Origin of the sequence: Microvirga terrae, assembly GCF_013307435.2 — a bacterium.
Lineage (GTDB): Bacteria > Pseudomonadota > Alphaproteobacteria > Rhizobiales > Beijerinckiaceae > Microvirga > Microvirga terrae.
Genome location: NZ_CP102846.1, coordinates 282,701 through 340,371 on the forward strand (window position 1 = coordinate 282,701; position 57,671 = coordinate 340,371).

Consider the following 57,671-nt stretch of genomic DNA (forward strand, 5'->3'; position numbering starts at 1 on the left):
GAAACAAGCCCGCGGCAGCGCCAGAGGATCCGGTCAAAGGCTTCAAGCCGGATCATAGCGTCATCCCGCTCTTAGGACTGCAAATCTTCAACGCCTCAGGAAATCCTGCTGATCCGGCGCCAGTGCGAGTTCGATTAATGGAAGTGAGCCCCGAGCGCCGCGAGACCGCAGATTCAACTCGCGTCCACTCGGTACCACACCTCTGTATATGTCTGCCAAACTAAAAAGCCAGTAGTATGGACGTCTGTACAATCGATGCGGATACCGCGTGAGATGTAGCCTTGGGCCAGTCGCTGTGAGACTCGCTATGCGATTTGACGGAGTTGTCGCAGTCCCAACTATGTTGTGCACGTACGTTTCCGCCTGCGACGATTGTCAGCACAGCAGGAGGAAGGACGCAGGTGGAGATCGTAATGATGCTGGATCCGGTGCCTGAGATACCCCAACTACGGTTAGTTCTCTGTTTCGCGGATGACTTAGCGTCTCCTCGGTCGAGCATAGAGGCTTCGACAACGATCGATCGACCGGCTAATCCAACTCGAGATGATGGGATTGGCGAGGTAGCGACACCAACCCGTGAACGCAACCTCGTACCCTATGAGATGCGATTATCCGACCAACTTGGATCAAAGATTCTGCAACACCTAGCTAAGGCTCGCTCGCCTGATGCTACATTCTCTTTGACGGTCCGGGCCAGCCGCTGTGAACAGAGGGATGACTGTTCGGATTTTCAGTTCGGCTCTGGTGATCCTCAAGTGGGGTCAGCTGAATTCGAGGTTTTGAATGTAGACTTTGATGATTACGCCTCCTGTTCCAATCAAGCGAAGCAGTGTCAGCCGAAATTCCGTCTAACTCGCCGGGAGACAGAGGTTCTAACATGGGTTGGCCGAGGTAAAACTTCCTCAGAGATTGCAACGATCCTTGGAGTGAGCACACGCACCGTTGATTTTCACTGCGCTCAAGCTATGGGTCGCCTCGACGTGATGAATCGAACTCAAGCCGTAGCAAGGGCAGTGGCGGACGGGTTAATCACCACATAGTTTGCTGCTCGAGAAGCACCGTCGCTTCTCTCGAGCCGACAGGAACGTGCTTCCTACCTTCTCTCCAGCATGAGGGCGTGCATGACTTTCATGAGGTAGGGGCCCGCAGGAGGCGGATCACTGAACTTTAGTGCAGGGCCACGGCTCATACTACGTCTTGGTGAGCGCGTCTCGTCACAGCCTCAGAGCCTTCGAGATGTGATTTAGCACGGCAGACGAAGGTGTTGCCATGTTCATTCCGGTCGCCTTCCGGTTTGACGATGCCGGTCGCCTGCGCCAGCTGGCGCATCAGAGTATGGGTGCCCTGCAAACCCGCCGCTTGCTGGCCCTGGCGGTGATCTAGGAGGGTGGCTTGAGCACCCAAGCGGCCGCGATCAGAGGGGTTAGCCTGCAGAAGTGATGCCGTGTACAGATCACAACATATTCATCGGGTGTCGAGACTTTGGTGTCGGAGCATTAATTCTCGCAAGTCACTGGGAAGATGTGAGTTCTACGGCCTGTTATGACTTGAACCCTTTGCACCTGGAGGCGTTTTGCTCGTCCTGTTTAAGGAGGAGCCATGCTGACGGACACGCAATGGGCCATGCTGGAGCCTTTGGTGGAACAGTGCCGTCCTAAGGGCAAGACGCCGCCGCAAGATCTGCGTCGCACGATGGAGGCGATCCTCTGGCGGCATCAGAATGGCGCCAAGTGGCGCGCTGTGCCCTCGGAATTAGGGCCCTGGTGGCGCGCCGCTCAGACCTTCATCCGCTGGGCTCGTCTGGGTGTCTGGGAGCGCCTGCTCAACCTGGTGCAGGAGCGCGGCGTCCAGCTTGGAATGACGTTCCTGGACGGCACCAGCGTGCGCGCGCATCAGAAGGCGGCCGGGGCTCGTCGAAAAGGGGCTCTCAAGCTCAACGAGACGATCGTGAAGCACTTGGTCGCTCTCGTGGCGGCTATGGCACCAAGGCTTGCGTGATCGCCGACGGTCTCGGACGCGCTATCGCGTTTCGCCGTGCACCGGGTCAGGCGCACGAGCTGCCTGACGCCATTCCGCTGCCCGACACTCTGCCGGGTGTGCCCAGCTGGGTCGTAGCGGATCGCGGCTACTCCAGTCACAGCTTCCGCGAGCACATCTGGAGCCTCGATGCGAGGCCGGCGATCCCGGCCAAGTCCAATGAGGCGCCGGTGGCCTGTCCGGCCTGGATCTATACCAACCGCAATGTCGTCGAGCGGCTCTGGGCCAGGCTCAAAGAGTGGCGGGCTGTTGCAACGCGCTACGAGAAGACGGCCTCATCCTTCATGGGCGTGCTCTGCCTCGCCGCAGCAATCGACTGGCTCAAGAACTAACAGGCCGTAGTGGAAGTTCGATTTGAACGGTCAGTTTGGTTCATCAATCTAAGGTTCTTGCTGGGCTTCGGTAACGCGGGTAACGAGGCACGTCTGTCGGCCCTTCTATATTGACGGTAACGGGTTCGTCCGATGTTACGTAAGACATGGTTGTAATGGGAATGTCTCACGCTTTAGACGAAACCTCGGAAGTAAGTGACAGGATGGCCTAAGTTCGTTGTCATTACAACGATCCGGGTGATCATGTTTGATCGCCACCAACGGAAGCATAGCTTGCGCGAACATTCTCGCTGAGCAGTAGGATAAGACAACCCGCACGGATCGACACTCCAATTCGAGAAACGGCTCGGCTCTATCGGCTGCGATCACTTGCTAGCCAATGGCTAGGGAGCAGCTTCTATTGGGAGGGCTGCTCACAAATACAGCCGCCTCGCGACCACGACTATCCTTAAACCGGCAAATCTGGGTTGATTTCGGCAGTCGTGGCGGAGTTATTAGTGTTTGGCCAGCAGGTCTTACGGTTATTGAACCATCGGTTCATGCGATACACTAGTGCTATCTGAAATTTGTTTTCGTTTGCTTAGAGGCCGATGACATCCGCGTTGGGGAAACTCTGCAGAGCACACCGGCTGCGCTCTGGTAGAGGAACTGCGCGAGCTGCGAGGTGTCTTACCTCCGACAGTTCGGGGCGACAGCGGCTTCGGTAGTTGCTAGGTCCAACGCTGAAGCTTCGCAGAAAGGCGCGACGCATATTGCTGACAGTCTTAAAGCCGCATAGGTAAGCAACGGTCTTTAGAGCGAGGGGCTTCTTGCTCTCGAGCATCGAACATGCATTCTTGAGTCGGACCATCTCGACGAAACTGCGGGGAGTCATGTTGAAGTCTCGTTGAAATACCCTCGACAAATTTCTGGGACTCATGTGAGCGCGACTAGCAAGTGCTCTAATCGAAAGGTCGGCCGTGAGATTCCCGTAAATGTACTCTAGTGCCGACCAAGCCACGCTTCCTGCTGGTGCGGATCTCGTAGGTTGTGGGTCGATTGGGATCGAGCTGGGAGGTTGGTATGAGCTTGTCACCAACGTTTGTGCGACTGCAACTGCGAGGTCTCGTCCAAAGTCATCCTCGACAAGCGTGAGTGCGAGCTGGACGCCCGCAGTTCGTCCTGCAGACGTGAAGATAGATCCGTTGTGTACCGTGATAGTGGCAGAGTTCTGGTGGATGCTCGGATCGGCTCCGATGAACTGCTTCAACAAGGGCTGATGCGTCGTCACTTTCGTCCCATCAAGAAGGCCAGCAGCCGCAAGTGTAGAAAGGCCCGAACCCGTTGAAGCGATTCGACGAACGGCCTGGGCATTTCGGGCGAGCCAAGCGCTCAACGTCGGATTAACATCTATTCTAGGACTGCCAATAATACACAACGTGTCGAAGGGATCACGAACATCTTCAAGCAAATGATCGACCACCAGCCGAATGCCCCCGAACCCCTCCACGATGCCGCGTTGCAGGCCTACGGACTGGACATTGTATAGTTCCTGTCGCCCTACAAGATTTGACGCCTCTGCGAAGACTTCGATCATTCCAGCAACGTCTAGAGCAAATGTGCCCGGCGGCAAAACAACAACAACGTTTCTGGGCGCGCCGATGCCCGAGCACGGCCAAGGCGAGGAAGTTTGGGCAAGGCCCGCATGATTGTTACTGGCTGTATGGCTTGAAGATGCATGGATCATCACAGTCTCCGGTGGAAGGCCGGTGGCATACTTTCAAGCTGCAATTCGCTGCTCAGCCCATTGAGTTATAGTCGGTGTATGTGCGGGCTGTTCCTGAGTCATCGAGTACCACATTGCGTCGATCACGCCGGCGGGTGAAGGATCATTCAGAACGATATGACCTTGGGAAGAGCTTCGTGTACACGACGCCGCAATTACTGCTGACCGATCGGGATGGCTGTCATGATATTCGTCGGCAAGTATCCAGCCATCAATCAGGCCAGGAAGACTTGCGCGGCTATAAAGCCAATCGATACCACGGTTGTGAGCTCGCAAGAGCAAAAGTGCTTGGATACCAGATTCTGCAGTTACAGTGTCGTAGTTCCTCCCTTGAAGCTCCCTTGCGAGGCTCTCGCGGAACACTGCATTGGTATCAACAATCAAAATGCGTTCCTCCCTGGCCGATGTCATAGCTGCCTCCTAGCACCAAGTTGGAAAGCTAGCACCCTCTCATAGAAACCCGGAAGAAGATGTCTGGAGTTGAAAATTAGCATGGCCTAGCAAGGGAGCGCCATCGTCCATGTGGAAGGCTCGATCACCAGGAGGTCTCGGGAGGGACACACCTTCGTATGCAGGAGTTCGCATGTCGGGTCGAGACAGTTACTCGCAGATCAGAAACGCAGCAGCCGCATCAGCCCTTCGTTGTACACGAAAGAGCAAAGCCATCAACAGCCGACAGCGTACAAACGACATGACCGGAGGCGTCGCAATGTCGAGCGGCCAGGCCTTGGTGTTGCAAGAACATGTCGCAGGCATAACATCCTATCCCGATCGGCGATACCCTTACGAGGTGTGACTAGGCTGTCGGCCCTTGAGCCTGTCGCGCGAAACAGGGAGGAATGTATTGGTAGCTGAGTATGCGGCCTGAGCGGCACGCGGAAACGAGGCCTTCACAAACAAGTTAAAGTCCCTCAGATACACTCAGCGGTTGGACGCAAACGTTGATCCACCTAGAGCCTTTTCCGACTATTCCGAGTCGGAGGGATTCCGCTTTGAGATCTGATGTGGCCTGCTGGCGTCCAGACATGGAGGCACGGCATGGCACGCGCTTACAGTCAGGATCTGCGGGACCGGGTGATCAAGACAGCCCTGGGTGGCGCCTCAGTGCGGCAGGCCGCCGCCCGCTATGGGGTCGGCATCTCAACCGCCGTTCTGTGGGTGCGCCGCGCTCGATCCGGCGAGGTGGCTGCCCGCCGGCAGGGTCAACCCAGGCACTCCAAGCTCGACGCGCATGCGGCTTTTCTGCTGGAGCTGATTGAAGCCTCCTCGCATATCATTCTTCACGAGATGCAGGCGAGGCTGAAGCAGGAGCGCGGCGTCTCGGCTGGCATCGGCACGCTCTGGCGCTTCTTCCACGCGCGGGCGATCACCGTCAAAAAAAACCGCCCACGCCTGCGAGCGCGACCGGCCCGATGTCAGAGCCGCGCGCGAGGCTTGGTTTGACGGGCAGTTGGATCTCGACCCGGAACGATTGGTGTTCATCGACGAGACCAGCGCCTCGACCAAGATGGCACGCCTGTATGGACGCTGCGCGCGAGGCCAACGCTTGCGGGTCGGACTGCCGCACGGACATTGGAAGACCACCACCTTTGTGGCCGGTCTACGCTTGAGCGGGTTTACCGCGCCGATGGTGCTGGATGGGCCGATGACCGGCCCGTGGTTTGCGGCTTATGTCGAGCAGATCCTGGTGCCGACCCTCCGGCCGGGCGACGTGGTGATCCTGGACAACCTGCCGCCGCACAAGAGCGCGACGGTGCGGGAGCTTGTCGCGGCAACAGGGGCGACGTTGAGGCGCCTGCCGCCGTATTCCCCTGACTTCAACCCAATTGAAAATGCCTTCGCCAAGCTTAAGGCACTGCTGCGCAAGGCGGCTGCCCGCACCAAGGACGCGCTCTGGCAGACCATCGGTGAACTGTTAGACGAGTTCTCGCCCGAGGAATGCGCTAACTACTTCAGGGCCGCTGGATATGAACCGGAGTAAGCGGAAATGGCTCTAGACGCTGGCCGCAGACTAGAATCGGATTGGCTGGGTTTCGCGTCAGTAGGGCTGTCCAGATGCTCGCTCGAGGTTTGGATTTACTGTCCGCCAGAAGGGATCCTTATCGTGTGGCGTCCAAGAGCCAACGCAACCGATCTTCGCGCATCCACCTGTAACGAAGCAGTCCACAAGTGACACGGTCGCGAGCCAGTATAGCGCTCATATGGTAGGCGTGATGCTCCTGATCTGCGGGTGCTTATCAGTTAAACATCTGCTGCACTTCGAACTCACGGGGAGGCCGCGCGAACACCCAGGATCTCTGCCATTCGCACAAGATCGGCAAGCGAGTGCGCACCCATTTTCCGCATGACGTTGCCCCGATGGACTTTGACCGTGATTTCGCTGAGTCTAAGTTCTCCTGCAACCTGCTTGTTCAGCAAACCATCAACGACAAGTCTCATTACCTCGCGTTCCCGCTGTGTCAGTGTGCCAAAGCAGGCCCGCAGATTCATTAATTGCTTCTCGGCTTGTCGCCGCTCGCGATCACGGTCGAGCGCAATAGCAACCGCATCAAGCATGTCTTGATCCCGAAATGGTTTAGCTAAAAAGTCGATGGCTCCTGCCTTCATGGCCTTTACAGACATTGGGATGTCGCCATGGCCAGTTATGAAGATGATAGGAATGTTGATCTGTACTCTGGCGAGTTCTTTTTGAAGATCAAGACCGCTTATGCCTGGGAGTCTAACGTCAAGTACGAGACAGCTTGGTGCATCGGGGAAATGGCTCTCGAGCAATTCAGCGGACGAGCCGAATATCTTGACCTGGTACCCAACTGAGCGAAAGAGGCTTCTGAGCGCCTCGCGCAAGGACTGATCGTCGTCGACGAGAAAGACGACTGGCTCTTCGGCTGCTTCCGGAGAGGTGCTACGTGATATCATGTATATCACCCCCTAATGCGTAGTGAAACTAGCTGAAGATAGCATTGAGTTCACGAAATCATAAACGAGATCCAAGTGCCATGATAACGATAGGAGCGAGCACATAAGACAATTGCGGATTTGCCGATCACAGTACGTTACCTCCGCTATTCGGTCTTCATACTACAGTGAGAGCGCTAAACTCCAAGTGAGGTGCTGACGTCTTGGTCAGTGAGCAAACCCGAAACTCCATTGAGACCTGCAGCCGGGATCGGCTGTGGCTATCCCCGTGCTGCCGATCTCGTTCACGACAGGTCGTCAGCAAGTCCTGCCTATACTTTCTATTGCACGGTTTAACTGCGCCGCGCCCTACAATCGTTTATTGAGCCACTCGCCGCCGCATTATGAAAATTAGGTCACAAGAAAGCGGCTAGCATATGCTGTAACTCCGCAGTCAGCTGATAGCAACAACCCGAGCCGCACCTTTAAGTTTTGGGTCTGATCCTTTCGTGTGGACGTGCCAAACGAAAGTATAACCGTACTAAACTAATCGGTGCTCTCGGAACTGCACGATATAATCGAATATTTGCAGTATGTGCCTACACTGGTTCGAACGTTTCACTGACTTCTGTGCAGCTCACGAATTAGGCCACGGTCGTCTGCTGTTACCTTCAACAAAGCTGACTGCTGCCATTTCTTATCTAACGCTCCTGTTGAGAGGCTAGAGGTTGGGTACGTAACGGACCACCAGTTGGTGGGAAAAGGTTAATCCACAACCGCCAGTTCCTGCGAGACCAGCAAGATCTCGGGTGATGTGGATCGTAGGAGGTACGATGAACCCGTATCGGTCGAAGAAGTTCTACTGGAGGGTGACCGTTCTCATTGGTCTTCTAATCCAAGCGGCGTGTAATGCTCCACAGCAATCAGCGCCTCCGGCGCCGCCGCCAGCAGTCAGCGTACAGCCCGTACAGACGCGTGGGGTAAGCCAGTCTTTTCAATTTGTCGGACACGTCAAGGCAGTGAGCAAAGTCGATCTGCGAGCCCGCATCGAAGGCTTTCTCGAGCAAGTTGCGTTCCGAGAGGGTCAGGCAGTCAGGACTGGTGACCTATTGTACCAGATCGAGAAAATTCAGTTTCAAGCGCAATTAGACCAAGCAAAAGCGAACTTGGCATCGGCTGAGGCTGTGGCAACCAACGCACAGCTCCAGTATGAGCGGCAGCTATCTCTCTCGCAGCGCCAATTTAGCCCTCAGTCTACTGTTGATCAAGACAAGGCGAACCTCGATAGCGCCAAGGCCAATGTCTTACAGGTGAAGGCTGCACTCACCCAGGCAGAGGTGAACCTCGGCTACACCGTGATTAGATCTCCAATCAACGGCCTGATCGGCCGAACCGCATTCACCGTCGGGAATCTAGTCAATCCTGCGAGCGGTGTACTTGCAACAATCGTGAGTCAAAATCCGACCTATGTGCTCTTCCCAGTAAGCGTGCGAGATCTGGAGCTCATTCGTGAAGCCCGCCACGAGGAAGGAGGCGGGCTCGCCAAGATCGAGATCCGCCTCCGCCTGTCAAGCGGCACCGAGTACGCGCACCGCGGTGTGTGGGATCTGACCGATCCACAGGTTGATCAACAGACTGATACGCTCATCATGCGTGCGACGATTCCAAACCCCGACGGGCAGTTGATCGACGGCCAATTCGTGACGGTGGAGATCCGTCGCCGCATGGAGGAGCCGCGCGTGGTCATCTCGCAAGCAGCTTTGCAATTCGACCAGAGCGGCTACTACGTGCTTGTGGTGGATGATCAGCACAAGGTGCAGCAGCGCCGGATTGAAACCGGCCCAAGCCGCGACACCAATGTTGTAGTAACTGCGGGTCTTCACGAGGGAGAGTATGTGATTGTTGATGGAATCCAGAAGGTCCAACCCGGACAAGTCGTGCAGGCCAAGGCAATAGCGCCGGAGGCCCAGGGCAAATGATCTCGAATGTATTCATTGATCGGCCACGCCTCGCTTTTGTCGTTTCCATCATCATCACCTTGGCGGGATTAATCGCCCTGCGTGCGATCCCAGTCGCTCAGTTCCCTGAAATTGTGCCACCTCAGGTCTCGCTCACGACCCTCTATCCTGGAGCCGATGCCGAGGTTGTCGAGACCACAGTCGCTCAGCCGATCGAGCAGCAGGTTAATGGTGTTGATAACGCGCTCTATTATCAATCAACGAGCGGCGCCGACGGTAGTTACACACTGACCGTCACCTTCGCCCTCGGAACTGACCCTGACATCAATACGGTTAACGTCCAGAATCGCGCTCAGCTTGCAACACCACTCCTTCCTCAGGAAGTTCAACGTCAGGGCCTTGTCATCCGCAAGAAATCAGCTGCACTATTACAAGTCATCACGTTGTCAGCCCCACGTGGCACGCACGACCCGCTGTTTCTGAACAACTATGCCACGATCAACATTATCGACCCACTTGCACGCATTCCCGGCGTCGGTCAGGCAAGCCTCTTCGGCCCTCTCGACTATTCGCTGCGTCTGTGGCTCGACCCCGCTCGTCTCACAGCCTTCAACTTAACGCCAGCCGACGTGATCGCGGCGATCCAAACCCAAAACCTGCAAGCGGCGGTCGGCCGCATCGGTGCGGAACCCGCATCAAGCAGCCAGCAGCTACAGCTAACCATCAAGACAAAGGGACGGCTGACCAAGACCGAGGAGTTTGGAAACATTGTACTTCGTGCAAACCCCGATGGCTCCTTCGTCCGCATCAAGGATGTAGCCCGCACTGATCTGGGCGCCAAGACGCAAGACCGGCAAACCCGCCTCAATGGAGTGCCATCAGCAACAATTGGCATCTACCAAGCGCCAGGCGCAAATGCGGTTGAAGTGGCGCGTCGCGTGCGAGAGGTGATTGACGAACTAACCAGCCGTTTTCCAGATGATGTCCGCAGCGACGTATTCTACGACGCGACTGTCTTCGTTACAGCAACTGTCGGCGAGGTTATCCGTACTCTTATCATCGCCTTCGTTTTGGTCGCACTTGTCGTGTTCCTGTTCTTGGGCAAGGTGCGCACCATGGTAATCCCCCTCGTAGCGGTACCAGTCTCGATCATTGGCACCTTCGCTGTTATGTTGATTGTTGGCTATTCGGCCAATACGGTATCGCTCCTTGCACTGGTCCTCGCCATCGGGATTGTCGTCGATGATGCCATTGTAGTTACCGAGAACGTGGAGCGGGTGATTGAGGAAGAGCCGAACCTCTCAATTCCTGATGCCACGAAGAAGGCCATGGCAGAAATCACTGGTCCTATTATTGCAATCACATTGGTTCTGCTGTCGGTATTTATTCCAGTAGCCTTCATTCCCGGAGTCAGTGGCGAGCTTTTTCGCCAGTTCGCGGTCGCAGTTTCAATCGCAATGGTCATCTCGGCGGTAAACGCTTTAACATTGAGCCCCGCGTTATGTTCGATTCTGTTGAAACGTGTAGGCCAGCGGCGCGGTCCCATGCGGTATGTTCTCAGTGGAATTGACCGAATTCGCGATGGGTATGCCGCACTGGTCCACCGTCTCGTGCGCGTAGCAGTCATCGGTCCAATCATCGTGCTTGGAGTCGCTGTGGCTTCATTCGTCCTCTTCAGGAGCACCCCACAGGGCTTCCTGCCATCGGAGGATCAGGGGGTTATCTTCGCCGCCATGCGGTTGCCCGAGGGCGCATCCAGCGAGCGGACTGAGAAGCTGGTTGCTCAGGTGGAGGATATCATTCGGCCGACTCCAGGAGTGGCGGGCGTCCTATCCGTGGTTGGTCTTAACTTTATCGACTATGTGGCCTCGTCGAACAATGCCTTTTTCGTAATCCGAATGAAACCGTACGAGCAGCGCACGGATCCATCTCAAAGCGTCGATGCGGTCATTGGACGCCTTCGTCCGCAACTCGCCGCCGTTCAGGGCGCCGTAGTCTTTCCGTTTAACCTGCCGCCTGTTCTTGGCCTGGGCAACACCGGCGGTTTCCAGTACGGCCTTGAAGCGCTGCAGGGCCAAAGTCCCAATGATCTTGCGGCAGTTATGCGCGGAGTTCTTGTCGCCGCCAACCAGCAACCGGAGCTCGCTGGTGTCTTCAGTACCTTTGCAGCAGATACACCGCAGGTTTATCTCGATATCGATCGCGACAAGGCTCAGGTGCTAGGCATCTCTACTAGTAGCATTTTCAGCGCGCTACAGGCATCACTTGGCGGATTTTATGTCGATGACTTCAATCTCTTCGGTCGAACTTGGCAGGTCAATGTTGAGGCGGAGGCTGCGTTCCGCGACGAAATCGAAGACATTTACCGGGTCTATGTCCGCAATGCTGCCGGGATGATGGTGCCAGTCCGCGCCCTTGCTCAAGCTCGTCTCGTGCAGGGACCGCAAGCGGTTATACGCTATAACGGATTTCGGGCCACAATCATCAACGGCACGCCTATGTCTGGATACAGCTCAGGCCAAGCACTTTCGGCGATGGAGCGGATCTCAGCCACGACACTGCCGTCTGGCTATGGTTTTGAATGGACTGGAACTGCACTGCAGGAGAGGACGGCAAGCGGCCAGACCGGAACCGTTCTTGCGCTCGCAGTACTCTTCGCCTACCTTTTTTTGGTGGCTCTTTACGAGAGCTGGAACATCCCCATCCCCGTCCTACTATCCGTCAGTGTCGCTATGTTTGGCGCAATCGCGGCCGTAAAGATGTCCGGCCTCGCCTTTGATGTCTATGCTCAGATCGGGCTTGTGGTGTTAGTAGCGCTTGCAGCCAAGAACGGAATCCTTATCGTCGAGTTCGCACTCCAGCAGAGGCGCCAGGGCGCGAGCGTCCGCGATGCAGCGATTGAGGGCGCGCGCTTGCGCTTCCGACCAGTGATGATGACTAGCCTCGCGTTCATTTTTGGTCTGCTGCCTCTGGTGATTGCTGAAGGCGCCGGAGCAATTAGCCGACGTGCGGTCGGAACTCCCGTCTTCGGAGGAATGATTGCTGCGTCGCTGATTGGTATCTTCATCATCCCAATGCTCTATGTGGTCTTCCAGAAGTTGCGCGAGTTCGGCTCCGGCCGCACTCCCCGCGGCGAGAGCTCGCCAAGTGGCGAAGTGTGAGACCGGATCGCAGAGGAATGAGGAGCCCCCAACCTTGACTCTCATTCTTTCACGATGGGTTCTCAAGCTTAGGAGCATACCTGCGATAGCCGAGGACAAAACATGCATTGTGCTTCGTTCGGTGGTCTAGAGAATTCAAATCAGCGTAGTCTGGAGTACCGCTCACTGCGCCCAGGTTGTAGTACGACAAATGGCAATCTGTTGTGATCCATTCATGACTTAAGACCGTAGGAATCCGCCGAAGGCCGCGGAATTTCTGCTCGTGGCGTGGTAGAATGGCCGCATGAAGATCGACCACATCAAGATCGACGAGTCTGTCGTCGCTCTGCTGGGGATGACGCTACCCGATGATCAGGAACCCGGGCTCGTTCATCAGCGCTCCACCCTTCGCAACTGGCCTTGCGCTAGGCGAAGAGCAACTTGTTCGAGGTCCGGTGCCAGCGCGGTGACCGAGATTGATCGACGAGCCGATATGCTCTCCTCCGCGGTTCGCTGCTTCTCACCTTACGACCACCGCAGCCGGCGGTCTGTGTTCACGATCTGGAGCCGGATGGCCTGATACTTGGCAGTAAGGATATCGCTGCCGGCGGTCAGCGTGTAATCGATCATTCTTGCAAGGCTGCCTTCAGCGTAGGGTTACGCTGTTCGAGAACGGTTGTCGGGGATGCCGCCCAAGACAGTGCAATCCACTCAGCCGGGCGCTTGCTTGCGGCACGGTTCGGCAAAAGCGTTATCCAGGCTGGCTGGCAAGCCCTGAGCTGAGCAAATGTGGTAGCCCCGGATAGACTGGACACGACGAGACATGGCCCGAGGCTTCGGCTTCGGCATCGGCGAGCGTGCCGCGCGCAAGTGGCCGGCCCGCTTCAAGGCTGAAGGTCCAAGCGGACTGGAGAAGCGCTCCTCCCGTCCCGCGACGGTGGCCAATCGCACGGCCGCGTACTGGACTGGCATGGTTGAGATGCTCCGGCGGGAGTACCGGCTCACCGCTGAGGAGAGTGCCGGCAAGCTCAACCTTTCCCGCTCCACTTCGCAGCCTGGCTCACCCGACGGGCTTAGGTCGCCTGACAGCCCTGGAGCCAAAGGAGCCGCCGCGGCACTACCAGCGCCAGCACCCCGGCGAGTTGATCCACCTGGACATCAAGAAGCTGGCCCGCTTCGAGCGGGTGGGTCATCGCATCACGGGTGATCGGCGCAACCCCAGTGCTCGGGCTGGGTACGACTGCTTTCATGTGGCCATCGATGACGCCACCCGGCTCGCCTGCGGCGAGGTGCTGCCGGATGAGACCCGCCGCTCCACCACGGCCTTCCTGGTGCGGGCGCTACGCTGGTTCAGAGCGCGTGGCATCCGGGCCGAGCGGGTGATGACAGACAACGGATCCGGTTATGTCGCACGGCTGTTCCGCAAGGCGCTGCGGCTGCTCGGGATCCGGCACGTCCGCACGAGACCATACACGTCCAAGACCAACGGCACGGCCGAGCGCTTCATCCAGACGCTGCTGCGGGAATGGGCCTATGCGATCCCGTTCAGCTCATCCCATGCGAGAGCCGCCGACCTGCCGCGGTGGCTGACCTAGTACAATCAGTAGCACCCGCATGGTAGCCTCGGTCGACGAACACCGGCTCACGCCCTCGCCGGAACAACCTGATCAGAACCCACAACTAGCCTGTATCCCGCTTCAGTGCCTTATCAAGGCATTGAAGTAAAGCCTGTTCGTCGAAGGGCTTGCTCAAGAAGCAAACCGCTCCGGATTTTAGAACCTTCGTTCGGGTACTTTCTTCCGGAAAAGCAGTGATGAAAATAATCGGTGTACTCAACCCTTGCGAAATCATGAAATTCTGCAACTCAACGCCGCTCATACGGGGCATCTGGACATCAAGTATTAGACATGACGTATCGCTCACACTGGCAGACTGCAAAAAATCTTCCGCAGATGAAAACAGTTGAGTAGTTAATCCGATTGAATTGAGGAGACTCTTAATCGCGAGGCGAACGGATTCGTCATCGTCAACAATCGAGATGATCGGAACATCTGGCAAGTGGCCCGCGCTCCCGTGGTGACGAAACAAACATCTGCCGGTCGAACTATCATCAGCAAAATAACACTTGAACAGTATTCGGTGGTATCATACTTAGGTTTATTAGGTATACCGATTGGTATAAAGCAGTGCTCTCCAAGGCGGGCACGTCTGAAGCATACAGCCAATTAACCCAGATCCTGCCGTTGAGCTCATAAGGTAGTTTAAGGGTCCCCAAGCAGCTGGTCACACAGAAGGATAAAATGTTAGCCTTGAGGTGGTGCTGTACCCGAATGGAGTGATCGTGAGCACATAGGCCCGCCGCTTCTTCGAAGGCTGGCTATTTGCTTCGGCGGATCCAGTACCCGCCGAGTTCCCTTTCGCAATACACGAAACGGAGCGGCGACTGGATCAGGTGTAAATGGTAGAACTCCACACAAGAGGGCATGAGATGCAGCAGGGCATTTGAGGCGGAGGATACTCATGACCGTACGCTCCGGGCTGACAGCATCCTAGCCATCTAGTCTTTGCGACAGCAACCAAACCAAGTACGCCATAGTTCGCACCAGTTTTGGTTCCAGCTGCATCAAGATGTTAGCGACGAGCGTTCCGCGTCGCCAAGCGTTACAGACAAAGGTGGACGAGCTTACAGGTGTAAGAGCCGGCTGTTCCGATTGTAAGGGCTCAAAATCGTAACTGCGAACAGATGAGCGCCGATAGGTAGCACCAAGATCACACCTGCTCATAGTAATCCTCTCAACGCGTCAAGGTGGCTCATACCCGTCTGGTCGTTGTCGCGTTCCAGGGTGATAACCGCCTGATGCCTGATGTTTTATACCCGGTCAGAGAAATTCTGACGCGCAGGGTTGGTGGCGAAGGGAGCCGCGGACCCGTCCCTGAAGTCAGAACTTTTGTGGGTGGGTATTACTGCCAGATATCAGGCCTCTTCCGTGCTTTTGATCTGTTCGAGAGCGACTCCGGTGGGCGTGACGCCACAACGCCGGACTGGTACCGGAGAACCGCTTGAATACTGTTGAGAAGTGAGCTTGACTCTGGAACCCTACACTAAGGGCAATCTCTAGAAGTGAGAAGTTCGTCGAAGACATTAGGGTTATTGCATAATCAATTCGGCGCTTGAGGAGATATTCATGAGGCCGGTATCCCGTTGCCGCGCGAAACTGCGCCGCAAAATGCATCTGCGAAAGACCTGACGCTGCTGCTAAGTCGGCGAGGCGTACAGATCGATCAATATGTGAATCAATGTAGTCTTCAACCCGCCTCAATCTCCACTTTGGCAAGGGGCACACTCTCCTTTGTGGTGTCCTCAGGCTCATAACCCGCATCAGGATAGCCTGACCGACACGTACCAGACAGAGAGGGTCATCTGATCTCGCAGAATCTATCAGTTTCCGGCAAATCTGATCGATCGATCTGTCGCGCTCAACAACCTGCGAGAGCCGCACGCGTTTTCGGGCGGAACTGCGCAAAGCAGCACTATTTCGATTGTAGTACTCCTCAGACACGAAAATATGTAGAAAGTCGCAGGCGCTCTTGAACTCTGCCGTCAGGCGTTCGCACGGCCCGCTGATGAGGACCATGCCGAGAGGCATAGTTCCCTCAAACAAGATACCGTCGCTACTACTAAGCTGAATTGAGACCGGCTTCAATGAGACGCTAATGATGTGCATACCAGAGGGTGTGTCTGACATCTCGCGGCGCTGAAACGAGCGCAAATCAGTTAATCTCGATACAACAACCCTCGAGTTTCCGCCCAGATCGGGGGGGTGCCGCCAGGAACTGTTCTGCACCAAGCGGTTCCTGATCACTCTCTGCTCCACTCCCGGAGTGATGGGTCGCGGGCAGCACTGAACCTGATGTGACGGAATATCCACGACTTTCCCGTGCGTTGAGATCGACGTGTTGCTCTCAGACCTAGGCACACCATTCTCCCTTGCTTCACTGACACGTCGGTCGATTAACGACCTGGTCTCCGGGACAGGACGCCCGTGAACTCTAGAGACGCCTAGGAAGGGCCAGCGGAACAAAGGCACGCGCCGGCGACTCCTGGTCTGCCACCATCTGAGCGAAGCCCGAACCTTTCCGCACTATAATTATCGGATCAACTTCGGTTACTCAGGCTCCAGACGCTACTGCCGACGTGCAAGATCAGTTACATGGAAAGGTCTGGGTAACTAGCCGGCCGGCCGCAAATGCTGAAGACCATCGCCCCATCTCAAATATGGGGTAATCACCTCAAGGCTCCGCCGCAGTCCCTTGGACGGTCTCACGGACGGTACGAGTGCATATCTTCGAGATCCATCGAACACATTTCCCTTTGTCACCCTCTCTTAGAAGGCTCACGTGAAATCACTTATGGTCCAACGTTTAAGTCATATGGGCATGACTGACAGGAGCATACATCGTCTCTTTCAATGCCCATGCGACAAGTAGCTACCCGGGGAGCGGAGCGAAGTTGATTCGGCCCATGTTAAGTGTGAAAATTCCAGATTAACGACAGTATAGGGCATCCGCGACCCAGTTCGTGAATGGTTCATTGGAGTACATGAAGCAAAACGATCGGTCACCCTGAGTGATCTGACAGGCGACTGACGTGCGAGATTGCCATAGCTTGTCAAACGATCATGCAGTCATTCCGTGTTTGTCGGTTTCCCGGAAGGCTCCTGCGCACGTCATTGTTCGAAACTCGAAGCGTTCATTATCGAGGGGTCGAACGACGCCTGCCGTCGGTCTCACTCAAATGGACAATGGCAGCGGTGCGCCAGTTGGCAAATGCGCCGGTGTTGTGGCCGGTCGTTCCATATGGCGACTGAGGACCGAGGCCGGTCTTTAAGGCAACCGAGCGGCCGTCTGTTGATCTCAGTGCCGGTTGTACACACTGACGCTCAATCCAGCAGGGAAGGCAAGCGACTAGTCGATACTGCGACGAGGTCCATGATCATCATGCGATGACCTAATCATCAAGATTAGGATCCGACGCGTGCACTAGAGCTGATGACACAATGCTGGCTGCAACGAACAAGAGTGCTCGCGGACAGGAGGTATAAATGAAACGACCCGAGCATCGGACGCATTTGGAAAGAGTTCTGTTTGCCCTTCTGGTGATCGGAACCGCCACGACCCTCTGCTTCAGGCGTGCTCTTGCTGATGAGGAGCACTCTTATGACCATAATCTGTCCCACGGTTCATACCATCACCTTTATAACGGGATCATGCGTCCGGATACTAAGAACTCAAGCTGCTGCAGCAATCGGGACTGTGCTCCGACTGAAGCGAAGTGGGACAACCTCAAGCAACGGTGGACTGCTCTCAAATACGGTAAGTGGGTGGACATCCCTCCAAGTAAGATTGTTCCGCGTGACCAAGTACCTGACGGATTAGGCGCAGAGCCTCACCTTTGTGCTCCGCCTCCATCCTCATCTGTGTTTGGAGGCGATGAAGTTTTTTGTTTTATTGAGCCGGGTGGCGGGACATGAGGAACCGATGACGCTGCAGCAAACCGCCCATACGGGAAAGACTCTGACGGTCGCTCGGGACGCGATACGTCCCAAACAGGGCCGAGCACCCGACGTGCTAAGAGCGTCGCGCTGACAGCGGACAACCGACTCGTCCATGAATGCGATACCTGATGCCACTGCAACTGAATGATCTTGCTTGAGCCCAGGTTGACAGGGGATCTGTCGAAGATAGTCTTTCGGTCAGCGACCAGACCTCACTCGTGCTCGAGGATCACCAGGCGATAGTTCGGGATTGTGGAGTCCCTGCCAGTACGCCAGCGTACGATCCGCGGTCGCGCCTTCGTATAGAGGTGAAACCCATCAGATTAACGACGTGCTGTGACACTTCGCCTACATGCGGCTCATTGTGTGGCTGCCTCGCGCTTGCATGGACTCGATTTGTCTCATGAGACGGAGCCGGGGGACCCCCGTCACGTGTAGATGAGCTCAACTCCTCACCCTAATCACCTGATCCGATCCGGTGCGGCTCCCCATGGAAATGTCGATGCTGATCCGGACTCGGGCTATGCCTGACGGCCGATACCGGATCCCGTCACTGCTGCTTCCCCTACACGCACGCTGTGAACAACAATTCCGGCATGTTGGAGCATCGCGGTCGCCCAATTACCAGAGAGCAGTTGCTGTCCTTAACGCGCGTTGGGACTTACAAATCACGTAGCGAATACTCTGGGAGAGTGACCAGATGTCAAGACTGGATTGTGCTCGTTCGGCGATATCGCAAAGCCTTCGTGGCTTACGTTTTGCTTATCCGAGTAGGCCAAATGCCTTGAGAGACCCGATCAGCGATCAACGTTGTCAGAGTTTCACCTGCGAACTGTGCCGCTCTTGAGATGTCACGGTACGACGGGTACGAGAGAGCCAAGCGGCAGCTTGGAACTGGATCGGTGATGGGCGCTGCCGTGAGCTGGCCAGCGCTCAGTTCGTCACAGACCGGGGCTAGAGGCAGAATGGTGTACCCATAACCATGCCGCACTAAGTCTCGCAGCGCTGTGTAACTATCCACTTCTATGACGACGTTGAGCTGAACATTTGCCTTACGAGAGTTCGTCTCCACTACATCCCGCAAGCCATTCCGCCTGGTTGGGAGGAGAAGGTCTTTCTGAGCAATCTCGCAAAAGGGCAATGGGTACTCCCGTGATAGTGCCGCCCCTGGTGGACCAATGAGGAAGAGGTCCTCGTGTAATAAGGTCTTTGTACGTAAAGAATGGGATATGCGAGGATTGTACAGAACAGCGAGGTCAATCTCGCCCTGATGCAACAGCTCCAAAAGGTAGCCGGAGTAAGCACTCGTCAGCTGCACCAAAACTTCCGGGTGCTGAGCTTGGAACGCCGAAACTATCGGAATGGATAGAACGCTTTCAAGCGCTGAAGGCAGACCAATCGCAACTTGACCATTCAGGAGCATGCTGGAGCTACGGGTGCTAGTGCTGAGTTCGTCCCACTCCGTCACAAGAGCTCTGGCTCGTTCCAGAATGTTACGTCCCTGCGCCGTAATCACCATTCCTCGTCGATGTCGCATAAACAACGACACGCCGAGCACATCCTCAAGCGCTCCGATTTGACGGCTGAGAGCCGACTGGCTCATCTTGAGATGATCGGCGGCGCTGCTGAGGCTGCCGAGCTCAGCTACCTGAATGAAATTTCGAAGCTGCTCCACCGTCGGGATCACGCGAGTCGCAACTTGACCATTCAGGAGCATGCTGGAGCTACGGGTGCTAGTGCTGAGTTCGTCCCACTCCGTCACAAGAGCTCTGGCTCGTTCCAGAATGTTACGTCCCTGCGCCGTAATCACCATTCCTCGTCGATGTCGCATAAACAACGACACGCCGAGCACATCCTCAAGCGCTCCGATTTGACGGCTGAGAGCCGACTGGCTCATCTTGAGATGATCGGCGGCGCTGCTGAGGCTGCCGAGCTCAGCTACTTGAATGAAATTTTGAAGCTGTGCGACGTCCATTCTTGCCTTCGAACCGCTGCTTGCCAGCTTTAACCGATTTCAGTTATTCCGATGCTCCAGCATACTTCTTCGCTAAAGGAAACCGGAACGAGGAACCCTTGAACGCGGAGATTGTGTCACGATCGGGAGATGAGCGCGCGCAGCGAACGGGACCAAGCTACCAATAGCAGAGCCTTCTCCAGCTAGGAGCAATACTGCTAACAGAGCGCTATCATCTTCAACGGCCGAACCAATGTATGGTAAAAACGTACTCCGGGTTGTACAACTGTGCGCTGGATTCCTGGCGCACTAATACAGAACAAACTACCAAATATGGACCCTAGCACTTGGATTGTTGACTTCCAGTCAGGAGAAGGCGTCTTGATTTCAGCTAAATCAAACGGGCGAGGGAGAAGTGCAATCACACTTCACCGAGTCCGCTGGGTAAGTTGCGCAAAGCGCCGCCTGACAACCCCTGCTAACACAACTTCTGGGCCTCTGTCGTAGTCATTGTGAAGAACCTACTGCCGCAGGAACCGTGTCCGAAGTCCCACTGAGCGTCGGATCCGGTCGAATGTGCGCTGGATCGGGTCAAGGTCTTCGTCGGGTCGTCACGGTTGGGCTGCCCTGGAGCGGGTCGCTGTGCCGGATGCTGCGGTGCCGCTCGAGGCCGAGTTGCGAAAGCTGGCGCGGTACTGGGCCGGCGACACGCCCAGCCGCTGCTGGAAGACGAGCCGCATCCGGTCGGCCGTGCCGAAGCCGCAGTCACGCGCCACTGCCTCGAGCAGGTGGTCACTGCCTCGAGCAGCATCCGGGCGGCATCGATCCTGGCGCGCTCGACGAATTCGTGCGGTGTAACCCCGGTTTCCTGCACAAAGTGACGGGTCAAGTTGCGGTTGCTCATCCCGACAACAGCCGCCAAGGTCGCAAGCGAGTGACGGCTGCCGATGTGCGTCATCACCTAATCTTGGATCCGGGCAATCGGCGAGGCTGGGTCGACCGGCGCCGTTAAATAGGAGCCGACCTCGCATTCTGGGAGACAGCCAAGTCGAGATCCTCCGATCCGTTAGGGAAACGCCGCAACATCCGATTATGGTTTCATCAAGAGATGACGGAGCCGCCAACCAGTCAAGCAGATGATCAGGCCCGTGGACGGAGCTGCTACAGCATCCTCAAAGGAATTGAAGTCAACGCGGCCCAACTGTCAAACTACAGCTTCCCCGACGCGCCAAAACCGATTCACTCGTCGCTGTGACTTCCCTTGTTGAGCCCTGACCAATCGGCTCCGACCAGATTTTCACCTGGATCAGACAGCCTTGCAGCCGAAGCGGTGAAGGCTTGGTAAGTAAATGCTTGCATTTCGGTAAGGCAACCCGCCGCAGCAATTCCCAAAGTAAGTGCTGCGGCGACACTGACGAGGAAGGCTCTCATTCTATCAACCTGAAAAAGACTCGATACCGATGATTGCACACGTCCGACTGAGTCACAGCTTCGGCACGCAGGAGAATTGTACTTACTGTCTCGCTCTCACGCTGAAAAATCTAATGTCCAGAGCTGCAAGGGCAAGTAGAGCATCCGGCATTCTAACTCCAGCTCTGCGCATCTCCTGGGTCGCACCCCGGCACCCCGCCAGATCACGACTGCCAGCCGCAGCTTCAGCTCTACGAATTTGCTCGATGCTAGGCCTCAAAGGGCTCGGGATTGCAGAGGTTGCAGGCTCGCCGAGCGCTTTGAGTGCAGGGCCTTCGCCCTGCGACGTCGCCTTCGGGATTGAGACTGGGCCAGACGGAGTTGATGTGGCGTTTGGCGCCACATTATGTCCATCCGCAGTAGAGCCTGAACTTCCAAGAGTTTTCCCTCGCGGGCTAATAGCATCGGGTCCAATGGGCTGAACTGGACCGCTTAAACCAGAAGCCTGTTGAGTCGGCCCGCCCGCGGGATGCGGCGTGGGCGCCACTTGGGCCGGGGCCTGCACAGCGGTGGCCGTCTGAGGTGCCGGCTCGCCAGGTGAACCAGTTCCTGGTGTCTGTAGACGCAGAAAGGCAATGAGTTCATCGCAGAGATCCGCAGGCATGTGCTCTCCTACCTTGGTAGATGATTGCACAGTGGCAGGATCAGGGACATTTCCCGGGATGGTTCCAGAGTTCGCCGACAACGTCGGTTCTACTCGCTTATGAAGGGATTGCGCAGCAATCGCTCCCGCGTGGAGCGTTGAAAGAGCAGCGATGACGAAAGTGACTCGCGCTTTCATTGGTTGAGTCTCTCTGATGAAGGCTTCAGCGCTGCTGAGCACTGACTGCTAAGCTACTCGTCTCAAGCAGTTAACGCTGTGAAAAGGCGTTACTAATTTTTGCCCGGATATCAGAACTCAACCTAGAATCCCGCCGGTACAAACTCGACTTCGCGAATGCCTTTATAATCTGACTCGACGAGACACAAGAAGGTTCTACATCCTTATCTGCAGGAGCATCCTAGCAGGATCTCCAACCTTCGCCAACAGAACGTCGAGGAGTGTTGCCAATCCGGTCGTGCGTTTCGAAAAAGAGGTGAACGGACCCGGTGGCCAGGCTGCTCCTATGAAAGCAGCAAAAGGTGGATCGCCGACCCGGGAGCGCCAGCAACAGAGACACCCTCTATCGGTATCGGAGTCGCGCCAGGGCAAACCCAATCCGGCATACCTCCAGTTGGCATCGTCTTCATTCGAACATCAGCGACTAAGCACGGTGGTAAGTTGTCTCCAGCAGACAACGGACCCTCTATACTGCAGATGCTAAGTTGAGGGAGTGACGCAGCTACTCTGCAGGTTCGGACTTGAGTGTTCTTGAAACTGTGCCCTCCTTTCCCTGCTGCTCGCGCAGCCAGAGGTTATGGTTGGCCTCTGCCCACGCAAGATCGACCTCTCCACTGGCCATGCCTTCAAATGCACCCTCCTCCCCGACTGTTCCGATATATATGTGGGCGAGCATCACCGTGATGAATAGAACCCCCACAATCGCGTGGAGCGCCTGTGTAATCTGCATTCCGTTGACGCCGGTGACAGTGAACGGAAACAGCAATGTCATGCCGGAAGCTGCCATAACGAGGCCGCCAATGATAGCAAACCAGAACACGAGCTTTTGGCCCGCGTTGAAGCGCCCGGCGTTTGGATGTGAGTTGGTAAAAAGCCCTCCTCCGGCCTTCAGCCACGCCCAATCAACCCGATTAGGGACATTATCGCCGATCCACACCGCCCCCATTAGGAGAACACCGACGATGAATGGCCAAGCGAGAAAGTTGTGAGCATATTTGGACCACTGAGATAGAGCGGAAAATGCCTCTGGCCCAATGATCGGCATGAGCAGACGTTTGCCGAATATGTAGTTTAGGCCGCTGAGCGCAAGTATAACAAAGCATGTCGCAGTCATCCAATGTGTGAACCGCTCAAATGCGTTGTACCGAGCAATTTTTCGGCCCGATAATTCGTTTGGCTGAGTTCGGATTCGGCCTTTGATCAAGAAAAACACCGCAAGCAGCAAAATCATGGCTCCTGGAACGGCAGCGCCGATCCATGGCATCCAACCCTCATGGAAGCGGCGCCACTCACGGCCCTGCGGTTGCTCTACAAGAGCAGCCTTGCTGTCTAGAATAGTAATGCGGCCCTTGATCGATGGCGAATGCTCAAGCAACGCTGGCTCATTGACTGACTCTCTCGTAGGATTGATTGGATCGGGTTGCCGTTGCGCAAATGCGGGATCTAACAGCGTCATGACGGCAAAGACGATCATGATCATCATGGTACGAATAGGCTTGTGCCAAGGTATCACGGGAATAATCCTCAATTCGCGGCAACTATGTTTTAGTTCACACATCGACGGACTCGCCATACGCCGTTTTCCAGCCCCATGCCCCTGATCCGTACCCACGTTTAACCACGCGCTCTTTATAAATCTGGGCGATAATTTCGCCATCGCCTGCTAGGAGCGCCTTGGTGGAGCACATCTCCGCGCACAATGGCAGTTTTCCCTCAGCAAGGCGGTTAGAGCCATATTTCTCGTACTCTGCAATCGACAGATCGGCTTCAGGTCCTCCAGAGCAGTACGTGCATTTGTCCATCTTACCGCGCGATCCGAAGTTCCCAACGCGCGGATACTGCGGGGCTCCGAATGGGCATGCGTAAAAGCAGTACCCACAACCAATACAAAGATCCTTTGAATGGAGCACCACGGCATCGGCTGTGGTGTAGAAGCAGTTTGTCGGACACACTGCAGCGCACGGTGCGTCGGTACAGTGCATGCAGGCCATCGAAATGGAGCGTTCGCTCGGCGTGCCATCATTGATGGTCACAACGCGCCGCCGATTGATGCCCCACGGTACATCGTGCTCGTTCTTGCAAGCAGTAACACACGCATTACACTCAATGCAGCGATCCCCATCGCAGAGAAACTTCATCCGTGCCATTGTTCCCGTCCTTGCGCTTATGCTGCCCGAATCTGACAGAGAGTCGCTTTCCCTTCATGCATGTTCGTGACGGGATCGTATCCGTATGTGGTCAGCGTATTCAGGCTCTCTCCCAAGACAATTGGGTCTGCGCCTGGCGGATAGCGATGCCTTAAATCGTCTCCTTCATACCACCCGGCGAAGTGGTAGGGCATGAATGCGACACCGCGTCCTACGCGATCCGTCACAAGGGCCTTAACTTTGGTTTTGGCACCATTCTCTACCCCCAGAACCCACACCCAGGCGCCGTCCGTGATGCCTCGCTCGCTCGCGTCTGCCGAGTTGATCTCCACAAACATTTCCTGCTGCAGTTCTGCCAACCATCGGTTTGAACGAGTTTCCTCTCCCCCACCCTCGTACTCGACGATACGTCCTGAGGTAAGGATAATTGGGAAGTCTTTAGCGATGCTGGCCTCGACCGCCGCTCGTTGCACAGAGAAACCAAGATTTGGAAGGCGGAATTGGCGCTCATCGGGCCGAGTCGGGTAGTCTCCGACAAGATCAGGACGTGGCGTGTAGATGGGCTCGCGATGCACGGGTACTGGATCCGGTAGATTCCAAGCGTTCGCTCGGGCTTTGCCGTTCCCATAGGGCATGACCCCGTGATCTAAGCAGACCCGTTGAATACCACCTGAGAGATCCGTGGCCCAACTCACTGTATCGACTTCACTGCCACCGATGCTCGTAATGATTTCCCATTCCTCTGGGGTCAAATCCCCGTCCCAACCGAGCTTCTTCAGGACGCTCATTGTGATCTCGGGGTATCCATCAGTGAGATCAGACCCGGCAGAGAAGGAATCCTCGGCAAGAAGCGTTTCACCGTTGCGCTCGACCCCAAAACGAGCCCTAAATGTGCTTCCGCCCTCCTTAACATGTAAATTGGTGTTGTAGAGAATGTGTGTTCCTGGATGTCGAATCTCTGGTTTGCCCCAGCATGGCCACGGCAGGCCATAGTAGTCTCCCCCAACGTCGGGATCATCCTTAGGAGCTCGCAATGTCAGAAGGTCGAATTTCCCCTGATTTTTCATGTGCGCCTTTAAGCGCTCTGGTGACTGACCGCAATATCCAGTTGACCAGCCGCCTCGGTTAATCTCTCTCAGAAGGTCCTCTGCACTTGGCACCGTGCCCTCAACGTGGATATTCTTGAATAATTGCTCTGCGAACCCCAGCTTTTGAGCAAGTAAGTAGAGGATCTCGTAGTCTGTTTTCGACTCAAAGATCGGTTTTACGATCTGTTCGCCCCATTGAAGCGAGCGGTTGGAAGCCGTGCGTGATCCGTCCATTTCAAGCGAAGTACAGGCTGGCAGGAGGTAAGTGTTATCTGCACGGTCTGACATCGATGCGAACGATGTTGGATGCGGGTCGACCACCACAAGTAAATCAAGGCTCTCCACCCCTTTAACTGCTTCCGGCATACGTGTAACTGTGTTGCCACCATGTCCCATCGCCACCAATGCTTTTAGAGGACTGCGCTGATCAATCTGATCTTCGGGTAAAAGCACCGCGTCAAACCACCTGGTCGAGGTAAGGCCGGGGGTCTCCATGCTGCCCTTACGATCACGCCCCTTTCGCCCAGCTTTTGGCGGCACCTCGTCAAATCGAGACTGCAGCCAGTCGTAATCTACCTCCCAGACCCGCGCCCAGTGCCTCCATGCGCCTTCTACTAGGCCGTAGTAGAGCGGCAAGGTCGTACAATCGAGTCCAACGTCGGTTGCGCCTTGTACATTCGTATGGCCACGAAATATGTTCGCGCCGGTGCCAGGCGAACCAACATTCCCGGTGGCCAGCAGTGCGATGCAAGAGGCTCGGACATTGGCCGTTCCGACTGTGTGTTGGGTCTGGCCCATGGCCCAAATCAACGTCGAGGGCCTTTGCTTCGCAAACATCTCCGCAATCCGACGCATCTTCTCGCGCGGAATACCACAGACGCGCTCAACCTCCTCCGGCGTCCACCTTGCTACTTCCTTACGAACCTCATCCATTCCGTAGACCCGCTTTTGGATGAATTCTTTGTCTTCCCAACCATTCTCAAAAATGTGCCAGAGAAGACCCCATATGATCGGTATATCTGTCCCTGGCCTCATCGCTACATACTCGGTCGCATGTGCTGCCGTGCGGGTGAATCGTGGATCGATGACGATGAGATTTGCTCGGTTGAGCTCCTTTCCAGCCAGGATGTGTTGCATGGAAATTGGGTGCGCCTCAGCCGGATTTCCGCCCATAATGATCATCGTTTTGGCGTTGCGGATATCATTATAGGAGTTCGTCTGCGCACCATACCCCCAGGTATTTGCAACACCGGCAACTGTAGTGGAATGGCAAATACGGGCCTGCATATCGACCGAATTTGTTCCCCAGAACGCGGCAAACTTTCGTAGCAAATAGGCCGCCTCGTTGGTGAACTTTGCCGATCCCAACCAGAAGACCGAGTCCGCTCCGTACTGTTCTCGAAATTCGAGCAGCTTATCGCCAATTTCACCAATAGCTTGCTCCCACGTCAGCCTCTGCCATTGGCCGCCGACCAGCTTCATTGGATACTTCAGCCGCCGCTCACCTTGAACTATCTCGCGAATAGCAGCACCTTTGGCGCAATGAGTCCCGCGATTGATTGGACTGTCCCACGATGGCTCTTGCCCGATCCAGACTCCGTTCACAACTTCGGCGGTCACGGTGCAGCCGACCGAGCAATGCGTGCAAATGTTCTTCTTGATCTGCACTTTGGAATCGATTGCGGAGCCTGCCGCAGCACTTACTTGTCTTATAGCTGCAGGGTATGCCGACCCAAGCGCCGCCAGCCCTCCTACCGCAATACCGGACTTGTGCAAAAAGGCACGCCGATCGATCGCACTTGTTGTTAGCTCTGCTGTGAAGGCGGAAACTCCCGGGCGGCTCGCTGCGCCGCCCCTGCGCTTGATCAACATGATCCTACTTCCTCAATGTCTCGTAGCCGTTGGTGCGGTAGAATGCCTTCACATCGTTGCTCTCACGATAGCGCGCTTTGGTTTCCTCCGACCCAGCGTCGAAAGCTTGAGCACTTGTGACAGCCAGTTGCGGGGCCGTGGCGATGGCCGCAGAGCCCCCACCTAGGGCAAGTATGAAGTTGCGGCGGTTAAGTGTCTCACGTGATTTGCTTCGACTCATCTATCCCTCCACGGCTCTGAGATCTCGAACATCACGACCCGGCGCAGATCTCGTTACATATCAAGGGTGGCCAATGGTCTCTGCCGAGGTGCGGGACTCCATCGCGAACGCCTGGGCTTCAATCTCAACAAAGAGCGAGCCAACCTTGGCAACGGCTCGGTAAAAGCGTGCAGATTTCGCGCTTTCCAGATCCGAGAAGAACTGCGGTGCCCAAGAAAACAAATGGCGTTCGAAGAAAGACCTTTGAGTGAGGAGCATCGAGGAAAATTGGCGCGAAGCGAGACCTGCCATTATCTCACAAAGAACCGCAATATGATCCTCAGGCTCGCGTAGCCATTCAGCTGAAGTCAGCCCAAGAATTGCCAAGTCGCCGCGCAGTTTTACTAGCGGGCGCTCGAGCAGAAAACCCGTCATGTAGTAAGATGCATATGGGACGATTTCACCACGGCCTACGCCCACAAACAGTTCGGTGAACTCACGATTCAGCGAGTTAGGATTTGTTCTTCGGGCCGCGGACGCAAGGTCCGCATAGGCTCGACCCAACGGACTCTCATCTCCTGCCAGGCGGCCGATCCTCGAAACGAGATCACGACTTGGAGTTCGCCTCAGAAGGCCCGCGAGAAAACTGTACTGGTGCGCGCGGGCAAGGTCCACATCGTCGGGGGTCGAGGCGATCGCTCTATCACCACGCATCGCCGGTACTCCGGCTCCCGAGCCAGGCAAACGCCTTAGAAGCTCTCGGGGCTAAACCTCGTATGCACGAGGATCGGTCGATCCAAAAGTCGAGCGATTCAAAACCTAGCGCAAGAACGGCTTCCATAGCAGTCTCATCCGTGCGAGCAATGTAAGATCGTTAGAATAGGTGTTTGGGGAGCAAGACGAGCTAACCCAGACGCAATCATTGGCGGATAACCTTAAGTCGCGGCTACAACTGGTGAATAGGTAAGGCCCTCACATCGGGGTTGCGCCGCCGTGTCGTCGCTGAGCTCGCACGGATCCATCATGCCAACCACAGGCGAAGGGAGACAGATGGCTGACGTGGGAGACCGATCTGGCGTCCGGCCCGGGCATAGCCGTCTTATCATGCGGGTGCGAGGAACCATACGGAAGGTGCATAGGCTCCGCCCCTTCCCTAGGGTCTCCTTCCTCGTTGTGCGCAGCAGCGTCAATTTGTGGGCCTGCAGCTGGGTCGCTGAAAATAGTCCTCGCCGTTCCTTCGTGGAACCGAGCTGGCCGGGGCGGTGGAGCGGTAACGCGCTGCACCAAAGTAACGGCATCAGGGCCGTGCATCGGGCCACTTCCGGGTACGTCCCCGCCGGAGTTCCAATCATAGGCATACTCCCGCGCTTCACTCACGTAGTCTCGGATGCTTGGGTCAAGGGTCCACATGCGCCTCAGGGCAGCGTTCCGCAGTGCCGTCGGAACACCAGGCTGCATGAACAGAGACAGATCCGTATCTGCCCGCAGTTCGTCAATATCGGGTAGATAGGCAGACTCTCCTGCGGAGTGCGCGGCAGCGGCCTGGTCAACTGTGTTTGCTTGAGATACAAGATGAGGCGTTCGAGATGAGATACAGTCGCTCTCAGAAATGGGGAGTGATGCAGGAGTCGCCGTCTCCGGCCGGGATGTTTCTCGCTTACGCCGTGACCACCGCAGAAAAAAACTCTCATTATGATCCATGTTTTGCGTCCCGTTTCGGGTTGCCAGCTTCGACCTTCAGCGATGGGGGCAGGCCAGAGTTATCCCGCCTACGCTTTATGAAGGATCGTTCCTGGTGAAAGCGACCAACAAAACGTGCAACTCTACGCCGAATCTCTGGATGCATCGGCACGGCCTCGACGATGATGCTCGTCCAATCCGTCAGTGCCTCTCCCTCGTAGGGGTCGACCGTTACAGCCAAGATCCGGCAGTCATCGTACTTCGTGCACTGCATCCCAATCCAGAGCGAAGGCCTTCCTGATGTAAGGTTGTCGCGGTAGTATGCAGTGGCACCTGAATGCAGAGAGACTTCGAAGCTACCCGCGTAGATCAACTCTTTGCGTTGATTGCAAACGAGCCTAGTCCACGGTGGAGTGGACGGGACAGCCGGAAGTGCCGTCTCAGGACGCCACGCATTCTCAACCCAACGAGCATCCAAGTGGTACTTTGCGACAATCACTCCGACCTGAAAATGCTCATCAGCCATGCTCAAACTCCTGCTCGATGCTGTTCAAGCGGGATATTGCGGAAAGCTCGAGGATCAGGTTATGGGGGCTCACATGCACTATGTCATCTGGAGTTGCGGCAAGCAGAACGTAAATTGGATGAGGGACGCCCTTCCATACCCTCTCATGGCCATCGACAAACGTGAGGCGAAAGAGCGCTAAGATCCGAGTGATCTCTCCGCTTGTAAGCGTCTCTCCATTCCAGAGAGCGTGTCCAATTCGCGTCGCCTCCGCGTCGAGACCCAGGACGTTTCGACATGCCCCATCCTCAATCGCGTCAATGGGGAGCACGTCTAAATCGACGTGAAGAAGGTGCTCGATCCAGGTTGATACTACCTGGGCAAGACCTTGCCTCGCCCTTGGGTCAGACCCGATATTAAGCACCATCGTGAAGGCATCAGAGCGGCTCCAATAGCTCCATGCATTTGTGTCGCTAAGAATGTCAAGATTAACGATTGCGTCACGGCCCAAGATCGCGTCGAGCGGAGAGCAAATCGCAGCTTCTTTGAGGACATCGATGGTCTCAGCATCCGCGAGGAGTGGTGTGCCGGTACCATAGGACACACACTGTTTCCTAAACAGTAGTTCGCCGGCGCGAAGCACGTGTGGATCATCGCAGCCATCGAGCGCGTTGCGCAGAATGAGATGCACGAGGTGATTGATGAGAAGGGGCGGCGTGCCTGCAGGCCCGCAGCGTATTAGATTGAGATAAGCACCCTCAATAGTCTTCGCTTCGAGAAGCCGGTCGCGGAAAGCCACCATAATCGCCCAATTGACTCGAGCGTCGGAGTCTTCAAGTTTCGCAATCTCATCGTTTGACACCGGCCGACGTGGAGAGTTGAGTAATGCAGCGCGAAGTTCACTTTCCGCGCTACACGCGTCAGCCGGTGCATTAAGCTCCGGGCGAGCAAGAAATGCTAGGAGCAACTCATCCGTTACTTCAAGCTCGCCGTTTCCTGCGCGGCGGGTGAGATGATGGCCGCTAGACACCCAAAACTCCCTCACAGCCGCCTCCCCACTGGCGACCCGCCGAGATCGACGAAATCGGGGGATTCGTCGATCTCGACCGCCTCAAACGCGCGGGTCATCGCGTGCATACGATCGGCCCCAGGCACGCCGCATGTTGTCTTGCGTGGAGCGCGGAACTCTTCTTTGAGTTGATCGTTCGTCAGGCTTCGATGCATGGTTATGATCGTGCCTGTCTCGAAGCGGCAAAGAGAAGAGGCGTAGGAGGTCTCTGCCGTCGCTACGGCGAATGCCACATGCAAGTCAGGAGCGTTGAGCGTTTCGTGAAGGTATCTTGCTAAAGCCTCGATGGTTCCGTTGTACTCCTCTTGGGTCGCATCTGCGATCGCGACGAGGGTCGAGAATCCGAAGGAAGGCACGCCCAGAAAGCCATTTCGAAATGCCGCCCGTTGTTTTGCTGCGAGGTTCGCGATATCGACGTCCCAGAACATAAAGGATCCTGTCACAGCCCATTCGCCGGGCTCCGACGCGCGCTCAAAGAGCTTTGTGTCGGACGCGTCGAGCCGGATCGTGCGTGGAAGCTTCAGAGTCACGGTCTTTCCGCTCTCGATATCGGCCGAAGCCATTTGAGGCTGTGAAGGGCGGGCGCGATGTCGCACCGCTCGATGATACCGCTCGCGGCGTATTCGACCACCAGGTCGCCGCTCTCCGTGAGCGTGAGGCCAGTGCTTGACTTGAAGGGCCTGAGCCGGGCGGTGTAACATTCTGCAATAGATTTGGAGCCCTGATCCTCCCAAAGGTTGAGCCCGCGGAGAAAGTTCCGCGCGAAGGTCTCCACGAGCCTTGCATGGTGGTCCACCCGATCAGTATCCTCTTCACCCAATTGTGGGTCCTCCGCACGATCAGGATCGATCGCCCAGCGCCTCGGTTCCTCTAGCCGCGCTGAGAAGACCAACCATGGCGGCACGTCTTCGTCGCAGCAGTCCGCGGGGCGACCCAGACGTCCACTCCCAATTCGGCTGTGGTCAAGCCAAAGGGTATCGGGCCAGCCGAAATAGATCTCCATCCCAGGGGAGCAATTCGATGCGACCGTACCGGCCAGTGCAGTCATTCCAACAAAGAACGTCCATCGTGACGACATCAAGGGCATATTGGGCTCGAGCACGACAGACAACTCAATACGGTCCGGTCGATTTACCCATACTAACGTACCCGCCCCTAGTTCCGACGCTCGCTCGCAGATTTCGTCGAATCCATCGTCCGGCCTGTTCAGCACCATCAATTCGTAAACCGGCGGAAGATTGATCTCTATCATCGGGCGACAGCTCGACAGAGTATTCGTTGCGTTCACTCCCGTCCTATCCGGGATGTCTCAGCAGTACTACGTTGGGTGAGGTCCTGCCATTATATTCATGTATAGTGTTGAGTGGGGCGAAGTCTGATAGATTGCCAGTCATTTCCAGCAACTTCAGCGCAGGATGTTTGGCATGGGGTCCGCTGATAAAAGTGTGATTGCTTGCTCCTGTGAAGGAACGATGCCCCTTGACAAGGCCGCGCTGGAGCGTGGATGTGGCGGCAAGCTTGAGTTCGCCAATCAGCTCTGTCGGAAGGAGCTCGATCGCTTCAGAGCGGTTGTGTCATCCAGTGAACAAACGGTCGTGGGTTGCGCGCAGGAAGCTCCCTTGTTTGCGCAAACGGCGGCGGTGAGTGGCTCGCAGAGCAAGGTGGTCTGTGCTAACGTCCGTGAGACGGCCGGTTGGTCGGAGGATGCCGCTTCGGCTGGGCCAAAAATGGCGGCAATTCTTGCGTCCGCTGCCGAGGAACTGCCTCCGATTCCGCTCGTGACGCTGACCAGCAGCGGTGTTGCGCTTGTCTATGGGAATGGCGAGCTGGCGATTTCGATCGCAACCAGGATTTCGGAGCAGCTCGATGTAACGGTCCTGCTATCTGATGGTAGTGATACTGTTCCTGCGCGCGTCAACGAGTTTCCAATACTGAGCGGTACTATCACGTCGGCGAAAGGACATCTCGGAGCATTCCATCTTTGTGTTGACGACTGTGCAGTTGCACTGCCGTCGTCGCGTAGTAAGCTTATGTTTGGTCCAGCGCGATCAGGGGTCATCTCGAAATGTGACATCATCATTGATGTGTCGGGTGGTCCCCCGCTCTTCTCGGCACATGAGCTAAGACTCGGTTATTTGCGTGCCGAGCCGCTCGATCAAGTGGCGGTTGAACGTGCGCTTTTCGAGGCTGTCCAGCTCGTGGGCGACTTTGATAAACCCCAGTTCGTAGATTTTCGTGCTGAGCTATGTGCTCACTCACGTTCTCACATTACCGGATGTACTCGCTGTCTCGATATATGCCCAACGGGCGCGATTTCTCCTGCCGGGGATCATATCGAGATAAATCACAATATTTGCGCTGGTTGCGGCAACTGCGCGTCGGTTTGCCCGACCGGTGCTGCTGCTTACACACTTCCGCCATCTGATGCATTGATTCAGAAGCTTCGCAGGCTTGTGCTCGCCTTCCACGCAGCAGGCGGACGCGACGCAGTGATTCTTTTCCATGACAGCGGTCACGGCGAGCCTCTGATTGATGCACTCGCTCGATTTAGAGAAGGACTTCCGGCAAACGTGCTTCCCGTAAAAGTGCATGAAGTGGGCCAGGTCGGGCTCGAAGTAATTGCTGCCCTTTTTGCATACGGCGTATGTGCAGTGCGATTCTTAGTTCATGCAAGACCGAGGTACGGCATTGAGGCGCTCCGGCAGACAATCTCCACCGCCGATGCCCTGCTCCGGTCGCTTGGTTACGGAGCGAGGGACGGTTCTCCGGTAGTAGGCGTCGTTGAGACCGATGACCCGGACGAATTGTCGTCTCAGCTTGTCAATGGTCCACTTGGTACACCTCCGCCAGTACCTGCCACCTTCCTTCCAAGCGGGCGCAAGCGTCATGTCCTGGAGTTCAGTCTACAGGAGTTGCGCCGGTTCGCGCCACGTCCCATTGAACAGGTTCCGCTCGAGCCCGGCGCGTCGTTCGGTGGCATAGACGTCGACGGTGGCCGATGTACGCTATGTCTATCGTGTGTCACAGCTTGTCCCACGCATGCGCTCTCCGACAATTCTGAGCGGCCAATGCTGCGCTTCACGGAAGCACTGTGTGTGCAATGCGGCTTGTGCGCCGCGACTTGTCCTGAGGATGCGATTGAGCTAGTGCCGCGGATCGACTTTGCCGCATGGGGCGCCCCAGCGCGTATCATGAAGCAGGAGGAGCCATTTTGCTGTGTGAAATGCGGCAATGCATTCGGAACGCGGTCATCGATTGAGAGGGTCATCACCAGGCTACAGGCGGGTCATTGGATGTTCTCTGGCATCGAAGGTGAGGGCCGGCTTAACATGCTCAGGATGTGTGATCACTGCCGAGCCGAGGATATAGCCAACTCCGGCTTCGATGCGCATAAGGTGGAGAGTGATATGCACAGGCCCAACGGAGACAAGATCGGTAACTGATCAGGCTCTGGTGAGTTGCCCGAATCCTCTCGGTGAGGGTCAATCCGGGTAGGGGTTCTCAGATGCCATTGAAGTGGTGCTTCAGAGTGATTGAGGACCTCGGGTTGACGTATACCGCGGGCGCAATTCCGTTCGTCTCGCAGTTGTTGGGGCCGGTGGATGTCACAGCATCGAGACAGTTTCTCACGACTTCGTGGGCGGCTGTTCTCGACCGTGAAAGGGGAAATAGATTTGCGGTTTGATGTAGGTGAACCGGGCCGCTCTGCGTTACCCAGCGGAACTCTAGTCACAGAGCGGCGTGAGGCTCAGAAGTTGCTTTCACTCGCGGGTGCAGTTGACGCTTTGATGAGAGTCATCAGGCCGGTTCCCAGCTGTGAGGTGAATCTTCGTGACGCGGAAGGGTTTGTTCTTGCAGAGCCCGTCATCGCAGCGACAGATGTTCCACGGGCCCGGACGGCGCTCCGCGACGGCTACGCCGTTCGCGCTTGCGATACTGTTGGAGCCTCGTCATTCAATCCTGTCTATCTAAACAAACCGCCGGTCATGGTTGCCGCGGGAGACACATTGCCTGTGGGGTGTAATGCTGTTCTGCCTGTCGATGCGCTTTCGCTTGAGAACGGCGTCGTAGAAATTTGCCAATGCATTGCTCCGAGCGAGAGTACCCGTTTGCCAGGAGGAGACGCGGCACAGGCGGCAGTTCTACGTAATGGAGGTGAACGGGTTCGGTCAATCGACATCGCCTGCGGGTTAGCTGCTGGAGTAGAGACCTGCGCGGTTCGCCAGCTTAGGACTCGCCTTCTGGTTGCGCCGGAATCGAACGAAACCCTATGTACGTTGGTGGCAACGCTCCTGAGGCGAGCCGGATCTCTCGTGTCAGCGCCCTCCGGCTTTGGCGGTCGAGCGGATCTTGCGGCTGCACTCGGAGAGCCAGGGGCCGATTTGATTGTCGTTATTGGCGGATCCGGCTTCTGGCGATCTGATGTCAGGTCCAGTTCGGTGGCTGGAGTGGGGGCTCTTATTGCGTACGGACTGGCTGTGCGACCAGGCGAGGCTGGCGGCTGCGGCATTGTCAACGAGATCCCCGTACTGTTGATTCCGTCTCAAATGGAGGCTGCCCTCGCGCTGATGCTCACAGTTGCCCAGCCTTGCCTCAGCATGTATCTCGCGGCAGCGGCGGAGCGCCCATTACATCGCGGCAGAGTAACCCGCAAGATTGTATCAGCCGTCGGGATGAGCGATGTTGCATTGTTGCGCAACGTGAATGGTGAGCTTGAACCTCTCGCGGTTGCAGATCTTAGTCTGTCCGCAATAGCGGCGGCCGATGCTTGGATTATGATTCCGCCTAGCAGCGAGGGTATCGCTGTTGGCACAGTCGTTGAAGCACAAGCGCTCTGGTGATCTGTCATGATTGAACAGCGGGATGATGTCGTCACCAGTACGGCTCTACAGCAGCAACAATTCTTAACCGTCTTGTCGCGTGACGAAGCAGTGATGAGGTTTGAGGCTGCACTAGCCCCTACGCCTCTTGGTCGGGAAGAGGTCAATCTTTCGGATGCACTTGGGCGAGTGCTAGATGATGAGATTATAGCATCGATGGATGTGCCGCCATTCGATCGTTCTCTCGTCGACGGATTTGCAGTTCAAGCTGCAGATCTCGTGGAGGCTTCTATTAGCTCGCCTGCAAACTTGCAGCTGAACCAAGAGATCATCTCCGCTGGGACGACTCCGACAATTGCTGTCTCTCTTGGTACTGCGACTGCAATAGCAACGGGAGGACCTATTCCGAGAGGTGCGGACGCCGTGGTGATGATAGAGCACACGGAAGCATCGACGCTGACGCCCAACGCGGAAATTGTGGTGCAGCGTCCAGTCAGCCCAGGCCAAAATATCGGGTTTGCCGGTTCTGACATTGTTCGTGGCGAGACAGTGCTAAGACGGGGCGCAGTCATTGGATCGCGTGAGATCTCCATGTTAGCGGCGTGTGGAGTCGATAAAGTTCCTGTAATCCGACGACCGCGCGTTGGTGTGATCGCGACGGGCAATGAACTTGTGGCCCAAGGCATGCCGCTCAGGACGGGTACGATTTACGACTCCAATAATCCCATGATCTGTGCGGCGGTGTCCGAGAGTGGCGGAATACCGGCCAATTATGGCATAGTATGCGATGACGAAGCGGCTTTACGTGGAACAATCATGCACTCATTGGCTGAGTGTGATATGGTCATCCTTTCTGGAGGGACGTCGAAAGGGGCTGGCGATTTAACCTATAAACTCCTTGCCGATCTCGGTCCTCCAGGAATTATCGTGCATGGTGTGGCTGTGAAGCCAGGCAAGCCGCTATGCCTCGCGGTCTGCGACCGCAAGCCGGTCATTGTTTTGCCAGGCTTTCCGACCTCGGCGATGTTCACCTTCTTTGATGTTGTAGCGCCATTAATCAGCCGCCTGGCGGGTTTGCCAGAGCGTCGTCGTGCACACATCTCTGCAAACGTGCCGGTTCATGTGCCATCGGAGCTCGGGCGGACAGAGTACGTTATGGTGTCTCTTGTTGAGCGTGAGAACGGCGTTGTTGCCTACCCGCTGGATAAGGGATCCGGTTCAGTTTCCACATTTGCCCAATCCGACGGGTTTCTCTGTGTCGACGCCCTTGCGGATGCAGTGCCTGCCGGTACAAGCGCCGACGTGGTTCTTCTTTCCAGCCGCTCGCGCATTCCAGACCTCGTAATCACTGGGAGTCACTGCTTAGGGCTTGATATGGTTGTCAACCATCTTACTTCTTCAGGGCACATCGTCCGCCTCATAGCTGTCGGAAGCCTTGGCGGGCTCGCGGCTGCACGACGAGGCGAATGCGATGTGGCTCCGATCCATCTGATGGACCCGACCACCGGCCTCTACAATTGCAGCTATGTTTCCCCTGGTCTTGAGCTGATTAAGGGATGGACGCGCATGCAAGGCCTAATATTCCGGAAAGGAGATGTCCGCTTTGATGGAGCAGGTCCGGAGATGGCGTTGGCGACAGCGCTCTCGGACCCAGACTGCCACATGGTCAACCGAAATCAGGGCTCAGGGACTCGCATATTGGTCGACAAGATGCTGAAGGGCGCGACGCCGACTGGATACTGGAAGCAGCCGCGTTCACATAATTCGGTCGCTGCAACAATTGCACATCGAAACGCGGACTGGGGTATCGCAATAGTGCCCGTGGCTGAAGCATACGGCCTGGAGTTCATCCCAATTGCGGAAGAGCATTACGATTTCGTGTTGGTATCCGAGCGGCGCTACCACCCGGCTGTAGGGGCTTTCATTGAAGCTCTTGATAGTTCTGTAGTTCATGCTGAACTCCGCCGACTCGGCTTTCGGCGGTCTAGTGAGGTGTAGGGGGATGCGCATTATCGGACTTGCGGGGTGGAGTGGCGCAGGGAAGACAACTCTTGCCCTCAAGCTAATTCCTGAGCTCAACCGACGCGGCTTCACTGTTTCGACTGTTAAACACGCTGACGACGCGTTTGAGGTCGACAAACCAGGTAAAGACTCTTTTGAACATCGCGCTGCTGGCGCTACTGAGGTTTTAGTATCGTCGAGCCGACGATGGGCGTTGATGCACGAGCTCCGGGACGAAACTGAGCCTGAGTTACGAGATGTGCTGGCGCGGCTTTCGCCGGTTGATATTGTTATTGTTGAAGGCTTCAAGCGCGATAACCATCCAAAGATCGAGGTCTATCGAGCGGGGAACCGAAAGCCATTATTGTTTACCAAACTTTCCAATGTACGTGCTGTCGCCTCAGACGTCGAGATTCCGGGAGCTGAGGTCCCAGTCCTCGCGTTAAACGATGTCACCTCGATCGCCGAACGCGTACTAGCGCTGGCTATGACGATCTAAGAGGCGATTGCGAGTCCAAATGACTCTGTCAAGATCGCCACGCTCTTGCTGACGGAGCAACCGATGAGAGAGAATGTGCAATAGTGAGATTCAACCATGGCTCAGCTTTCGAATGACTGCTTCGTCTGCCAACAGGAGGTGATTCGACTTGTTGATGCCCTCGGTCTCATCACCGAGCGCATCAGCTCTGTCACTGATAGTGTCATCATCCCAATTGAAGCATCTGATGGTCGGATCCTCGCTGTGGACGTCCTCGCGCCGGTTGACCTACCCCCTTTCGATAATTCGGCAGTGGATGGATATGCGGTTAGGTATGCTGACCTAAACGCCTCGGGCGAAAGCTATATGCGTATCGCTGCGCGAGTGACAGCCGGCGCTCAGCTCAATGTTGATCTGCCGCCGGGGAGCGCCGTAAGAATTTTTACTGGCGCCCCAACTCCGGCACAGTTTGATACGGTGTTTATGCAAGAAGATGCTACGGAAGACGGAGAGAACGTTAGATTGCCTAAAGGGCTCAGATGTGGTGCCAACCGCCGTCTGGCCGGTGAAGATCTAAAGCGGGGCTCTATCGCGTTGAGAGCTGGGCGGCGATTATCACCCTCGGACATTGCGCTGCTGGCGGCCCTCGGACGTACGACGGTAGTGGTACGACATCAGCTAAGGGTCGCGCTATTCTCGACCGGTAACGAAGTCATTCCGCCTGGTCGGCCGCTGGAGGTGTCTAAGATCTACGACGCCAACCGGTTCATGTTGCGTGCCCTCTTAGAACGCGCCAACTGTATGGTAACAGATCTTGGGATACTTCCAGACTCAGAGGCCGCCGTTAGGAGGGCTATTGTCGCAGCAGCGGACACGCACGACCTCCTAGTCAGTTCGGGAGGCGTATCGGCAGGGGACGAGGATCATGTCAGAGCAGCGGTTGCGAGTGTAGGATCGCTCGTGTTCTGGCGAGTCAGCATTAAGCCGGGGCGTCCGGTTGCGATGGGAGTTGCAGGTGGAACGCCCTTCATCGGATTGCCCGGTAATCCGGTCGCCGTATTTGTCACGTTTGCGCTCCTAGCGCGTCCGCTCATTGCACGACTCGCGGGCGAGGAGTACCAACCGCCGTATCCGGTCACAGTGGTTTCCGGCTTCTCCTATGAAAAGAAAGCAGGCCGGAGGGAGTATGTACGCGTTCGCCTTTTTAGCCGTGACGGCGCGGTCGAGGCACAGAAACATCCGAGCGATGGAGCCGGTGTTATCACCTCGCTCACGCAAACGGATGGCCTTCTTGAACTGCCTGAGCATGCCACACGCATCGAGCCTGGAGACCCGGTTGGCTTCCTGTCTTATGCAGAGTTGCTATAGCCAGTCATGTCCACACCCCGGTTGGTAAGTCGTTCCGCCTCAACCAGGTCATCAGGTGTATTCACGTTGAAGAAGGGATCAACGGGGCAACATTGCCAATCTGCATGAGCGACGCCGTAGCGTGCGGTCCAATGGTCGATCTTGCGTATCTTCTCGTGAGTAAGCGCGTTACGTAGATCCTCACGGAGTGTGACCGGCCAGAGGCCGTTTGCCGGGTGTGTCCGTCCGCCCGACCACGCGCAGGCGAGCGGCGTTCCACATCGGCGTCTGGCAGAGTGCAGTTGTGCGACAAAATCCCCTGGAAGAAATGGCGAGTCTGCGGCGACACTCACCACCCATTCGATACTAGGTCTGTACAGTGCAGTCCAATCCAATGCCGCTAGGATGCCGGCGAGTGGCCCCACAAAGTCGGGAATGTTATCTGGGACGACTACAAGTCCAGCAGTCATAAAGCGGGCAGGATCACCGTTAGCGTTCAGTATCAGTTCAGCACACTGAGGCTTCAGATGCCCTATGATATGCTCGAGAAGGGTGCGATCTCGCAGCATGCGAAGTGGCTTGTCTCCACCGCCCATGCGCCGTGACAAGCCCCCTGCCAACACAACGCCGAGAGTGAGAGGATCCTCGCTTTTGCTCATTTTCATTTTGCCCTCAGGGGTGCGGATGGGTAGACGATTGATGCTTTAGTCGTCATGGGATTGGCTTTGGCGTCCTTTAACAGATTGTTCCTCGACGTATGCAAGGTCTTGATCATAGATAATCCGATCCTCTCCCGAGAGAACTGCGAAGCGTTTGCCGCGCGCTCGACCGATGAGTGTAAGCCCAGTCCTGCGGGCAAGCTGCACGCCCCAGGCAGTGAACCCAGAGCGGGATACTAGTATTGGAATGCCCATGCGCACTGTTTTGATCACCATCTCAGACGTTAGTCGGCCAGTCGTGTAGAAGACTTTGTTGGCTCCACTCTCGCAGTGGCGAAACATCCAGCCGGCAACTTTGTCAACCGCGTTGTGTCGGCCAACATCTTCCATATAGACAAGTGGCTTGTCGCCGCAGGCAAGCACGCAGCCGTGTATCGCGCCGGCCTCCAAGTAGAGGGACGGTATAGTGTTAATCGCATGTGTCAGCCGGTAGAGCCACGATGTCCGAAAAGGCGCCTGCGGAAGGTTGATCGTGTCCAGAGCCTCCATCAAGTCGCCGAAAGAAGTCCCTTGAGCGCAACCGCTAGTTTGGGTTTTCTTCCTGAGCTTTTCCTCATAGTTGGTTCTTGTTTCTGTACGGACGACGACCACATCCAACTCGTCGTCATAGTCTACCCCGGTTACATGATCGTTAGGCTTGAGCATATGTTGATTGAGCAAGTACCCGACTGCAAGGTATTCAGGATAATCGTTGATCGTCATCATTGTGACGATTTCCTGACTGTTGAGATATAGTGTGAGCGCTCGCTCCACGGGAACGCTTGTCTCAATTATCTCTCCACGCTCATTTTGGCCGCTCACGCGCTCTGTGAGTCGTCGGTCGGATGGATTGGGACACACGAGGAGCTTTCGCCTATTCTCAGCCATTGACTTCGTCCAATGTACTCACATGCCCGGCCAACAGACGCGTTGACAACAGGTGCTAAAGAATGAGCGGCGGCCCGGTCGCGCAAGTCCTGAGGCATTGGCCTCGAGATGCGACACCAGTGCCCGCCAAGATGGTAGCCGACAGCCAAGCCCAAGGCTGGCGGACACAAGGGTCAGTACTTTAGCTCTTGCCGCGACTCGCATCGCAGAGGCTTGATGGCATAAGATAAGTATCGACATTTGTTACTGATGCGCATCTATACATCGGTATAGAGTCTGACCAGTGAGGAGCAGGCCGTGCTACTCTTGCTACAATTCGAATTGTGAGCCCGTTGATTTGCTAGTCGATGCGTCAATATCAGGCCAGGTTTCCCTGATCGAGAATGGAAGGCTGGGATGTGATCAATACCATGGCCGGGGTGCTCCGCCTCTGGGAGTGCTTTGCGCGGCACGAGATCCATGGAGGTGTGAACCTGGGCCGCTGTTGCTGTATTGTGGAGATCCGCTTGCTTAGTACGGGCAGTTGCGCAGGTTCGCGATCCACGACGAACCAAGTACCGACAGTGCCTCGCCGTTCTACATTCGTCTCAGCCGTTACGACTATTGGTCCTGCAAGGTGAGCGAAGCAAAGTAGCGTACCAAACCCGTCTCGTGGTATTTTGGACCTATGAAATATAGGAGGTTTCTATGGATGAAGAGCACCTTAGCGTAGCGATCCGGAAATTTCTTCGGGAAGTGGGCGTGACCTCACAGCGTGAGATTGAGCGTGTCGTTCGCGATGCGACGATCGCTGGGCCAAAGCTCCGGCTTCGCATGGCTCTTACCTCTGAGGATTTGCCGGGGTGGCATCATGTTGTGGAGACAACAATCGAACTCCGTTGAGTTCCATGCGGTTGGACACCGTAGTGAGAGGGCAGTTCCGATGTCTATCCCTTCCGCTTCGGCAGCCAGCTCGCGCATTGCACGCTACAGCAGCCTTCAGTACAATCTTCGTGGCAAACACGGGTGGCAGCCCAATCGCCTTTCTTCCTGAAACAGTATATGATCAGCCGTTGCTTCAGATGGTTGTGTGCAGAGAGGTTTGCCTCTCCCCTATCCAAGAGAGATACTGCTCGATAACCGCATCCCCAAAGTCGCCGGTCCTTAATGGCGAATGCATATACCGGAGGCAGGATCGCTCAGTAGGTACTTTCGCGCTATCGGTAGCAACCCGATCTGTACCATTGATGCTCATCCGTGGGGGTCAGCACCGCATATCCGGGAAAGGCCTCGCATTTCGCTGCTGCGCGACTGCACACTAGGTCCACTACATCTGAAAGATCCGGTTGAGCTGCAATATAATAAACCTCCCGTCCTAGGGCTGTAAAAGCGAGGCCGAAACGTTCAGCAACAGCCCGCACCCCCATACCAGCATCGGCCGCTCCCGACGCGATTACAGCTGCTACGGCTTGGTGGGTGAACTCCTCCTGATCGTACCCGACAACGCCCGATGGAGATAGATCATCCTGCTTAAGCAATCGGTCGAACCACTGCCTCGTGCCGGACCCAGGCTGCCGGTTTACGAATCTGGCACCAGTTCGGGTGAGATCCTTCACACTGAAGATCGAGAGAGGATTGCCCGCTGCAAGCATTAATCCTTGCTCGCGATAAAAGAGCGGTCGCACTATGTAGCGCCTGTCATGAAACAGCAGGTCAAATGGTGGGGTCGATCGCGGATCGAGGTCACCTACGTGGAACCCTGCTGCTTCAGCCCGACCGGCGAGAAGGCACTCAACCGCTTCCCGACTCCCGACCACTGTTGCCTCGACTAAGCGGATTTCGCCAAGAACACTCATCAAAAGTGGATCATTACTCAGTGCGAGGCGGCCCGAAACTGGCGCCTTCTCCAGAAGTGCCTCGAGGCGCATCGCTAGCGCGTGCTCTTCACGCAATAGCGCGACTTCGAAAGAACTAAAAGTCTCATTAAGGGCCACGAGGAGAGCATTCCCCAGCTGATTCAAGGCGCTGCCATGACCTTTTGTTTTGATCGCCACGGGCCGCCCTATGGTTTTTTCTAGATTGAGTACGTGATCCCAAGCTGATCGATAGGATAACCCAAGACGATCTGCAGCGCCGCGGATTGACTGGTCATTGCGTATTCCGTCAAGGAGCGCATAAGTCCGGCTCAATGCGATCTTCTCGCCGCTCACCAAGACGAAACCGCTAAGCCTGAGTTCCACCCGCATATGCAAGTCATCTCATATTGAACCGGTCCGTAATTCATAGCATATATTGAGTTCATGGACACCATAGTAGAGGCCATCGAGTTAATCGGGGCACTAGACTGGAACGTGGTATCGATCGCCCTCCTGTCCCTGCGCGTCAGCCTCCTGGCGGTTCTGATCGGATCGCTCATCGGGATGCCGCTGGGTGCCGTAGTGGCCACTGCGCGCTTCCCCGGACGCCAGATCGCGATTACGCTCGTGAACGCCTTTATGGGCTTGCCCGCTGTTGTGGTAGGTCTCCTTGTCTATCTTCTGCTCTCCCGCTCTGGTCCACTTGGGCCGCTTGGGGTCCTGTTCACGCCAGCCGCCATGATCGCCGCGCAGACGATCCTCGTGACACCGTTGATTGCGGCCTTCACCCGACAGATCGTCGAGGATGCAGATCAGGAGCTCGGGGAGCAGCTCCGTTCCATGAAGCTCTCGCCAGGACAGCGAATGCGAACGCTGATCTTCGACACCCGCTTCTCCCTGGTTGTCGCAATCCTTGCCGCTTTCGGCCGGGCCATCTCTGAGGTGGGCGCCGTGCTCGTCGTTGGCGGCAACATCGTCGGCTTCACGCGGACCATGACGACGGCAATCTCCCTGGAAACACAGAAGGGAGATCTACCCCTTGCACTGGCGCTAGGACTGGTCCTCATTGGCCTCGTGATCCTTATCAATGGTCTGGCATCCGTTCTGAGCGGGTACGCCATGCGTGCCTACGGGTGATCCGAATGGTCCGGATCATCATCGAGGATCTCGTTTTCCGCCCGCAGGGGCGACCAGTGATTGATGGCCTGTCGGCCACAATTGGGTCAGACGGGATCACTGCCATCATTGGGCCGAACGGCGCCGGCAAGAGCGTGACCCTGCGCCTCATCGACGGCCTGCTGCGGCCTGATGGCGGTTCGGTTAAGTTCGGCGACAGAGCACCGGAAGCCGTCCGACGTTCCTTTGTATTCCAGAGCCCAGCGCTCGTGCGCGGTAGCGTTCGGCAAAACGCCGCCTTAGCCCTAATGCCGCTACGCCTGTCGCGCCAGGAAGCGGCCGAACGGCTGGACGCCACCCTCTATGAGGTTGGGCTCCTGCATCGGGCCGACGACGCAGCCCGCAAGCTCTCCGGCGGCGAGCAGCAGCGCCTCGCTTTGGCCAGGGCTCTGGTGATCCATCCAGAGCTTCTCCTCCTCGACGAGCCGACAGCAAGCCTCGACCCGGCCGCGACGGCGGCCATTGAGGAAATTATCAGAGTCGCGGCGCAAGATGGCACGAAGATTCTGCTCGTCTCGCACAATCTTGGGCAGGTCGCGCGTCTCGCTAGAGACGTGCTCGTCCTCTCTCGGGGGAAGATCATCGAGCATGGCAATGCCGAGGCCATTATTACTACACCGCGCACATCAGAGGCCCGGGCCTACATCAGGGGAGAACTGCCATGGACATCCTTCGCCGCTGCCTGCTGACGGTTGCTGCCACAGGCTTCCTTGTCCTGCCCCTTGCGCAGGCGCAGGAGCGCTCAATTACCGTAGCGTCGACCACGTCGACCGAGCAATCGGGCCTGTTCGCCTACCTCTTGCCGGCCTTCAAGAAGGCCACCGGCATTAACGTGAAGGTGGTGGCGGTCGGCACCGGCCAGGCCCTCGATATCGGTCGGCGGGGTGACGCGGATGTGGTGTTCGTGCACGACAAAGTTGCCGAGGAGAAGTTCGTCTCCGAAGGATTTGCCCCGAAGCGGCAGGAGGTCATGTACAACGACTTCGTGCTCATAGGCCCGAAGACCGATCCGGCGAAAGCCAGCGGCAAAGACATCCTCGATGGCCTTAAGAAAGTGGCGGAGGCGAAGGCACCGTTCATCTCGCGGGGCGACAAATCAGGCACCCATGCAGCGGAACTACGATACTGGAGGGATGCCGGCGTGGAGCCGAATGGCGACTGGTACAAGGAGATCGGCCAGGGCATGGGCCCTGCCCTCAACACCGCCTCGGCGCAGAACGCCTATGTGCTCTCTGACCGCGGTACCTGGCTGTCGTTCAAGAATCGGGGCGAGCTCGCAATCCTGGTCGAAGGCGACCAGAAACTCTTCAACCAGTATGGCGTCATGCTGGTCAACCCGGTGAAACATGCCCACGTGAAGGCTGAGGATGGTCAGACTTTCATCAATTGGCTCGTGTCGCCTGAGGGTCAGCGGACTATTGCCGATTACAAGATCGGTGGCGATCAGCTCTTCTTCCCCAATGCAAGACCGGAGCGCTCGTGAGGCACGCTGATGATCGCTCCACTCATCAGCCTCGCAAAGAAGGGGTCTGATACCAGATCCGGCAAATTAGGCCCTTTACGCAACGCCATTTCGAGCAAGGCCGTGAGGGAATATTCGCATCTGTCAACATGGAACACCTGCTCTGCCCGCTATAGAACGAAGCGTCGCGTGTTGTGTTCTCCGCCCCACCCGCCTCTGCACTTTCATTCGTCCGGAACCGCATGTCAGTCCGGCAGAGTGGACGTTCAACCCCCGCTCTCAATGCTACCGTGGAACTCGCCCCTCTGTCCCAAGGCGGCAACCTCGGGCAGCATCTAAATCACGCCTCTTGGTGGCGAAGCCAAAACAGTGGTGCCACCTATACCATCGTGCAATGGACCTGTGTCATGGATGCACATTAAATAACTGCTGAAGGCTTTACCCTGCGCGATGTGGGCTTCTTCCAAGTAAAGTGAACATCTTGTCTCACATTCGTATCAAACCGCATGACAGGAGGTGAACTTTAATCGTCGTAGGGTTCAATGCGTTATCTGCTCCAGATTCCAGTCTAATGTCGCGTGGTTGGCAAACGCTCTGACTAGGGCGGAGGTCGACGGCATGTTTGCGTCAGATCACGCGGAGTTGTCCCGCAATTTCAGAAAAGCACATACTGTGGCTAGCGGTTAGCATTAGAGCCTTCCCTGGGACGGCGATCCGCTTTCGCTAAAGTTCGGAGAACCAGTCGGCAGCGATTGGGGGCCCATCCTTCGTGTTAGAGCGTAGCAGGAACGGGGAAAGGTATGGCTGATAGCAATGTCGCTGAGTCTTCGGTTGATGAGGCCAGAGAACCCAGGCTGGATTATAGTACTGCTCGCCCGGTTGTGCCACCTGTAGTCGCAACTGCTGGTCCCGAAGTACCCGCTAACGTAAGTCTTACCAACTCGGTCGGGAGTGATGAGGCAACTGTTCGCTGTCGAGTGAACGGGCAACTCCACAATCTTGTGTTTGACCCACGCACCTCGCTACTTGACCTCCTCCGCGAGCGACTTGGTTTAACAGGCGCTAAGAAGGGATGTGACCACGGGCAGTGTGGTGCCTGTACGGTCCACGTTGGCGGACGGCGCGTTGTCTCGTGTCTAATGCCCTCTGTCCAGATTGATGGTCGAGATATCCTGACAATCGAGGGGCTCACCTCCAGCGATGGCAGCCTTCATCCAATGCAACAAGCCTTCATCGATCACGATGCATTGCAATGTGGGTACTGCACGCCCGGTCAGATCATGGCTGCCATTGCGTGTGTAATTGAGGGTCACGCGAACTCGCCGGAGCAGATCCGGGAGTATATGAGCGGAAATCTCTGCCGCTGTGGCGCATACGTTGGAATTGTCGCTGCTATTGAGGATGCCGCGCCGAAGATAAGAGGGGCTTAACCATGCATCCCTTCACCTATTCTAGGCCAGCGACAGCGGCTGAGGCGGTAAGTGCCATTGTGGCAGGTGGACCTGGTGCGCGGCTTCTGGCCGGTGGAACCACGATCTATGATCTTATGAAACTGAATGTTGAGAAGCCGACACACCTCATCGACATCACCCGCCTTGAGGGTCTGGACTGCATCGACGCTGGTGGAGCCGAGCTGACTTTGGGGGCTCTCGCGCGAATGAGCGACGTTGCAGCTCATCCGCAGGTTGTGGCTGAGTTTCCGGCGCTCTCCGAGTCACTCTGGCGAGCAGCCTCGCAGCAGCTCCGCAACATGGCGACGCTTGGTGGGAACCTCTTGCAGCGCACGCGCTGTGCCTACTTCCGCGGTGGCGAACCCTTTCCCTGCAACAAACGCAAGCCGGGCAGCGGATGCGCGGCGCAACATGGCCTCGACCGCGGCCAAGCACTACTCGGGGGCAGCGATGCTTGTACAGCCGTCTATCCTGGCGACTTAGCTATCGCACTCGTTGCCTTCGATGCCACAATCGACGTCCTGGGGCCAAGGGGGGAACGTACGATCACGGTGGAGGAACTCTACCGTGAACCAGGAGACGAACCTCATATTGAGACGAATCTAGGTCCGGACGAGATGATCCTCCGTATTCGTGTACCCAAGGATGCGGCAGGACGCGCGTCAACCTATCACAAGATCCGTGACCGGGAGTCGTATGCATTTGCGCTCGCATCAGCGGCGGTCGCGCTGGATGTCGATGGTGACAGGGTTCGCGCAGCACGCATTGCCATAGGCGGGCTCGCCACCCGACCTTGGCGGGCTCGCGCCGCCGAGCAGGCGCTTTGCGGAAAGGTGCTCACATCGCGGGCTGCCCGCGAAGCGGGTGAGACGGCCCTGCAGGGCGCTAACCCAGGACGCGACAACGTGTTCCGCATTGAACTGGGTGTGCGCACTGTCGCTGACGCCCTGATGATCGCCAAGCACAGGACATGAGCCATGAGCAAACTGTCCTTCCCAGATATTCCCCGTGTTGATGCTTATGACAAGGTCCGTGGCAAACCGATCTTCGCAGCGGACGATACTCGGCCTGGGCTATTACATGCCGCCTTGGCTATTTCAACTATCCCAAAGGGTTACGTCGTCACTCTCAATACGGAGGCTGCCGGTCGGGTGCCTGGAGTTCGGCTCGTGCTCACTCACGAAGGCATGACTGCTGTAAAGTCGAGCGGATTCATTATGGGTGGCGGCTATGGCTTCCAGAGTTTTCAACCCATGTTGTCGCCGACCATTGCTTATCGTGGCCAACCGATCGCGCTCGTCGCAGCCGATACACTCGAAGCGGCGGTGGAGGCCACGCACCTTATCGAAGCAGAGTACATGGAGGAGCCCTTCAGCGTCACACTCGACGCCATGGGTACAGAGATCGTCCAACAAGCTGAAACGCCGCTCAAAAATTTCATCCCTGAGATTATCGCGGGTGATCCCGATAAAGCTCTCGCAGAAGCTTCGGTCACGATTGAGGCGACCATCAATTGTCCACCGCAGCACCAAAACCCAATTGAACTGATCTCCACGGTCGCTGAATGGGATGGCGACAAGCTCACTATTCACGAAGGGACCCAAAACGCTGAAGCTATCCGTCACGGTGTTGCACTGGGGTTGGGGCTCAATCCCGAAAACGTCGCAGTGATTTCGCCCTTCGCTGGAGGCGGGTTTGGCCAGAAAAACTCCTTGCAGATGCAAACTGTCCTCGCAGCCGTTGCGGCCCGAGAGACAGGACGGCCAGTAAAGCTTGTCGTTCCACGCGCAGGCGTTTTCCATGACGCGAGTTTCCGCCCTGCGAGTCGGCACCACATCCGCCTTGGTGCAGACAAGACCGGCAAGATGATTGCGGCCATTCACGAGGTTGATGCACAGACGTCGCGTCATGACCTCTTCCCTGGAGAATACACGGCAACCAGCGCGCGCTTGTATGGGTTCTCGACTTTTCGCGGCGTGGAGAGGCTGGTCCGTACTGACGTGCAGACGCCAGGCTACATGCGCGCTCCGTTTGAGCATCCGGCCTGCTTTGCCATGGAATCCTGCGTAGATGAACTTGCGTATGCATTGAACCAGGATCCGGTGGCGCTGAGGCTAGCCAACGACACCACTACGGACACGGCCACTGGTCTGCCCTTTTCATCCCGTCACGTGGCCGAGTGCCTTCGTCGAGGCGCAGATCGTTTCGGTTGGGCGAACCGATCCATGGCACCTCGGTCCATGCAATCTTCCGACGGCACTGAAATCGGCTGGGGAGTAGCGATCGGGGCTTATCCTGGAATCATCGTGCCGGCAATCGCCCATCTGAAGGTAACTGATGGAGGCGATGTCATTATTAGTGTGGGCGGACATGAAATGGGGCAAGGCATCCGGACTGCACTCGCCACTGCAATAAGTTGTAAGCTCGGTATTCCCGCCACGACGGTGACCGTGGTGGTTGGGGATACCCGTTCCGCCCCGCAACACCTCACCGCCGGCTCCTGGGGTACTGCTTCCGCTATTCCAGCCGCCGAGGACGCAGGTGATGCAATGCTAAAGGCCCTGGAGACGATCGCGTGTGGTCCCCGAGCCGGTCGGTCCCCCGCGGAAATCCTGAAAGCTAGCGGACGACAGTCGCTTGAGGTAGAGGTTCGGAGGAAAGCACCTGGCCAGCCGGATGCAATTTTCGACCGGCTCCGAGCGGGGCTGCCCTCCATAGGTGGACCGGTTTTCGGAAGCTACGTCACATTCAGCTATATCGCTCACTTCGTGGAAGTGCAGATAGAGCCTAGCACGCGGCGGATCAGGGTGCCTCGTGTGGTGAGTGTGGCTGATTGTGGTCGCGTTATGAGCCCGCGTACAGCTGCCAGTCAACTTCGCGGTGGTGTTGTTTGGGGAATTGGTGCTGCCTTACGTGAGGCAAGTGAGGTCGATTCGCGGTATGGCGGCTTCTTAAATGCCGATCTTGCGGAGTACCTAGTGCCAGTGAATGCGGATATCGGCTCAATTGAGGTGGAATTTATCGATAAGCCCGACACGACTTTCAACAGCGCAGGTGCCAAGGGTCTCGGTGAGGTGTGCATGGTCGGGGTCGCGGCAGCTATAGCCAACGCGGTGTATCACGCGTCGGGACGGCGTGTCCGTGAACTGCCGATCCGAATTGAGCACTTACTTTGATAGACCTTGTGAGGCCATGTCAGCGCGGGCAGCCCACGAAGTAGGTATCCCCGACGTAACGAGGTTTGACAAGGATCCGAACGCGACGAACGGAGCGGCCCAAGTCACCGACGGCCTTTGTTGGTCAACTACAAAAGGCTTGAGCGAAATGGAGCTATAAGCGTGCCTGAGGGAATGGATCTTCCCTGGCGTGCCGAGATAGCAAAGAAGAGTTCGTGACCGTGGGCTTTATGGGACAACCACGGCAGTTTTGCTCAACCTCAAGAGTGAGCAGTAGGAGATCACAATTAGCTCGTTACCGAAATCCCGCAACTCGGAAAGTGGAGATTTGGTGCTGAGCTGCCTCTAGTTCCCTTCAGAGAGCCTGTTTCAGACACCAAATCAATGCACGATGACCCATGAAATGCATGCGACAAGGAAGAAGGCGCCTCTTCGCTGGCCCGTGGCCGCATTCGTTTCAGCTTTAGGCGTTTTCGTTGTCGATACGCTGACTACTTTCGAGTTTGCCATCGCGGTCCTCTATGTCGTGGTTGTTCTCATTACCGCAGCCAATCTTGACCGATCTCACGTTGTGGTGACAGCATCTGGGATGCGCTTGTCTGACAATTTTAAGTATTGTGCTGGTGCATGGGCTGTCTTTACCCAACATGGCTACTTGGCGAGCGGTCATGAGCCTCGCAGCTATCGGGATTACCACAATCCTCATTTTGCAGAACATGTCAGCAAATTCACGGTGAGCGCGAAGAAGGCAATATGCAGGGTGAAATCTGGCTGCGCTGCCGACTGCACAATGTGAATGCAGGTCAAGCTTTTGAGCATTGACTCGATCGTGGGTCCGCCGGAGTTTGGCGCGATGAATGTGGTCGAGAGGGCTTTCCTGTAGGTCGAAACGCACCTGCGTAAAGTCTGCGCGTGACCTTTGATGCGCCCTGGCGTGTGTGGTCGGAGGCATCGGCCGTTTCTTTGATTCGCAGACATACTGGTGCGTGCAATGGGCTCTTCTGGAGCCCCTGATTGAAGCCTGTCGGCCAAAAGGTAAGACCCCGCCACAAGACCTGCGGCGTACCCTCTCGGCCATCCTGTGGCGGCATCAGACTGAGCCCAGTGGCGGACTGCCCCGGAGGAACTGGCCGCTAGCGGCGCACAGCCCAGATCTTCATCCGCTGGACACAAACTGGCGTCTGGAAGCGCTTGCTGAGCTTTGTTCAGGAATGTGGGATCCAGCTCCGGGATGGCGTTCCTCGCTGGCGAGCGTGTGGGCACACCTGAAGGCGCCAGCGGCTCGCCGAAAAGAGGGAGTCTCAAGCTAAGCGAGATGCTCGTGAATGGGGCGTGTCACATACGGCGAACCCTTCTAAACGAGTATGTTGGGGTCGAGTAGGCCTATTGCTCAAGGGGATTAGCGGAATTTCACACTCAGACCAAGGGTCTTGAGGCAGGGAACTCAACCCCGCCGGCTGCCGCGTAGAACGGGATGGCGTCGCTTTCCTTGACCCTACAGATGCGTGGGAGGAGGTCCCGGGCCGTCATGTGAAGTAGTTTGGACTTAATCTGACAGACGGTGTCGTTAGGCTGAGGCATGAGCCGAGGCCGGGCGCGGAGCGGTCGGGGTGCGCAGCGCCCGGCCTCGGCGTTCCCAAGGAGCACCGCCATGACCAACGAGCAGAAGATCATCCGCGCCAAGCTTGGCCTTTTGGAGCTGGCCAAGCAGCTCGGCAATGTCAGCCAAGCCTGCCACATGATGGGCTATTCCCGCGACAGCTTCTACCGCTTCAAGGAGCTTTATGAGACCGGCGGCGAACTGGCCCTGCAGGAGCTGACCCGGCGCAAGCCGCTCCTGGCCAACCGCACGCCACCGGAGGTGGAGGCCGTCATCGTTGAGCTGTCCCTGGAGCAACCCGCTTTCGGCCAGATCCGAATTGCCAACGAGATGCGCAAGCGCGGCCATTCGATCTCGCCGGCCGGCGTGCGTGGGGTGTGGCAGCGACATGATCTCGAGACGATGAAGAAGCGGCTCAAAGCCCTGGAAGCGAAGGTGGCGCAAGAAGGCCTGATCCTGACCGAGAGCCAAGTGGCAGCCCTGGAGAAGGCCAAGGCCGAGAAGGACGCGCACGGCGAGTTCGAGAGCGAGTGTCCCGGCTACTGTGGGGCGCAGGACACCTTTTACGTTGGCACCATGAAAGGAGTGGGGCGGATCTACCAGCAGACCTTCATCGACACCTACACCAAGGTGGTGTTCGCCAAGCTGTACGACCGCAAGACGCCGATCACCGCGGCCGACCTGCTCAACGACCGTGTCCTGCCGTTCTTTGATGCTCACGAGGTGAAGCTGTGTCGCGTGCTCACTGACCGCGGCACCGAGTACTGCGGCAATCCCGAACACCATGAGTACGAGCTCTATCTGGCGGTCGAGGACGTGGATCACACCCGTACCAAGACGAAGAGCCCGCAGACGAACGGCATCGCCGAGCGCTTCCACAAAACGGTGCTGGATGAGTTCTACCGTGTGGCGTTCCGCAAGAAGATCTATGGCTCGATCGCCGAACTCCAGACTGATCTCGATGCTTGGGTTCGGAGTTATAATGAGGAGCGGCCGCACCAGGGTCGGTGGTGCTTTGGCAAGACGCCGATGCAAACCTTCTTGGATGCAATTCCATTAGCGAAGGAGAAGATGATCGCAGCTTGAACACACTATCGGACAGATGAGCCCGACCAACTCTCGGACGCCAAATGTCAGATCAAGTTCCAGCTACTACACGTCATGCCTTTGAGCATCATCGCTGCGGCTTGGTAATCAGAGATGCTGTCCGGCAACACGATCAACCTATTCCCCGACATAACCCGCTGCTCAGAGTAGGTACCTGGGAGCCGCTTGAATAGCCCACACAGTTTCCGAGACCCACTTTGGGCACGCCTGAACTGACCTCCTCAGCGATGGCGGGGCAGCTTCAGTGCCAAGACCCCTCGACAAGGATATCGGGCACAGGCCTAGGATGTAATCGTCGACATGGTTGAGGCCGGTGGTCCATTGCCGAACGCATCCTTCATCCGAGCCTGGCTGGCTAACATGGACCCTTTCCCAGGGGAGAACCTCATGCTTCCCAGTCTCATAGAAGCGAATTGCAGGCGCACCGTGGAATACCTCGCGATACTGACCTGTAACTCCGCCTCAGGAGCAGATTGCAGGGCCCCAAAGGTCCAAGATGGCACTTATACGGTGTCATTCGAAGGTTTAGTTTCATAGCTCCCTCCCCTACGGCCGCAAAAGGACGATACCTACGCCGACCTGCGCTAGCCCGAGCCGACGAGGGACCCTCAAATACTAGGTAACTGACCAATGTCTCTAGGCTGAGAGACGTGCTTCATTCATCATGCTCCAACTGAGGTAACTAGATCCAAGTTGCCAAATCCTTTGCGAGCCAGCACATCGGGAGAGCAAGTGCTTGGTGAAGCAAGGGTTGCCTTCAGGGCTGATACCCAAGTTGGGTTGTCACAGATACTCCAGCTTATAAATCTGCCCAAGTTCAACGGCAGTGCTCCTTCACCTAGAACGGTCTCAGTGCGTGCGCCGGATCGCCTTGGCTTTAGGAAGCCGTGATGCTCATCGGGGTGCAGCTTCGATTGCTGCGGCGAGATCTTCGTACTCCTCGCATCGTGTTCCGCAGAGTGTCTCGATTATCTGCAACTGTTCCTTCGCGAGGTCCACCTTACCCTGGGTAACGTAAGCCTCTCCCAGGTATTCACGCACCTGAGCGTACTGAGGGTTCAACGCCACAGATTTGAGGTAGTAGCCGATGCCCTCGTCTGTCCGCCCGAGCTTACGCGTGATGTAGCCCCGATAATTGAGCACCTTCGCGGTGTTTGGGTTCTGCACCATATTGAGTGTATCTAGCGCCTCATCAAATCGTGCGTCCTTAGCCAATGCATATGCATAATCCGTCAGGTTATCATCAGAAAGAATTTCGCTTCGGGCATGAACGCATTTGCGAGATTGCTGGCTGTAGACCTGCCCTCGCGGACAGGTCGGCAGGGTTGAGGAGCCCTCGCCACTTCCGCCTTCCCCCGCTGCCATCGCAGGCGCGAGAATCGCACCAATTGATAGAATGGAAATGCTGGCCAATAGACCGAGGCAATGCGTCCTTTCAATGCGGTCTTTCATGGTGCCCTCCAAAAGAGTGTACAACAAACCAAACATGACCAATTGCTCCGATCGATTCACCTGCTCGTGAAGGGTCGAACCTCGAGGCGGCACCTATTAGAGTGGCTTACCTCTATCCAACCACAAGTAGGATAAAGGCAGCGAGTTTGCAGGGGCAGGCCCGATTGAACACAAAATAGGGACTAATGTGCGCCATTTTTGGCCAAGCTGATCCGCAGGCAAGCTTGTCGGTGTGTCTCCTCGATCACCGAAATAGACACATGTGCGACGAGGGTCTCCAGCGCATACTCGCGCACCGTGTCCCGCAACATGTTCGCGCCCTAGTGGCCGCTTCCGAGTACAGCCTGCCTGCTCAGGAGCCTAGATTGACCCCGGTTCAGCGCACATCCTCGCAGTTTTCCAAGCCCAGGCTCCAAGTAGACCGCTGAGAAGGGCAGCTGCGAGGTCGCGACACAAGAATGAGGAAACGCGGGATTTACGTCGGTTCCGACCTGAGGTAACGCGACACACCAGAGTTGAAGTATCTGTTAGATAGCCACGCCTGTCAGGGCAGCCTCCCGGCTCCGACCGCGAGCCTGTGGGCTCAGATCTAGCATGTGCAGCTGTAGCCCCTGCGAGCTCAAGGTCAGGGCTTGCTGTTCATACCTTGGAATTGTCCTCCCGCGGAGCCTTATCATGCGGCGCCCCACATCGACGTCGAAGAAGATGCTGCTTCCCGCAGACCACGGCGTCCGCATCAACAAGACTATGCGTTTCACTGCGCATGACGAAAGCCTGGTGTTAATAGCCGTTGTAGTGGAAGTGGCGAAGTTCTTCCGGAAGTACCCGCCCGTTCATCATTAGAATCTGCTCACTCCTCGAAAGAGTGGGTGTACCTAACCAGAGGCAAGCAACAGTGGAACTGCACAGTGATACCGCGAAACGAGTTAGGCAAATCGTGGCTTAGACCCACCAAACGAAACTGACGATGCTGATCTCTAGCTCTGGCAGGGGCGCGGGGTTAAGCTGATGGTGGCTGATCTGTGACCAGACCAACCGAACACACCCAGCTTGGCAGAGGAGCCCTGGTGGACCCATCCTTTCAGGCCGGCGGCAAGGGAGTTCAGGACCTCCAGGTGCTGTGGGAGGACGGCGAGCGCGCACTCTGCCGACGCCCGAGCCAAATCGATCAGACCACGGTGCTGGCGGTGGTGCCGGTCGCGGAGCACCCGTCCCCCGCCAGCGTCGAACGGCTGGCACATGCATTCGGCCTGAAGGACGAGCTCGATCCCGCCTGGGCGCTGCGCCCACTTAAGCTGGAGCGCGAGCGGGGCCGGACCGTGCTGGTGCTGGAGGATCCCGGCGGCGAGCCGCTCGCCCGGCGGCTCGGCTCACCCCTGCCGGTGGCGCAATTCCTGCCGCTGGCGATCGGCATCGCCGCAGCCCTCGGCCAGGTTCACCAGCGTGGCCTGATCCACAAGGACCTCAAGCCCGCCCACATCCTGGTTGGCTGCCCCGACGGGCAGGTGCGCCTGACCGGGTTCGGCATCGCCTCGCGCCTGGCGCGCGAGCGCCAGACGCCGGAGCCGCCCGGGACCATCGCCGGCACCCTGCCGTACATGGCCCCCGAGCAGACCGGGCGCATGAACCGCTCGGTGGATGCCCGCAGCGACCTCTACGCCCTGGGGGTCACCTTCTACCAGATGCTCACCGGCACCCTGCCGTTCGTGGCCGCTGATCCCATGGAGTGGGTCCACTGCCACATCGCCCGCCAGCCGCTGGCGCCACACGAGCGGCTCGCTCCCATTCCGGCGCCCCTCTCGGCCATCATCATGAAGCTGCTCGCCAAGACCCCCGAGGAGCGCTACCAGACCGCCGGCGGCCTTGAGCGCGATCTGCGCCGCTGCTGGGCGGACTGGCAGGCTCACGGCCGCATCGCCGCCTTTGCGCTCGGCCAACACGACACGCCCGACCGGCTGCTGATCCCGGAGACGCTGTACGGGCGCGAGCCTGAGATCGCCACGCTTCTGGCCGCCTTCGACCGGGTGGTGGCCGGAGGCAGGCCGGAGCTGGTGCTGGTGGCGGGCTATTCCGGCATCGGCAAGTCGGCGGTGGTGAACGAGCTGCACCGGGCGCTGGTGCCGCCGCGCGGCCTGTTCGCCTCTGGCAAGTTCGACCAGTACCGACGCGACATTCCCTATGCCACCCTGGTGCAGGCGTTCCAGGGCCTCGTGCGCCAGATCCTGGGCCAGGATGAAGCGGACTTGGCGCGCTGGCGCGCGGCCTTGCGGGAGGCACTCGGGCCGAACGGCCAGCTGATGGTCAACCTGGTGCCAGAGCTGAAGCTCATCATCTGCGAGCAGCCGCCGGTGCCCGAGCTGCCGCCGCAGGAGGCGCACAACCGCTTTCTGCTGGTGTTCCGGCGCTTTCTCGGCGTGTTCGCCCGGCCGGAGCATCCGCTGGCGCTGTTTCTCGACGACCTGCAGTGGCTCGACACAGCTACCCTCAAGCTGCTCGAGGATCTGCTCACGCGCGCGGAGCTGCACCACCTGCTGCTGATCGGCGCCTATCGCGATAACGAAGTCACGCCGGCGCACCCGCTCATGCGGAAGATCAACGCCGTCAGGACTACAGGCGAGAAAATCTCGGAGATCACGCTGGAGCCGCTGACCGAGACGGATCTCAGGCAGCTGGTGGCGGATGCGCTGCGCTGCGAGCCCGCACGCGCCGCACCACTGGCGACGCTGGTTCATGACAAGACCGGGGGCAATCCGTTCTTTGCCATCCAGTTCCTGGCTTCGCTCGTAGGAGAGGGATTGATCACCTTCAACCACGCCGAGGGGCACTGGGGGTGGGATCTCGCGCGCATTCACGCCAAGGGCTACACCGACAACGTGGTGGATCTCATGGCCGGCAAGCTCACCCGCCTGCCAGCCGAGGCGCAGCAGGCGCTACAGCAGCTGGCGTGCCTCGGCAATGTGGCTGAGATCAGGACCTTGTCGATGGTGCTTGGGGTGGCGGAGGAGCAGGTTGACAAAGCGCTGTGGCCAGCCCGCCGTCAGGAGTTGGTAGAGCGGACGGGTGATCGCTACCGGTTCGAGCATGACCGCATCCATGACGCTGCCTATGCGCTGATCCCGGACGGTGAGCGGGCAGCGGTTCATCTGCGGATCGGCCGGCTGCTCGTGGCGCATACCCCTCCCGGCCGACGGGAGGAGGCGATCTTTGACATCGTCAATCAGCTCAACCGCAGCGCAGCCTTGATCGCCTCTCAAGACGAGCGCGAGCAGCTGGCCGAACTCAATCTTCAGGCCGGCAAACGCGCTAAGGCATCCGCCGCCTATGCGTCAGCGATGACTTATCTCGTCGCCGGGCGCGCGCTGCTAGGCGCCGAGGCGTGGTCGCAACATTACCGCCTGACGTTCGACTTGGAGCTGCATCAGGCGGAGTGCGAGTTCCTGACCGGCGCCACGGCGCACGCCGAGGACCGCCTCGTGATGCTGGCAGAGAGCACCGATGATATCCTCGCTCTGGCACGTGTGACGGGCCTCTTGCTGTCGCTTTATCGTGTCAACAATCAGGATGACCAAGCTGTCTCAAGGGGACTTGCCTATCTACGACGGGCAGGCATCGACTGGTCACCGCATCCCACCGACGTAGAGGTTGAGCGGGAATATCAGCAGCTCGCAAGCAGAATCGGCGGGCGGACAATCAA

Annotated in this window: 42 protein-coding genes and 3 pseudogenes (1 of these 45 cut by a window edge); 23 read left to right on the forward strand and 22 right to left on the reverse strand. The window is 56.9% G+C overall.

The genetic code is table 11. The annotated features are described in order from the left end of the window. Positions 1–602 precede the first annotated feature (602 nt). A complete protein-coding gene (locus HPT29_RS29010) occupies positions 603–1,040 on the forward strand; it encodes a helix-turn-helix transcriptional regulator (RefSeq protein ID WP_432807339.1) in 438 nt (145 codons plus the stop codon). Positions 1,041–1,599: 559 nt separating this feature from the next. After that, positions 1,600–2,369 (forward strand): IS5 family transposase gene (locus tag HPT29_RS26035; RefSeq protein ID WP_259060837.1). Its coding sequence is split into 2 segments (ribosomal slippage): positions 1,600–1,921 and positions 1,921–2,369, totalling 771 coding nucleotides; the frame shifts between segments, so codons are not numbered across the junction. Positions 2,370–2,949: 580 nt separating this feature from the next. Here HPT29_RS26035 and HPT29_RS29015 read toward each other — a convergent pair. Both HPT29_RS29015 and HPT29_RS26040 read right to left on the reverse strand, forming a co-directional pair. Beyond that, positions 2,950–4,095 (reverse strand): GlxA family transcriptional regulator, encoded by a 1,146-nt coding sequence (locus HPT29_RS29015; RefSeq protein ID WP_173945018.1) that lies wholly within the window; start codon positions 4,093–4,095, stop codon positions 2,950–2,952. 33 nt (positions 4,096–4,128) lie between these two features. Next, complete coding sequence (locus tag HPT29_RS26040; RefSeq protein ID WP_173945019.1) at positions 4,129–4,545, reverse strand: hypothetical protein; 417 nt, start codon at positions 4,543–4,545, stop codon at positions 4,129–4,131. Positions 4,546–5,172: 627 nt separating this feature from the next. On the opposite strand from HPT29_RS26040, the gene HPT29_RS26045 reads away from it, so the two are divergent. After that, positions 5,173–6,115 (forward strand): IS630 family transposase gene (locus HPT29_RS26045; protein ID WP_259060839.1). Its coding sequence is split into 2 segments (ribosomal slippage): positions 5,173–5,507 and positions 5,506–6,115, totalling 945 coding nucleotides; the frame shifts between segments, so codons are not numbered across the junction. A gap of 284 nt (positions 6,116–6,399) precedes the next feature. Here HPT29_RS26045 and HPT29_RS26050 read toward each other — a convergent pair. Beyond that, complete coding sequence (locus HPT29_RS26050) at positions 6,400–7,050, reverse strand: response regulator transcription factor (protein ID WP_173945145.1); 651 nt, start codon at positions 7,048–7,050, stop codon at positions 6,400–6,402. Positions 7,051–7,862: 812 nt separating this feature from the next. Between HPT29_RS26050 and HPT29_RS26055 the strand changes: the two genes are divergently transcribed. The 4 genes and pseudogenes from HPT29_RS26055 (at position 7,863) to HPT29_RS26065 (ending at position 13,722) form a co-directional block, all read left to right on the forward strand. Further along, complete coding sequence (locus tag HPT29_RS26055; RefSeq protein ID WP_173945146.1) at positions 7,863–9,008, forward strand: efflux RND transporter periplasmic adaptor subunit; 1,146 nt, start codon at positions 7,863–7,865, stop codon at positions 9,006–9,008. Further along, complete coding sequence (locus HPT29_RS26060) at positions 9,005–12,148, forward strand: efflux RND transporter permease subunit (protein ID WP_173945147.1); 3,144 nt, start codon at positions 9,005–9,007, stop codon at positions 12,146–12,148. Before HPT29_RS26055 ends, HPT29_RS26060 begins: the two co-directional genes overlap by 4 nt. Positions 12,149–12,929: 781 nt before the next feature. After that, positions 12,930–13,061: pseudogene (locus HPT29_RS29020) on the forward strand (leucine zipper domain-containing protein); the annotation flags it as partial. Between the two features lie 82 nt (positions 13,062–13,143). Further along, on the forward strand, positions 13,144–13,722 hold the full coding sequence (locus HPT29_RS26065) for a DDE-type integrase/transposase/recombinase (protein ID WP_259060841.1): 579 nt from the start codon (positions 13,144–13,146) through the stop codon (positions 13,720–13,722). An 85-nt stretch (positions 13,723–13,807) separates the two neighbouring features. On the opposite strand, the gene HPT29_RS26070 is transcribed toward HPT29_RS26065, so the two are convergent. The 15 genes and pseudogenes from HPT29_RS26070 to HPT29_RS26130 form a co-directional block, all read right to left on the reverse strand. Further along, entirely contained in the window at positions 13,808–14,185 is a 378-nt protein-coding gene (locus HPT29_RS26070) for a response regulator transcription factor (RefSeq protein WP_173945150.1), read from the reverse strand. Positions 14,186–15,066: 881 nt separating this feature from the next. Further along, positions 15,067–15,873 carry an AraC family transcriptional regulator gene (locus tag HPT29_RS29025; protein ID WP_432807340.1) on the reverse strand — a complete coding sequence of 269 codons (807 nt, stop codon included), beginning with the start codon at positions 15,871–15,873 and terminating at the stop codon, positions 15,067–15,069. Between the two features lie 2,560 nt (positions 15,874–18,433). After that, positions 18,434–19,657: a LysR family transcriptional regulator gene (locus tag HPT29_RS26075; RefSeq protein WP_259060843.1), complete on the reverse strand. Its 1,224-nt coding sequence runs from the start codon at positions 19,655–19,657 to the stop codon at positions 18,434–18,436. Between the two features lie 590 nt (positions 19,658–20,247). Then, positions 20,248–20,654, reverse strand: a pseudogene (locus tag HPT29_RS26080) (helix-turn-helix domain-containing protein); the annotation flags it as partial. A 221-nt stretch (positions 20,655–20,875) separates the two neighbouring features. Next, the gene (locus HPT29_RS26085) at positions 20,876–21,067 is read right to left on the reverse strand and encodes a hypothetical protein (RefSeq protein ID WP_173946017.1); all 192 of its coding nucleotides are present in this window, start codon (positions 21,065–21,067) and stop codon (positions 20,876–20,878) included. A 1,361-nt stretch (positions 21,068–22,428) separates the two neighbouring features. Next, the gene (locus tag HPT29_RS26090) at positions 22,429–23,409 is read right to left on the reverse strand and encodes a formate dehydrogenase subunit gamma (RefSeq protein ID WP_173946018.1); all 981 of its coding nucleotides are present in this window, start codon (positions 23,407–23,409) and stop codon (positions 22,429–22,431) included. Between the two features lie 67 nt (positions 23,410–23,476). Continuing rightward, complete coding sequence (gene fdh3B / locus HPT29_RS26095) at positions 23,477–24,073, reverse strand: formate dehydrogenase FDH3 subunit beta (protein WP_173946019.1); 597 nt, start codon at positions 24,071–24,073, stop codon at positions 23,477–23,479. A 17-nt stretch (positions 24,074–24,090) separates the two neighbouring features. Next, the gene (locus HPT29_RS26100; protein WP_173946020.1) at positions 24,091–27,033 is read right to left on the reverse strand and encodes a formate dehydrogenase subunit alpha; all 2,943 of its coding nucleotides are present in this window, start codon (positions 27,031–27,033) and stop codon (positions 24,091–24,093) included. Between the two features lie 4 nt (positions 27,034–27,037). Beyond that, positions 27,038–27,253 carry a formate dehydrogenase gene (locus HPT29_RS26105; RefSeq protein WP_259060845.1) on the reverse strand — a complete coding sequence of 72 codons (216 nt, stop codon included), beginning with the start codon at positions 27,251–27,253 and terminating at the stop codon, positions 27,038–27,040. A gap of 60 nt (positions 27,254–27,313) precedes the next feature. Then, positions 27,314–27,946: a TorD/DmsD family molecular chaperone gene (locus HPT29_RS26110; protein ID WP_173946021.1), complete on the reverse strand. Its 633-nt coding sequence runs from the start codon at positions 27,944–27,946 to the stop codon at positions 27,314–27,316. A gap of 258 nt (positions 27,947–28,204) precedes the next feature. Continuing rightward, positions 28,205–28,933 carry a DUF3306 domain-containing protein gene (locus HPT29_RS26115; RefSeq protein WP_173946022.1) on the reverse strand — a complete coding sequence of 243 codons (729 nt, stop codon included), beginning with the start codon at positions 28,931–28,933 and terminating at the stop codon, positions 28,205–28,207. Then, on the reverse strand, positions 28,923–29,438 hold the full coding sequence (locus HPT29_RS29030) for a DUF3305 domain-containing protein (RefSeq protein WP_173946023.1): 516 nt from the start codon (positions 29,436–29,438) through the stop codon (positions 28,923–28,925). The genes HPT29_RS26115 and HPT29_RS29030 overlap by 11 nt, the downstream gene beginning before the upstream one ends. After that, the gene (locus tag HPT29_RS26120; protein WP_173946024.1) at positions 29,431–30,462 is read right to left on the reverse strand and encodes a DUF6352 family protein; all 1,032 of its coding nucleotides are present in this window, start codon (positions 30,460–30,462) and stop codon (positions 29,431–29,433) included. Before HPT29_RS26120 ends, HPT29_RS29030 begins: the two co-directional genes overlap by 8 nt. Beyond that, a complete protein-coding gene (locus tag HPT29_RS26125; protein ID WP_259060849.1) occupies positions 30,459–31,016 on the reverse strand; it encodes a DUF6505 family protein in 558 nt (185 codons plus the stop codon). The genes HPT29_RS26120 and HPT29_RS26125 overlap by 4 nt, the downstream gene beginning before the upstream one ends. Next, entirely contained in the window at positions 31,013–31,738 is a 726-nt protein-coding gene (locus HPT29_RS26130; protein ID WP_173946026.1) for a biotin/lipoate--protein ligase family protein, read from the reverse strand. Before HPT29_RS26130 ends, HPT29_RS26125 begins: the two co-directional genes overlap by 4 nt. Positions 31,739–31,958: 220 nt before the next feature. Between HPT29_RS26130 and HPT29_RS26135 the strand changes: the two genes are divergently transcribed. From HPT29_RS26135 to HPT29_RS26150, 5 genes are all read left to right on the forward strand, one after another. Then, the gene (locus HPT29_RS26135) at positions 31,959–33,929 is read left to right on the forward strand and encodes a 4Fe-4S binding protein (protein WP_173946027.1); all 1,971 of its coding nucleotides are present in this window, start codon (positions 31,959–31,961) and stop codon (positions 33,927–33,929) included. A 159-nt stretch (positions 33,930–34,088) separates the two neighbouring features. Further along, the gene (locus HPT29_RS29035; protein ID WP_432807314.1) at positions 34,089–35,327 is read left to right on the forward strand and encodes a MoeA family protein; all 1,239 of its coding nucleotides are present in this window, start codon (positions 34,089–34,091) and stop codon (positions 35,325–35,327) included. A 6-nt stretch (positions 35,328–35,333) separates the two neighbouring features. Then, positions 35,334–37,304 carry a molybdopterin biosynthesis protein gene (locus HPT29_RS26140; protein ID WP_173946029.1) on the forward strand — a complete coding sequence of 657 codons (1,971 nt, stop codon included), beginning with the start codon at positions 35,334–35,336 and terminating at the stop codon, positions 37,302–37,304. A gap of 4 nt (positions 37,305–37,308) precedes the next feature. Beyond that, positions 37,309–37,806 carry a molybdopterin-guanine dinucleotide biosynthesis protein B gene (gene mobB / locus HPT29_RS26145; RefSeq protein ID WP_173946030.1) on the forward strand — a complete coding sequence of 166 codons (498 nt, stop codon included), beginning with the start codon at positions 37,309–37,311 and terminating at the stop codon, positions 37,804–37,806. 96 nt (positions 37,807–37,902) lie between these two features. Beyond that, positions 37,903–39,153 carry a molybdopterin molybdotransferase MoeA gene (locus HPT29_RS26150; RefSeq protein WP_173946031.1) on the forward strand — a complete coding sequence of 417 codons (1,251 nt, stop codon included), beginning with the start codon at positions 37,903–37,905 and terminating at the stop codon, positions 39,151–39,153. Here the strand turns inward: HPT29_RS26150 and mobA are convergent. Both mobA and HPT29_RS26160 read right to left on the reverse strand, forming a co-directional pair. Further along, a complete protein-coding gene (gene mobA / locus HPT29_RS26155) occupies positions 39,135–39,797 on the reverse strand; it encodes a molybdenum cofactor guanylyltransferase MobA (RefSeq protein WP_173946032.1) in 663 nt (220 codons plus the stop codon). The genes HPT29_RS26150 and mobA overlap by 19 nt on opposite strands. A 39-nt stretch (positions 39,798–39,836) precedes the next feature. After that, positions 39,837–40,718 carry a formate dehydrogenase accessory sulfurtransferase FdhD gene (locus HPT29_RS26160; protein WP_173946033.1) on the reverse strand — a complete coding sequence of 294 codons (882 nt, stop codon included), beginning with the start codon at positions 40,716–40,718 and terminating at the stop codon, positions 39,837–39,839. A gap of 687 nt (positions 40,719–41,405) precedes the next feature. Here HPT29_RS26160 and HPT29_RS26165 point away from each other — a divergent pair. After that, positions 41,406–41,600, forward strand: coding sequence for a DUF6494 family protein (locus tag HPT29_RS26165; RefSeq protein WP_259060858.1), 195 nt, complete (start codon positions 41,406–41,408; stop codon positions 41,598–41,600). A 314-nt stretch (positions 41,601–41,914) separates the two neighbouring features. On the opposite strand, the gene HPT29_RS26170 is transcribed toward HPT29_RS26165, so the two are convergent. Beyond that, the gene (locus tag HPT29_RS26170) at positions 41,915–42,943 is read right to left on the reverse strand and encodes a substrate-binding domain-containing protein (protein WP_173946034.1); all 1,029 of its coding nucleotides are present in this window, start codon (positions 42,941–42,943) and stop codon (positions 41,915–41,917) included. A 54-nt stretch (positions 42,944–42,997) separates the two neighbouring features. On the opposite strand from HPT29_RS26170, the gene HPT29_RS26175 reads away from it, so the two are divergent. The 9 genes and pseudogenes from HPT29_RS26175 to HPT29_RS26215 all read left to right on the forward strand — a co-directional run bounded on the left by HPT29_RS26175 (position 42,998) and on the right by HPT29_RS26215 (position 52,504). Beyond that, a complete protein-coding gene (locus HPT29_RS26175; RefSeq protein WP_173946035.1) occupies positions 42,998–43,690 on the forward strand; it encodes an ABC transporter permease in 693 nt (230 codons plus the stop codon). Between the two features lie 5 nt (positions 43,691–43,695). Beyond that, on the forward strand, positions 43,696–44,418 hold the full coding sequence (locus HPT29_RS26180; protein WP_173946036.1) for an energy-coupling factor ABC transporter ATP-binding protein: 723 nt from the start codon (positions 43,696–43,698) through the stop codon (positions 44,416–44,418). Further along, on the forward strand, positions 44,391–45,212 hold the full coding sequence (locus HPT29_RS26185; protein ID WP_173946037.1) for an ABC transporter substrate-binding protein: 822 nt from the start codon (positions 44,391–44,393) through the stop codon (positions 45,210–45,212). The genes HPT29_RS26180 and HPT29_RS26185 overlap by 28 nt, the downstream gene beginning before the upstream one ends. A gap of 779 nt (positions 45,213–45,991) precedes the next feature. Next, positions 45,992–46,621, forward strand: a complete 630-nt coding sequence (locus HPT29_RS26190; protein ID WP_173946038.1) for a (2Fe-2S)-binding protein — start codon at positions 45,992–45,994, stop codon at positions 46,619–46,621. Positions 46,622–46,623: 2 nt separating this feature from the next. Then, entirely contained in the window at positions 46,624–47,616 is a 993-nt protein-coding gene (locus tag HPT29_RS26195) for an FAD binding domain-containing protein (protein ID WP_173946039.1), read from the forward strand. 3 nt (positions 47,617–47,619) lie between these two features. Continuing rightward, positions 47,620–49,818 (forward strand): xanthine dehydrogenase family protein molybdopterin-binding subunit, encoded by a 2,199-nt coding sequence (locus HPT29_RS26200; RefSeq protein ID WP_173946040.1) that lies wholly within the window; start codon positions 47,620–47,622, stop codon positions 49,816–49,818. A gap of 391 nt (positions 49,819–50,209) precedes the next feature. Continuing rightward, entirely contained in the window at positions 50,210–50,614 is a 405-nt protein-coding gene (locus HPT29_RS26205) for a hypothetical protein (protein ID WP_173946041.1), read from the forward strand. 190 nt (positions 50,615–50,804) lie between these two features. Beyond that, a pseudogene (locus HPT29_RS26210) lies at positions 50,805–51,144 on the forward strand (transposase); the annotation flags it as partial. A 325-nt stretch (positions 51,145–51,469) separates the two neighbouring features. Next, positions 51,470–52,504: an IS481 family transposase gene (locus HPT29_RS26215; protein ID WP_173946042.1), complete on the forward strand. Its 1,035-nt coding sequence runs from the start codon at positions 51,470–51,472 to the stop codon at positions 52,502–52,504. 915 nt (positions 52,505–53,419) lie between these two features. On the opposite strand, the gene HPT29_RS26220 is transcribed toward HPT29_RS26215, so the two are convergent. Next, positions 53,420–53,977 (reverse strand): hypothetical protein, encoded by a 558-nt coding sequence (locus HPT29_RS26220; RefSeq protein WP_173946043.1) that lies wholly within the window; start codon positions 53,975–53,977, stop codon positions 53,420–53,422. Positions 53,978–55,044: 1,067 nt separating this feature from the next. On the opposite strand from HPT29_RS26220, the gene HPT29_RS26225 reads away from it, so the two are divergent. Continuing rightward, on the forward strand, positions 55,045–57,671 hold the start of the coding sequence (locus tag HPT29_RS26225) for a trifunctional serine/threonine-protein kinase/ATP-binding protein/sensor histidine kinase (protein ID WP_259060859.1). It continues 2,923 nt past the right edge of the window; 2,627 of the gene's 5,550 nt are visible here — the first part of the coding sequence; its start codon is at positions 55,045–55,047; its stop codon lies off the right edge, out of view.

What these genes read in the sequence shown, in the direction of transcription:
- HPT29_RS29010 (WP_432807339.1), top strand. Translation starts at nt 603, where the DNA reads ATGCGATTATCCGACCAACTTGGATCAAAGATTCTGCAACACCTAGCT.
- HPT29_RS29015 (WP_173945018.1), bottom strand. Translation starts at nt 4,095, where the DNA reads ATGATCCATGCATCTTCAAGCCATACAGCCAGTAACAATCATGCGGGC.
- HPT29_RS26040 (WP_173945019.1), bottom strand. Translation starts at nt 4,545, where the DNA reads ATGACATCGGCCAGGGAGGAACGCATTTTGATTGTTGATACCAATGCA.
- HPT29_RS26050 (WP_173945145.1), bottom strand. Translation starts at nt 7,050, where the DNA reads ATGATATCACGTAGCACCTCTCCGGAAGCAGCCGAAGAGCCAGTCGTC.
- HPT29_RS26055 (WP_173945146.1), top strand. Translation starts at nt 7,863, where the DNA reads ATGAACCCGTATCGGTCGAAGAAGTTCTACTGGAGGGTGACCGTTCTC.
- HPT29_RS26060 (WP_173945147.1), top strand. Translation starts at nt 9,005, where the DNA reads ATGATCTCGAATGTATTCATTGATCGGCCACGCCTCGCTTTTGTCGTT.
- HPT29_RS29025 (WP_432807340.1), bottom strand. Translation starts at nt 15,873, where the DNA reads ATGTCAGACACACCCTCTGGTATGCACATCATTAGCGTCTCATTGAAG.
- HPT29_RS26075 (WP_259060843.1), bottom strand. Translation starts at nt 19,657, where the DNA reads ATGGACGTCGCACAGCTTCAAAATTTCATTCAAGTAGCTGAGCTCGGC.
- HPT29_RS26085 (WP_173946017.1), bottom strand. Translation starts at nt 21,067, where the DNA reads ATGAGAGCCTTCCTCGTCAGTGTCGCCGCAGCACTTACTTTGGGAATT.
- HPT29_RS26090 (WP_173946018.1), bottom strand. Translation starts at nt 23,409, where the DNA reads ATGATGATCATGATCGTCTTTGCCGTCATGACGCTGTTAGATCCCGCA.
- fdh3B (WP_173946019.1), bottom strand. Translation starts at nt 24,073, where the DNA reads ATGGCACGGATGAAGTTTCTCTGCGATGGGGATCGCTGCATTGAGTGT.
- HPT29_RS26100 (WP_173946020.1), bottom strand. Translation starts at nt 27,033, where the DNA reads ATGTTGATCAAGCGCAGGGGCGGCGCAGCGAGCCGCCCGGGAGTTTCC.
- HPT29_RS26105 (WP_259060845.1), bottom strand. Translation starts at nt 27,253, where the DNA reads ATGAGTCGAAGCAAATCACGTGAGACACTTAACCGCCGCAACTTCATA.
- HPT29_RS26110 (WP_173946021.1), bottom strand. Translation starts at nt 27,946, where the DNA reads ATGCGTGGTGATAGAGCGATCGCCTCGACCCCCGACGATGTGGACCTT.
- HPT29_RS26115 (WP_173946022.1), bottom strand. Translation starts at nt 28,933, where the DNA reads ATGGATCATAATGAGAGTTTTTTTCTGCGGTGGTCACGGCGTAAGCGA.
- HPT29_RS29030 (WP_173946023.1), bottom strand. Translation starts at nt 29,438, where the DNA reads ATGGCTGATGAGCATTTTCAGGTCGGAGTGATTGTCGCAAAGTACCAC.
- HPT29_RS26130 (WP_173946026.1), bottom strand. Translation starts at nt 31,738, where the DNA reads ATGATAGAGATCAATCTTCCGCCGGTTTACGAATTGATGGTGCTGAAC.
- HPT29_RS26135 (WP_173946027.1), top strand. Translation starts at nt 31,959, where the DNA reads ATGCCCCTTGACAAGGCCGCGCTGGAGCGTGGATGTGGCGGCAAGCTT.
- HPT29_RS29035 (WP_432807314.1), top strand. Translation starts at nt 34,089, where the DNA reads ATGTCACAGCATCGAGACAGTTTCTCACGACTTCGTGGGCGGCTGTTC.
- HPT29_RS26140 (WP_173946029.1), top strand. Translation starts at nt 35,334, where the DNA reads ATGATTGAACAGCGGGATGATGTCGTCACCAGTACGGCTCTACAGCAG.
- mobB (WP_173946030.1), top strand. Translation starts at nt 37,309, where the DNA reads ATGCGCATTATCGGACTTGCGGGGTGGAGTGGCGCAGGGAAGACAACT.
- HPT29_RS26150 (WP_173946031.1), top strand. Translation starts at nt 37,903, where the DNA reads ATGGCTCAGCTTTCGAATGACTGCTTCGTCTGCCAACAGGAGGTGATT.
- mobA (WP_173946032.1), bottom strand. Translation starts at nt 39,797, where the DNA reads ATGAAAATGAGCAAAAGCGAGGATCCTCTCACTCTCGGCGTTGTGTTG.
- HPT29_RS26160 (WP_173946033.1), bottom strand. Translation starts at nt 40,718, where the DNA reads ATGGCTGAGAATAGGCGAAAGCTCCTCGTGTGTCCCAATCCATCCGAC.
- HPT29_RS26165 (WP_259060858.1), top strand. Translation starts at nt 41,406, where the DNA reads ATGGATGAAGAGCACCTTAGCGTAGCGATCCGGAAATTTCTTCGGGAA.
- HPT29_RS26170 (WP_173946034.1), bottom strand. Translation starts at nt 42,943, where the DNA reads ATGCGGGTGGAACTCAGGCTTAGCGGTTTCGTCTTGGTGAGCGGCGAG.
- HPT29_RS26175 (WP_173946035.1), top strand. Translation starts at nt 42,998, where the DNA reads ATGGACACCATAGTAGAGGCCATCGAGTTAATCGGGGCACTAGACTGG.
- HPT29_RS26180 (WP_173946036.1), top strand. Translation starts at nt 43,696, where the DNA reads ATGGTCCGGATCATCATCGAGGATCTCGTTTTCCGCCCGCAGGGGCGA.
- HPT29_RS26185 (WP_173946037.1), top strand. Translation starts at nt 44,391, where the DNA reads ATGGACATCCTTCGCCGCTGCCTGCTGACGGTTGCTGCCACAGGCTTC.
- HPT29_RS26190 (WP_173946038.1), top strand. Translation starts at nt 45,992, where the DNA reads ATGGCTGATAGCAATGTCGCTGAGTCTTCGGTTGATGAGGCCAGAGAA.
- HPT29_RS26195 (WP_173946039.1), top strand. Translation starts at nt 46,624, where the DNA reads ATGCATCCCTTCACCTATTCTAGGCCAGCGACAGCGGCTGAGGCGGTA.
- HPT29_RS26200 (WP_173946040.1), top strand. Translation starts at nt 47,620, where the DNA reads ATGAGCAAACTGTCCTTCCCAGATATTCCCCGTGTTGATGCTTATGAC.
- HPT29_RS26205 (WP_173946041.1), top strand. Translation starts at nt 50,210, where the DNA reads ATGACCCATGAAATGCATGCGACAAGGAAGAAGGCGCCTCTTCGCTGG.
- HPT29_RS26215 (WP_173946042.1), top strand. Translation starts at nt 51,470, where the DNA reads ATGACCAACGAGCAGAAGATCATCCGCGCCAAGCTTGGCCTTTTGGAG.
- HPT29_RS26220 (WP_173946043.1), bottom strand. Translation starts at nt 53,977, where the DNA reads ATGAAAGACCGCATTGAAAGGACGCATTGCCTCGGTCTATTGGCCAGC.